The sequence below is a fragment of the Leptospira sp. GIMC2001 genome (assembly GCF_028462125.1).
Lineage (GTDB): Bacteria > Spirochaetota > Leptospiria > Leptospirales > Leptospiraceae.
This window is the reverse complement of record NZ_CP115468.1, coordinates 2,588,902-2,646,572: the sequence shown is the minus strand read 5'-3', so window position 1 is coordinate 2,646,572 and position 57,671 is coordinate 2,588,902. Positions and strand designations below refer to the sequence as shown.

The following is a 57,671-nucleotide window of genomic DNA, read 5'->3' as shown; positions in this document are numbered from 1 at the left end:
TTCAAATAATCGCTTGCATTTTCCTTATGCTCTAAGTGCAATCCTGCTTTTTCATTTTCTCTCGGCCTTGAAAAACCTTGACTCAGAAATTTATAACCAAGACTGGAAAGACCAAGACTGCCCGTTATATACAATCGATCGCCTGGCTTAGCTTCGGATCGATTCCAATATGTATAGCCTTCTTTTAGTTCTCCGATCATTGTGAGACTCAGAACCGTATGAGGTGAGGAAAAAGTATCTCCTCCGGCAAGAAGGATTTTGTAGAGATCGAGACGATCATTTAGGCTTTTGGCAAAACGATTTATCCAACTTTCTTTAGAAGATAATTGCGATAAGCCTAAGTTGAGAAAACAAATCTTTGGAACACCACCTGAAGCCCCAATATCGGAGGCATTGATTTCGACCAATTTCCAGGCGATTTCTTCTGGGCTTGACCAATCATGACGAAAATGAGTTCCTTCACTCATGGAATCGGTTGTTACGAGTCGGTTTTTATTCCATAGAAAACAATCGTCGGTCGGAGACTGCTTCGATCGATAGAGGCTCTGTATGATCGAGTCTTCTTTCATGGATTTCCACGTTTTACCATTGACTCTCTGGATGAAACGAAAATCCTGTCCAAAGAAAGGAAATTTGGATGTCAGTACTATCAAAAGAACATAAAACTCCTTCCCTTAAGAAGGAAGAAACCCAGAAAAACTGGTTTCTAATCGATGCGAAAGGTAAAACTCTCGGTCGATTGTGCTCAGAAGTTGCGAGCAGATTGCGCGGTAAGCATAAACCAACATTTACACCCAACCAAGATTGCGGTGATGGTATTATCATCATCAATGCATCGCAAGTAAATGTAACAGGCAATAAACGAACAGAAAAAGTATATTACCATCACTCAAGATATCCAGGTGGTATGAAGACCAGGACTTTTGATCAACTTGTTAATAAAGATCCTGAGAGAATCATTCTTGAAGGTGTAAAAGGTATGTTACCAAAAAGCAGACTTGGATCTGCAATGCTCACACATTGTCGTGTATTTGCTGACGACAGACATAACCTTCAATCACAGAAACCTGTGAAGCTGGAGATATAAGGAATTATCATGACTAAAGACAATGCAATCTGGACTGTTGGAAGAAGAAAGACTTCTGTAGCACGTGCTCGTTTGAAATCGGGTTCGGGCAAGATCATCGTAAATCATAAAGACATCAACGAATACATCGTAGGTGGACCTGGAAAGGTTTCTCAAGCACTTAAGCCATTGGATTTAATTGATGGAAGAAGCAAATTCGATATCAATATCAATGTAAGTGGTGGCGGAATCACTGGACAGATCGGAGCGATAGCTCATGCACTAAGTAGAGCACTTTGTGAATTTGACGGTAGCTTACGAGCATCATTGAAGAAAGAAGGTTTTCTTACCCGTGACAATCGTATGGTGGAACGTAAAAAATACGGATTACACAAAGCTCGTCGAGGAACACAATTCTCTAAACGTTAATTTTTCAATCCAAATTCTTTTTGTGAAGGCACGCAGGACTAAAATCTTGGGTGCCTTTTTTATTTAGTTTCTTCATAATGATTTTCTTGACGTCCAAATTCACTTATGCAACATGGTCACAAATGCAACAATGTTGCATAAATAGAAAAGAGGTGTTTATGAAACGTTTAATAAAATACATAGCTGCATTATTTTTGATGCTGACTGTTGTAACTTGCGATACCAAAGATGAGGATGACGATTCAAGTTTGTTTGCTCTGCTTGCATTATCTTCTGGAGCTTCATGTGCAACGACAGAAGAATCAGGAAGTAAAACATTTACGATTGGTGGATGCAACGATTCTGCTCTAACTGTTTTTGGTTTTCAATCAATTACGGTAGGTGGACTTTCTGGAAGGTATTCGAACAATTTTACTTTAGGTTGGGGTGAAGCTGAACAAAAGGAAAATATAGCCAATCTTGCACGCGAGACACCCGTTGAGATAACTTTTACCTTAAACTCTGCAAGTTCTTATATATATTTAACTTCAAACGCTGCAAGTAATTTATTGAATAATAATACGAAAGCTTGGTATCGCTTAGAAGTTGGTGGAATTCGAGGAATTGTGACTACGGATGGAACCAATGCAAATGCTGGCACATTAACACCACTAACTAGAACAGGTGCTACGAGTTTTGCTTCTGCTCCAGGAACTTCCAAAACTTTTTGTCTAGAAAACCATAGAGAAGTAAAAGCAACAGAAATTGAAGCTCACTTGATCGCATGGCCTAAACCATGTTCGGAACTTACAACCAATGATAGATCCAATTATACTTGGGATTACGAATCTGAAATTTTTGGCAATTTTGGTAACACTACTGAATTAGCTAAATTTGCATTAGACTCAGGAGTTGGATTTGTTACGAGCGATGCTACAATTTCTAAAGTAAAAATCTATAGCAATAAATTTGGAACTGCAGGCGTAATAAAATAAGTAAATAACTTATTTCATATGTAATTGGCAAATAGATACAAAATGTTATTTGCCAATAGTAGGGATTTCGCAGCTTTGTTTTTCAAAGGCTGCGATTCCTTATTGTATATGTATGAAAAATTCTTAGCTTGTATCTCGAAGAAAATCGACAGACAATAACCACTTCTAAAACATTGTAAACAAAAGAAAATAACTGTGAAATTTCGAACTCATTATACAGCTCATATTATTGAATATCTTCTTGCAAAAATAGAGTCCATATCTACTAGAATAACTGTTCTTCTTATCGAGATTCTTATTATTGCATTTGCTCTACATTCTCATTCTTTGAATTCAGAATCGCTTGGATTTCAAGAAATCCAAAATAAATACGAAAACAAAAATAAATATCATAACCCAATTTCAACCAATCAAAAATCACAGGACATTTCTGATAAAAAATATTTTTCGTCAAGGTTCCATTCGGAAGAAGAATATGAACCTATGTTTTCCCTTCCTTTAAGTAAGATTTTCCCCAAGAATGTAACCAATGAAGATCTCATCTATGCGCAAGCCAACACAGGAACGAATCGTGATTCCAATAAGCAGTGGGAAGAAGAATTAGAAAAAGAACTGAGAGAAATAGAAGAGAGAGAAAAGGCTTTCGATCAATCCAGAGGATTTACATCGCCTACGCAAATTGATCCTTTAACTGGTGATAGATCCAATCAAAATCTAATGATGGATATGACGGCAGCCGTTGATTTGGTAGGATCATGGGATAACAATAAACCACAAACGACATCCAATAGTTTGGATCTGCGAGAAGCTGAGTTTGGATTTTTCGGTGCTATTGATCAATGGGGTAGGGGAAATTTGTTGGTTGCAGCACATAACGAAAATGGAAAATACATGTTCGAAGTTCATGAAGCGAATATAATTTTTCCGTTTTTATCCAAATATGTTAATCTCAAAGTTGGTAAAATGTTTTTGGATTGGGGAAGATTGAATAGGATTCATAGACACGATTGGCCTTTTACTATGGCACCAATTGTTCATGAGAAACTTATGGATCGTGAAGCTGTTGAAGATACAGGTGGCGAGGTCAGTTTTCTAATTCCTTTTTTCGAGAAATTTACTCAAGAATTGGTCTTAGGTGCAACAAATGGTCGTTATTGGGGACATACTCATAACGGTGGATTGAATAAGAATAATCCAATGTTCTATGCACATTTAAAGAATTTTTATTATATAGGTGATAACTGGGGAGCACAATTCGGTGGAACTGCCGTACGATTTGAACCAGATCCAGCTTCCAATGCAGAACGTAGGCAATACGGACTTGATGCAGTGTTGAGATGGAACAGAAGTAACCTACGCTCTTTTATTCTAATGAGTGAGCTATGGTATCGAGAAAATCGTTTCCCAAAAACAACAAATCCTGATTTGCTAATTAAAGAAGCTGTTCCGATGGATACGCAATGGGGTTACTATATATTTTTGGATTATCAATTTGCGCAGCAATGGTTAATTGGTTATAGATATGACTTTTTTAATGTGCCAAATCTTAGAGACAGCCAGGGCAATTTTGCACGGAACGCAGTAGAGGCAAATACGATTCAAGTGACTTATCGTCCTTCAGAATTTTCATTTATTCGGATCAGTACAGAACGTCGTTATACAGCAGATTTTTCTCGTAATGACAATGAAGAGTTTGTAGATTATCGATACTATGTTCAGGCAACATTTCTATTGGGTTCACATCCAGCACATCAATATTAGGATAATTTATGCGAAGTATATTAAAACAAAAATTCATTAATACGAAATTTCTTGGTTATAAAATAAGTATCCGTAATCTATTAGAATTTTCTATTATAAAGAAATTCTCATTTAATATTAGCAAATTATCGATTGTTTTAGCAATTCTTATCTCGCAACCGATTTTTTCAGAGAAATTACTTAATGTTGTTACGACCTCAACAGATTTAAGATATATTGCATCTCAAGTCGGCGGAAATCGAGTTAATGTTATTTCATTGATACGTGGTTTTGATGATCCACATTTTGTTATGACGAGACCAGATTTTCTCGTTAAACTCAATCGAGCGGATGTTTTTTGTATGGTTGGTTTAGATTTGGAAGTTGGATGGGTTCCACTCATACTTGAACAATCTAGAAACAGCTCAATTCAGAAAGGCCAAAATGGATATTGTGATGCAAGTGTCGGAATCAAAATCTTAGGAAAACCAACAATGCAAGTTGACCGATCTATGGGTGATATGCATATTTTTGGGAATCCGCATTATTGGTCAGATCCGGTCAACGTGATACAAATTGCACGGACAATGACAGAAGCTTTTTCAAGAGTTGATCCTGAACACAAAGATTACTATAATAAAAATTATTCGGATTTCAAAGCAAAACTTGTAGACTTAGTAAAAACCGAAATGAAAAAATTTGAGCCATATTTTGGTTCGAGGGTTGCTGTTTTTCATGATGAGTTTCTCTATCTTGCCAATCGTTTTAGATTCAATGCGAATCTTACTTTAGAAGAAAGACCAGGTGTTCCTCCATCAAGTCGCTATTTAGAACAGATCATTCGCTCAATGATTGCGAATAATATTAAAGTAATTCTTGTCTCTCCCGTAAACAATCGTCAGTATGCTGAGTATGTATCTAGCCGTGTTCCTGATTCTGTTGTAATAGTTATGCCGACTTCAGTAGAAGCTATCCCGGAAGCAATCACTTACGAAGATACGATTCGTATTTCTTTAGATAAAATACGCACAGCGTTAGATAAGACCAACACTCGAGGCAATAAATAATTGCTGTTCACAACCAAAGATCTAAGTGTAGGTTATAGAGCAGATCAAGTAATTTTGCGCCATGTTGATATTGCTATGCTGGAAGGACAGATCGTAGCCTTGGTTGGAGCGAATGGTTCGGGCAAGACTTCCCTGGTTCGAACAATTACAGGACTATTGAAGCCTTTGAGTGGCAGTTATGAATTTGCAGAAGCAGTGTCGAATTCGCTTGTGCCTCAGGCGAAAAGTTTAAAACTCGAATTTCCTCTCACGATACGAGATGCACTCGCAATGTCTCAATCCATTTCTCGCTCTCCATTTTTTCGTTGGACGCCAACTTCTAATGAATTGGAACTTATGGAAAAAATTGGTATATTAGAAATTCAAGATTTACTTTTGCGAGAGTGCAGCGGCGGACAGCTCCAAAAATATTTGATAGCAAGGTCGCTTTTATCTGGAGCCAAATTGGTTTTTCTTGATGAGCCCATGGATGCCCTTGATGAAAAATCTCAAAAAGATATTTTCGATGTTTTAAAAGAAAAGGCAAGCGACGGCGTTGGTTTTTTTATTATCACGCACAATCTTTCTCAAAAATGGCTGAATCATTTTGATCAAGTTTTAAAAATCCAAGATAAAGATGTGATAAAGTTATGAGTTGGGAAGTTTTTGAGACATTTTCATTCTTTTTTCCTCAACTAATGCTTGGAATTGTATTGGGAGCCTTACTTTCATTATTTGGAGCATTTCTGGTTCTAAGAAATATGGCTTTTTTTGGTGTTGCACTTTCTCAAGTGGTTACGAGCGGTGTTGCAGTTTCTCTATTCTTGGGTATCGAAGGAGAATGGTTTGCTGTTTTTGTTTCACTTGTAATATTGGCCCCTTTGATCTCGATTAACCAACGAGATAGAAAGCATAGCGATACTTTGTTAGGCGTACTTTTTGTATTCTTTGCGTCGTTTTCGCAATTTTTGCTTTCTCTAGGCGGAAATGTAAAAAACCAAATCATGGCAGCCTTTTTTGGTGATATATTAACCAATCAAGTGAAGAGTTCGGACCTTCATTTTCTGCTATTATTCATATCATTTGTTTTATTTATCATTTTCTTTCGTAAGTTTTTATTTCTATCATTTGATCGAGATGAATTCCGCGTTCGTGGATATTCGGCTATATTTTATGATTTGATATTTCATGGAATTGCAGTTCTATTACTCAGTATTTCTGTTCATCTTCTCGGATCATTCTACGCAACTGCTCATCTTCTCATTCCTGCCTACACTGGGCTTGTCTTCGTTCGAAGCGTTAAGGGATTACTGATATTTGGAGTTTGCATCAGTGTTATGTCCACTTTGTTAGGTTTTAGCATTTCTTTGATTGGGATCGATTACAACAATGAAATCGTATATTTCCCTACATCTTCTACTATTGTAGTAGTGCTTGCCATACTGGGGCTTTTCTTGCGATTGTTAAAAAGATCTTAAATAGTCAAAAAATTCTCAAAACTCCAATTTATTGGAGAATAGACTTTGTCTAAAACTATGCTGGTATCCAGTAGAAAATTGAAGGAAAAGTTAATGATCCTGAACCCTGAATACGAAGTTTTCACAGCCAACGGTGATGACCATATTTTAACCTCCATTGAAACTCCACTTCGCAAGGATGCTTTTGATAAGACGGATAATGAAAAGATTGCGAATATCCAAAAGCATTTTGCCCTGATTATGGATGAATTAGGTTTGGATCTCACTGATGATAGTCTGAAGGGAACTCCGTATCGAGTTGCAAAGATGTTCGTTCAGGAAATTTTTTCCGGTCTCAATCCAGAGAATAAGCCTAGCATTTCTGTTTTTGAAAACAAATACCAATACAATAAGATGCTTGTGGAAAGTAATATCAGTGTTGCTTCATCTTGTGAGCATCACTTCCTTCCAATATTAGGAAAAGCTCATGTTGGGTATATTTCCAACGGTAGAGTGATAGGACTTTCCAAGATCAATCGAATTGTTGATTATTTTGCTAAAAGACCGCAAGTGCAAGAACGAATGACAGTTCAGATATTCAATGAATTGAAATCAGTCTTGAACACTGAAGATGTTATCGTGGTGGTTGAAGCGAGTCATATGTGCGTATCAACTCGTGGAATCAATGATAAGTCAAGCATGACTACTACGATCGAATATGGTGGTCAATTCACAAATGTGAATATGCGCAGTGACTTTTTTCAAATGGTTTACAAGAAAACTTAATTTTGCTTAAGTCTTGCGGAATTTGTAATTCTTCAAAATTGAAATTGCTTTTCTCCAAATCGAGTAAAGATGGAGAATTGCATTCTATTTATGAATGTAGTGATTGCAAAACAGTTCAAGTAAATCCCATTCCTTCTCAAGAGTCGTTGAATGCTTATTATTCGAATGAGTATTTTACTACACGAACGGATCGAGGCTATGACAATTACTATTCGGATGATACAAGAAAGGAATTGTTTCGAGTCTGGAATCTAAACCTTTCCGATTTGAAAGTGGATCTGAATCAATTCATTATGCAATCTAGTGGCAATCTTCAAAAACCAAAATCTCTCGATATAGGCTGTGCCGCTGGATTTTTTGTAGATTTTATGAGAAACCAAGGCTTTCAAAGTTACGGAATCGAAATCGCTGACGAACCGGTTAGGTATGGTCGGGAAAATTTAGGATTAGAAATCTTCCAAGAGGATTTCTTGGAATGGGACTCATTAGGAAGCCAGAAATTTGATCTTATAACTATGTGGGCATCTATTGAGCATATGAGAGAACCAATCAAAATTCTAAGCAAAATCAAACTTCACCTTAAAGAAGATGGAATCGTTGTTATATCAACCTGTCGATGGGGAATCATTTCTCGCTTCTTGAAGCAGGATTGGCGATTTCTGAATGTTCCAGAACATCTATTCTATTTCGGCAGGACAAATTTTATTAAGGCAATGGAATCAATTGGATTTTCTTATCATAGTTCCGTTACATATGGAAGCGGGTTTACTACTAGGAAGAATGCTAGTATGCTTTATAGGATAGCAAAAAAAATATTCGATTATCTTGTTAAAATCACAAACCAAGGTGATATGATGGCTATCAGTTTTAAAGGTAGAGCTTAGATAGAATATTTTTTATATTATCTTCCGTTTTTAATTCCGCATCTAATCTTACAGCAAAATTTGGAAGAATTTCATTGTAGTTTTTTTCAATAGCTTTTAGTTTATCAAGAGTTTCGAAACGATCCATCGAACTCCGCGACGATTGGATACGATTCAATGCTATAGTTGGATCTATCTCCAAATAAAAAAGGAAATCAGGAATTGGAAATCCTTCCTTAACATTCATAGCTAATATATGTTTTGGTGATAATTGTTCATTACCTTGGTAAGCGGCAGTTGAATAGAAGTAGCGATCCAATATTACAATTTCATTTCTTGCTAATGAAGGTAAAATATTCAGTTTTACTGATTCTTTTCTATCATTGATAAAGGCTTCTAATTGCTCATCTCGATTCAATTCTATTTTTCCTGTGAGAAATTCTCTTAGATATTTTCCAGAGGGATAATCAGTTGGCTCTCGATATAAAGAAGTTGCTTTGCCAACATTCTTTAATGATTCACAAAGTCTTTTCGCCAATGTTGATTTGCCTGAGCCATCGATTCCTTCAATAACAATGAAAATTCCCATTTTTCCACTATTTATCATGGACAAATCAAGAATATTGGTTTTTTTTGTCAATAGGAGATACTTTTTATGAAAAAGATTATTACTTACATTACTATTCTGGTACTCGCACTATCATTTGCTTTCTGCTCTTCTGACAAACCTCAGGTTAAAGAAACACCGCAAGCTAATGAGCCTGCGCCTGCTAAACAACCTACTGTAAAAGAGAACTTCAAAATGAAGGAAAAAGACTTCAAATAAGTTGTAAAAATCCTATCGATTGTGAGTAATTGCAATCGATAGGTTGATCTGATTCCTTCCTGTTTTCCTAACCACACAATTAACAATGCAACAAGACCAAATTAGTAAATTTTTTCTATCAAAATCAATTTGCATAGTATTTATGTTAGGCTGTTTTGTTTTTGCTTGCTCTACTTCCACTAAGAAAGAGTCAGAAAACGAAAACGATTCCCAAATAATTGTTATTGAAAAAGAAAATTTTGAAACAGATAATGATAAAAAGAAAAAGCAGAAATGAATTGGAAATTTGCTATTCTACCTTGCATCTGGCTTCTATTAATAACTTCTTATTTTTTACAAAAGATACACTTTGACATTTTCTACAGTGACTCAGGTTTGATGTGGATACAAATCAAGGATTTTATTGATTCTAATTTCTCGAGTTTTGCCTTTAACTACCGTGGACAGTCGCTAGATCCAAACTATTCATACATTCCTTTCCATGAGCCGTATATGGGCTTCATTGATCAAATCGCTTATATAGATTTTCCTCCATATTTTCCAGTTTTCGTATCTGTCTTTTATTTATTCTTGAGTAATCTTGGAATATATATCGTAGAAATCTTAAGCTTAATTGTATCATCAGCATTTCTGTTCTTATTTATAAGGTTATGGAAGATTGATTATGCAATTGCTTGTGTTGCGGTTTTTCTTTATCTGTTTGGAACTACAATGCAAGTTTATATTTATGCAGTTCATGAATATTCGATTGCTTTGATGTTTTTTAATGGCGGAACGTATTTTTTGTTTTCGAATTCATTCCGCAAGAATAAGAAAAAATTAATACTCGGTGGAATATTTTTTGGTTTGTCTATTTACTTTCGACTAGAATTGACATTCGTATTGTTATGTTTAGGTTTACTTGTATTAATTAGAGATAGAAAAGAATTTTTGAATATTGTTTTATACTTTGGATTGCCTTTTATCCTCGTTTTTATTTCTATGCTATTTTTAAATAACTCAATACACGGTCATCCGCTTGGCTTTCGATATACTTTAACCATGCAAAATGAAATCACCGTGAATAATTCCAGATCTCAAATTATTTACGAACTATTGTTTGGTTCAAATCGAGGTTTTTTTAAACAATCACCTTACTTAATTTTATGTTTTATTCCAATTTTCTATTGGATTAAAGATTTTAAATTTCAATCTGCAAAACTATATATTTCCATCGCCTTTATTCTTTCCACGATTTTATTATTGAGTTTTGCACCAAATCATGGAGATCATATTTCGCCAAGATACCTTTTTGGAACATACCCACTTGCATTTCTTCTATTTGGTTTTTTTCTACAGATAATTGTTGATAAGTTAAAAATCGAATATAGAGAACTTAAATTCAGTCATCTAACTAGAATAATTTCAACCAACATATTATTGAGTTTGGCATTGGTGTATGCTGTAATTGCATCTATTTATTCGTTTACCCAATATTCCTGGGCTATAAAATATATCAGAGATGCTGATAATCAATTGTATTCAATAAATAGTTTACTAAAGGATCGAATCGAAGATATTTTTGTTTTTACTGAATTGGATCTTCCACTAAATCTTCAATCTTTATACTATGATAAAATATTTCTTCATGTTCCCGAGCAGAACTTAGAGAAATTCATCGCTGAACAGAATAAATTAAAAGTCGATAAAAAGAGAATGCTTGTGATTTCTATGCCTAATTCAAAAATCAATGCGTCATTGAATGGCAAGGATTGCATACGGGATTTATCGTTTTGCAAATCCAGCCAAACCTTACCAATGGGGATTACCCTTTTTACTTCCAAGTAACATTTTTATTTAGATAGAAATTACTTACAAATGCTGTAATGATTCCTATGAAATTTGACACGTAGGTTGCCAGTCCATTATAAGAATCTAAATAATGGAGCCATGCAGAGAATAGAAACGCCCAGACTGAAATCTGAATCAGAAATCCAAGAATTGAAATAAGATGGAATTTTAATAGTGAAGGCACTAAGCTATTCAATGTTTTATTGAAAGTCCAAAAATGGTTCAGAAAAAAATTGCTCAATAAGCTAACTTCAAATCCTACAATTACAGCTAGACTTGGTTTAAAAAACTGATTCTCATAATTTACTATAGCATTGTCTTCCAGTATCATTGATGATAAAAATTGAAATAATAAATTTACAAAAACCCCCATAATACCAACAAAACTATATTTGATAAATGTAGCTGTGATAGAAATATTGAAACGTATCTCGAGCAAAGAAGTGAAATATTCAATAATCACCATGGAAGACAATTTCGTTTTTCCATGAACTCGTTGGCGAAAACTATAGCCAATTTCTTTTATTTTGAGATTGGGAATTCGACAAAGAATTTCTAGTAATATCTTGAAACCTTTCGGATTCAATTTTTCTAAGTTATCCAGAATCAACTTCTTTCTTATCATGAAAAAACCGCTCATGCTATCCTTTGCGGGAATAGGAATGATAAGATTTGCAATACGATCAGCTACCTTGCTCATAACTTGACGGTAAAAGGGCATTTCGCCATATTCACCGCCAACCACTTTTCTAGAACCAATCACTAAATCATGATTCTTCATTTCCTCAAGCATTTTAGGAACAATTGATTCATCATGTTGCATATCAGCATCGAGTACGCATATAGTTTCATACTTTGCTTGATGAATTCCAAAAAGAACAGCCGAACTTAAACCTTTGTCACCGATTCGATTGAAGGATCTAACAGAATTATATTGTTTGGACAAGTCTTCAGCAATCTTCCAGGTTTTATCTGGAGAATTATCATCTACAATTAAGATTTCAAACTTAAGGTTCACTTTACTGAATAGGGAATGCAGTATTGGAATGTATTTTGTTATATTCTCAGATTCATTATAGGTTGGTAGTATAATCGATAACATCGTTAGCTATTTCTTCTTATTTAATTTGTAGATTGTCAATCCATTTTCTTTGTGGATAAATATATTGTATTTTTGGTCTAATTTACCAATTAGATCTTTGGGAAATTCATCGAGTTCTATATGGCTCTCTATCAAGAAAAAATCTTTATCCTGATATTCCAATAGATTCGGTTTAGAATACTCATAGCTCAGGACTACCAATTCTTGTTCATGTGGAAGATGATCAAAGTAGTAATTGTAATATTCCGTACTATTGAATGAATAGATTGGATTGGAATTTTTATTATTATCTATTAAATATTGTGCAGCTGCTCTGAAATCCTGTTTGAAAGGTTGGTAGTATTCGGTTGTGAAACCAAATAACAGTTTATAGCTGAGGTAAGAGACAAGAATAATTACAATCGCAAAATTGGGTCTTGCAGGGAGATTGTCCCAAAAACCGTTAGAAATCAATTAGGCGGATAAAGATATATTCATCTCTGTAAAGTTTTCTTCAATTACTTTTTTATTGGCTAAATAATTGGATAGAAATTTTTCTATTTCTTTGTATCCTTTTACTTTTCTGAAATGAAGCTCTTGTGCATATAGGAGAGCTGCTGTCCATCGTGTTGTCATGTCTCGATTTTTACGCCACCTTTTTACTCGGTTCATTTGAAATCTTGGATGTGAAAAGGCTGAATCAATGGGATTCGTTGATTGAAATGTTTTTCGAATTTCGATTGGTAATTGGATTCTATGACAAGTCAATAGATTGTCTTGACCTTCTAACAGACTCATCTTAGCTGTTTCACTGATATTCCCTAACCAATGTTCCATTGCTTTCAAAGATTCTTTAGCCTTCGAGTATTCATTCAAATTGAAAATTGCTTTATATTCAATTTGAAATTCATCATGATATTCTTTGGGCAAGCACGCTTTTATATTTCTCATTTTATGTAAAATACACCTTTGGTGATCATAGTTTTCACCAAAGTATTGCTTAATGCCTTTCTCAATTCCTTTTGAACCATCTGAGACAACCAAAACCCGTTCAGTAAGTGAAATTTCACGATCTTGTAGTTTCCTTAAAGCAGATAATACTATTTCAGAATGTTCACTTGAGCCTTGTACCACCGACAAAAAATGCTTGTGTCCTTCTTTATCTACACCTAATACAACTACTATCACTTCATCCGCTACATGAATACCATCAATGAAAATGGAAAAGAATTCTTTGCCTGGAAATTTTCTCGTATTCAGTTTGTTAAAATGTGCTCTAGAAGCATTTACAAATTCTCTGGATATCTTTGATTTTGAAACTCCAAGTTGCTCAGATACATCTTTCAAGCATTCTCTAAATCGCCGTGTCGTTAGACCAGATACCATCAGTTTGAAAACAATTTCTCCAAGATCTGCTTCGGATTTTAAATTTGCATAGCTTTCTAGTAAAACTTCTTGTCCAGATTTTCTGACTCTTGGTTTTTTGATTTTATGTTTCTGACCCAATATTGGAACAAAAACATTCTCTGAACCTGCACGATATGCTAGACTTTCTTCTACTTTACGGCTAAATCTTTTTCCGCATAGGGCTTCGATTTCCTCTTCCATGATCTCTTGGATAAATTCTAAGGATTTTTTTCGGATTTCAGTTTCTATGTTTGATTTTAAAAAAGATCGAAAACTATCAATATTCGATTGACTATTCGATGTGGTTGTGTTTTTATTTTTCATTGGTGGAACCCCTTTATGATTTTGTTGTCCAAAACTATATTATGGACGGGTTCCGCTTTTTTCAATTCCTAACGGTTTTTGAGTCTAGCTCTCTTGCAGGATAAGCAATAATAAAGCTACTTGCATAAATTAATGGAAATGCCAGAACGAGCAAATTCCTTCCAGTTATAATAGGATTTTTTAAAGAATAAAAAAAAGTCGAAAGAAGAAATAATAAAGTTAAAAGTAGAATCGAAATTGGAATATAAAAATTGATATTTATCTTTTCGATTTTTACTCCATCTCTTTTCATATTATATAAAAATAAAATTGTTAAAATTACAAATATGATCCATGGATTACTTAGGCGATTTATAAAAAAAACATAATTAAAAAATTCATAGTAAATTGTTGGATTCGGTTTTGGAATCCATGATATTTTCTGAGATTGAGGCAATAAATTGACTATTTTATAAATCTCAGGTAGAAATAGAAAAACAAGCAATAAGATTCCAAAAAAAATAATGAAAATATTACGTTTTGATCTGAACCATAGGCTAAGTAATCCTAATAAAGCAAAAATATGTAAAGAAAAAAGAAATCCAAAATAATGTGTGTATGAGAGTAATAAACTTAGAAACAAAAATAAAGAAAAACTATATATAGATATGGATTGCTTTAGAAGTATTTTTTTCCAAAAATTGCAATAATATATTGTGATCGGTAGAGTTAGAAATATCATCAAGCTATAAGGCCTAGCTTCTTGAGAGTAATACACTGCACCAAAACTTACCGATAAAAAAATTGTCGAAATAAAAAACGTCTTTTTCTGAACAAAATCCGCAGTTTTTAAGGCACTATAGAAAAGAAATATCAAAGACGAAATTCCAAAGACCACACTTAATGATCTGGCAACGATTGGAGAGTTACCAAATATTAAAAACCAATTGAATAGAAGTAGGCCGTGCAAAGGTGGATTAGTCTCTTTGGAGTATATTTCAAAAAATTCTATCAAGGACGATTTTTGCGAAGCCAAAACAGAAAATAATTCATCGTACCATAATGATTGTAAATCCAAATGTATGATTCGATAGTAAATTCCCATGGCTAAGAAAATCAAAACTATAGGTAAATGTAAGTGATTTGAAATCATTTTCACTAATTTAGTTCTGGATATTTGGTCAATATAGTTTCTCATTTCACTAATCCATGAATCAAAGTTATTGAGTTGATTGACTTCTGTTCTAAAATAGTTATATTTATTTTGTTTATATTAATATCTGTCTTATAGTTCTCATGAAACTTCTTCGGAATATCCGCGGACACATACATATTGTCCGGAGGCAAAACCAGGATCACTTTTTTATTTTTATAATGGGAATTCAAAAACTCATTTAAGACTTTCTCTTGATGAATATGAAAATGATTGTCTTTAATAAAGGATTTTCCTATAAAAATTGAAGAATAAAGACTTGTATGTATGATTGCTTGATTTTCCAACTTGAAGAAGTTTTGTAAAATCTGATAATCTCTTGCTCCGTTCTTTAATACTTTGAGACCTTCATTTGTTGCTTTATAATTGAAATAAAAACTAATCAGTATTACTGCAATTCCAGAATAAATTTGAACTTTTGAAAAATTTTCAGAATTGCGAAGGAGGGATAAGCCAATTCCTATATATAAAAAAAACATAGGAGTTTCTAAGTAGCGTAATCCAAAATAGCCAACACCTCCATAGAATTTTACGCTAAGTGGAATAAAAATAAGAGATAAGATCCCAGAAAATATTAACAATCCTTCTTTAAAATTCAATCTTTGAGTTACTGCAAATGCTAGACTTGTAATGATTGCAATCATACTCAAAGGTTGAAAGGAAAAGAGACCCACCATAATAATATCTCCGAAAAGATATGCTTTCCAAAGCTGCATACGAAACGAAAAATCAGGACTTGATACTTCATTGTCCAACAAAGATGAGATAAATCGAAAGCCTAGCGGATGTCCGGATTCTAAATAATTAAAAATACAGAAAATAGAAAATGGAATACAAAATCCTAAAGTTAAATACAAACCATAGGAAAATTTATTTTGAAATCCTTTGGAGAATAAAACAAGATATAATCCGCAAAAAAAGATTGGTATAAGAGATTCCAATCTAAAGTAAATCGAAAGCCCAAATAAAAATCCCAATAGAAATAGATTCTTTTTAATCGAATCATAAGGTTTAACGAAAAAATAAATTCCACACAAACCTAGAAAATGGTAGATAGGACTTTCAGAAAAATCCATCGCAGTTAGCAAGGGAAGGGAGAAGAAAGCTGAAATGAATAGGAGGATTTTGAAAATAACTTCTTTATCATAGAAGTTCAATATTTTAAAAAATACAAATCCAGATAAAATTAGAAAAAATAACGGTATATAAATCAAAGCATTGAATCCAAAGATATAATATATCGCTGTCGCTAAATATGGAAAAAACGGTGGATATTCGAAAACGCAGCGGTTAGGAATGGAATCTCCAATTAGAGACCAAGGGTATCGTATTGGAAAAAAATTAAACTCAGGATCAAGACTTTTACCATTGTAAAAGCATTCCGAATTTAGAATATTCGTATTTATTAATTGAACTGTCTGGAAGTATTTAATTTGACCATCACTAGTAATGAATAATGCATCTTTATCTAATCCTGATCTGTAGACGAGAATGAATACTAAGAATATGAAAATTAGAAAGAAATGATAATTAATCTTTATGGAATTACGCAAAAGCTTTAAGGAATTGATCATCACTACTTTGTTCCAAAATTTAGAGATTTTAGTGTGTCAAAAGGATCCTGAATATTCGAAATTAGGTTTAAAAACTCCGTCAAATCTTGATCTACCTCAGACTCATACAAGCTAGTGAGAAGTCTTAAGCACAGGGGCTGAGCCGAATTTAGTATGATACATTTTCTTGCATGTGATACTGCTTTCTCCAAGTCTTGCAGATCTTTATATTTCTCGTATTGTGATCTATGAAAGAAGAACTTAAGTTTATGGAAATTACTCTCAGGAACAGATCTAAAGACAAAATCTAAACCTGGATAGGTCCAGATAAGATCCGATCTTTCATTTTCATTCCTTTCGAAATATGTGAGGTTACTTTGGTTGTAATTTGGAGAAATATCTTTTTTATGAATTTTTATAAGACTAATCTGTATTGATGTAATCATTATAAACAGAGAAGCAATAAAAATTAAGGATGCATTAATATAATTAATTTTTGAATTCCACTGATAGTGTTTACTAGGAATTGCGAATGCGATGATGGAAAGAATTGGGAAAATAATGGGATAGTCAAAAATATGAAAATCTGTGAGCTCATGCAAACCATAGCCAATAGTGGTACTTATGAAAACAGATTCATAAATATTGATGGAAGAAGATCTAAATATTCTGATTAGATTTTTGATGAGATGATACAAGACAAATATAAGAAAGCCTATACCGATAATTCCAAAGGAAGAAGTTATTTGAATATATACACTATGGGCTTGAGGAAATGATTTGAAATGGTGAATAAAATGATATATATCAGAGAATGCTTTATCTGAAAAATTCGGAGGTAGCTGATATATAAGTCTCCATTCCGGTTCTGCACCTAAGCCAAAAATCGGAGATAAGAAACTCACTGATTTTATATGCAGTTCCCACAAGGAAAATCGAATATTTAAAGTTTCGAGATCTAATGAGCACTCTGCAATAGTAAAATAAGCAATTATTCCTATCAACAATACTGTTGCTCGAAAAATATTGTTATGGAAAATTTTCTTTTGTCCTTTGGAAAACAAAAATAAACTAATTGATGATACGGCAAAAAACGAGGCAATTAAAGATGTGCGAGAATGCGCAAAGTAAATTAAGAATAGGGCGCAAATAAAAATTAGCACTGATCCGATCGACATAGCATCTAGTTTTCTTTTATAAAGAAAAATTCCTGCAGCTATGGATATTCCCAATGTAGATATGGATCCAATTGCAGAAGTGGGAAAAGATAAAATGTTCTTTCTCAACATCCTCCATGTTCCTGATGTGATCATGGCATGAACATTATCATAATTGATTACTACTAATTGAAAGAGCATAATAATCAATATCGTTTTGAATATAAAATTCTTCTCATGTTCTTCTAAATGACGGAAAAGATGAAAACTGCTTAGAATGAGAAAGAAAAAAGAAAAACTAATGTATTCATAAATCGAATTGTTCTGTGTTTTGATAAAAAGCAAAAATAGAATACAGGAAAAAAATAGAATATTTAGGGAAGAGAAAACTTTAGGGAAGGTGACTCGAGTTTTTGTAGCACGATTGTCTTCTAGGTTCTGAAGCATAAAAGCGATTATTATAAATGGAAAAAGATAAATACCCTTATGATCATTTAAGTGAAATATCAAAGAATGGATGATTAATAACCAGGCACTAACAAAGATATATCGATTACTCGTATTCTTTCTAAAAATTACAATATATGAAAATAAACATACATAATGAATCGCTCGTAGAAAGTCCCGACTCATCCAATTGTTAGATGGGAAGGTTGTGATTGCAGAATAAGAAAGAAAAACTATAATAAATCCGCCGGAAATATAAAAAATAAAGTCCAAAATTTCTTTTTTTGAATTTCGGATTAGGTAGCCAACAACTAGAAAAAATAAGGAAAGGGAAATATAATTGATTCTGCTGGTTGGAAGCGAATCATCTATAAACAGAAGTAGAGATAAAAAAGATAAATAAAGAGTGAGAGCAACGATTAAAAAGGCTTTCATTTGTATGTCCCTGAGGATAGTTTTTTTGCTCATTTGCTGTCAAGAGTGAATGCAAAATTATCAAATTTGGATTTTTTAGTATAGTATCCACTCAAATTTCGTTACAACTATGTTTAAAATATGATATAAATGCTTAAAATATGCGCAGACATTTGATTCAAAGGTAAACTTTTTAGATTAATTAAATCGCTCAATGGATCTGTTTGCTTAATTATGGATCGTTTTGCTCAAAATATCAGAATAATTCTATTTCTAGCATACTTATTGCAAAAGATATGTATAAAGTTGGATTCTGATTTATTTATGTATCATATGCGAAGTCTTGTCGAATGGAAAAATTGGCTTAAATTGGGTGATGTCTATCCTGTATTTCAGCCTGTTGTATCAACGGAAACCGGAGAAATTTATGGGTATGAGGTATTAGGGCGTTATTTGCCAGAATACGATGATAATCGTGAACCAGAAAGCATGGGGCCTTTTTTTCTTGCATCCATCAAAAATCGCACTGATTCTCAGGAATTCATTCAGCTAAAAAAGGATATAGACCAAAAGATCCGAGAAAAAGCATTAATTGAATTCGCTCGTAATCAAGAAAAAAGTTCATCTCTGTTTTTGAATATTTCTCCCATGTCGATGAAAGAATATCTTAATTCAAAAACTATGGAGCTTCCTTTTACCGTTCAAGTTGTTCGAAAATTAGGAATCCGACCCGATCGAATTATCATAGAAATCACAGAAGAAAGGTTGGATGAAAATTTAGAACAAATTAGACCTATTATAGATATTTATCGAAGAGAAGGTTTTCGGATTGCAGTTGATGATGTTGGCTCGGAGTCTTCGAATTTAGATCGCATCGGACTTTTCCATCCCGACATCATTAAAGTCGATTTGCAAATGCTGAGGAGATCCGTGTTCTCTCGTAATTTTAAAGAGATACTTTTCACATTGTCTAGATTAGGTGAGAGTCTTGGCTCTAGTTTACTTTTTGAAGGAATTGAAAATGAAGAAGAACTCAACAATGCTTTGAACTACGGATCTAGGTATCTACAAGGATTTTATTTTGCTAAACCGATTAAGAATTTTTTGGAACCAAAATATTTTTCTGAACAATTAAGGTTAGCACTCGATAATTTTCATGAGAAAAAGACTAGGGAAGTTTTTGAAACATTGAGTTGGGAAGATAAAATTCAAAATCAATTATCAGATGTATTGAAGTATTTCGCCAATTATAATAATTCAGATCGGATCGATTCCTCAGTTATGAATTCGATTGAAAGTTGTGTATTTAGATTGTATATAACCGACGAAAAGGGATTTCAAATTTCTCCCAATTATTATAGATCCGTCGAAGGTAGAATCGAAGAGGATCATTCCTATATCGGTAGGAATTGGTCCTGGCGTCCGTTTTTCTATGAGCATAGCTATAAATCAGTCGTATCCAAAAAATCTTGGATGGTCAGTTCTCTATACCATGATATATCCGAAAATGTTATGTTAAAAACTTTTTCTAAAAATCTAAATAATAATTTTATTTTATTTGTTGATGTAGTATTTGAAATGTAAAATTTTCCCAACCGACTCAATTAGTTTAGTGATTTATGTGATAAAACATAATCAAGAACTAGAAGAATTAAGTAGGCGATCCAATTTGGCGTTTGAGCAGTTCCAAGTTTTCTAGAAATCTTTTCTTCTCACCAGGTCTAGAAGAATGTCCTGACAAATGGATACCCATGATAAGTGATCCATCTTCATCTTTTGTGATAGAACGAATTGTTCCATAAACAGTCATAGGAGATTGCATTTTGAAAAATATATCAAAATTGAATCCAGACAATCTGGGAAGCGTTTGATTGAGATCGGGGTGATTGATTTTTATTTTCAATCCTCCTGCCGATACATCTAATACAGGAAATCGCTCAGTAATCGTAACGGTATTTGAGTTTCGAATTCGATCTACCATTTCAAAAGTGAGTGTCTTAATTTCCATAGCTTTACCTAGATCAAAATTCTCAGTCTTGGATTGCATGTGAACATATCCAATCGGAATTGCGTGTTCATCTAGATCAACATAGATCACAGGTACGATGAGTTCGGATTTAATTTTACCATCTTTGAATTTGCGAATCTCTGATTTGAAATCGGTGTCAATTTCTTCCTCATAATTCAAAAAATCTGGGCTCGGAGTTGTTGTATAGGATGTCGGGTCTTGGGTTTCCTCAATCAGAAAAATTTTCTGAGTTTTTTTTACAATTCTCAGTTTTTCTGGATCATCGGATTTGAAAGTTGAGATTTTTATAAAATCACAACTGTTCTTTAATTTAATCTCGTAATCCGAAAAATTCACTTTCACGGATGTTGGGATGATGAACATATTTGCATCGATCGATGCCTTGCTTGTCAATATATTTGTAATCCAGACATGGCCGGGTGGAACAGGAACACGAGGAGCTTCCCTGTCTCGATTTGCGATTCCAATTCGCTCTATTGCCAATACAAAATTGTTATCGCCTTTGGATTGGATTACTTTGCAGTCTAATTGTATGTAGCGAGCTAAAATTTTGAATAGAGTGACCTTTTCATTGATTTCTAGATTGGAATGCGCATCTGCCGTAACTAAAACTTTGTTGCCGTCAGGACTGATTTTTTTTAAAATCACCTTCCCACGTTCAGGCAAGTCTTTGAATTTTAAATCTTTACCAGCAAGAAATTTCGTGAGAACATGTAGTTTTTTCTCTGGTTCAGAGAAAACGTCCATATTTCGCTTTTGTCTTTCAGTTGTGTCGAGTGCCATTCCATTTATAAGTATCGGAACTTCTTATTCTGAAATTCTCTTGCCACCACATTTTTAATTCAGACTCTAGTAGGTATAAGGAAAATTATGTCAAATTCTAGCCAAAAACAACCCGAAATTCTGGACGGACTCTCGGGAGAGGAACTTTTTTCTCGTCTTAATGTCGGTTTGACCTATCGAGATTTTCTGGTTCTTCCAGGATACATAGATTTCAATCCAGCAGATGTAGATCTGGAGACGAAGTTCAGTAGAAATATTACGATCAAGAGACCGCTGATCAGTTCACCCATGGATACAGTGACCGAGTCAAACATGGCGATCGCTCAGGCTCTTATGGGTTGCATCGGAATCATTCACTACAATAATACGATTGATAGCCAAGTAGAAGAAGTTCGAAAAGTTAAACGTTATGAAAACGGATTTATAACAGATCCAATTGTTCTAGGCCCCAATAATAAGATTGCGGATCTAGATCTAATAAAAGAATCCCACGGCTTTAGTGGAATTCCTATTACAGAAGATGGAACACCTAACTCAAAGTTGATTGGAATGGTTACGAATCGTGATGTTGACTTCGAAAGAGATAGAAATCTCAATCTTGGTTCTGTTATGACGACAGAACTCATCACAGCATATGAAGGAATTAGTCTGCTTGAGGCAAATGACATCCTTAAGAAAAGTAAAAAAGGTAAATTACCAATCATCAATAAGCAAGGAAAATTGGTATCCCTTGTGTCTAGAAGTGATATCAAAAAAAATAGAGACTATCCATTTGCTTCTAAAGATGCAAACAAGCGATTGAGAGTGGGAGCTGCAGTATCAACTCTTCCCGAATCGAGAGAGCGTGTCGATGAACTGGTAAAAGTGGGAGTTGATGTTATCATTATTGATTCTGCCCAAGGTAACTCAAGTTATCAGATCGATATGATAAAACATATAAAATCGAAGTTTCCAGATTTAGATGTAATTGCAGGAAACGTAGTTACCAAAAGCCAAGCCAAAAATCTTATAGATGCTGGTGCAGATGGACTGCGGATTGGAATGGGACCTGGTTCGATTTGCATTACTCAAGATACAATGGCTGTTGGTCGTGCTCAAGCAACAGCTATCTATCAGACAGCGGCTTACGCGAGTCAATTTGGGGTTCCAGTCATTGCTGATGGTGGAATATCTAACATTGGTGATATGGCAAATGCTCTAGCAATCGGTGCATCAACTTGTATGATGGGATTTATGTTTGCTGGAACAAAAGAAGCTCCTGGTGATTATTTCTACGAGAATGGGATTCGACTCAAGAAATACCGCGGAATGGCAAGTATGGAAGCAATGAAAACTGGCGGAGCGAAAAGATATTTTTCGGAAGACCAGAAAATCAAAGTCGCTCAAGGCGTTTCGGGAACCGTGGTTGATCGCGGAAGTGTTTTGAATTTTATTCCATATCTGATTCAAGGACTCAAGCAATCATTCCAGGATATGGGCATTCGTTCTCTATCTTCATTGCATAAATCTCTTTATGCTGGGGAATTGAGATTTGAGAAAAGATCAGAACAAGCACAGCTACAAGGTTCTGTTCATGGATTGTATTCTTATACTGCACCTACAATGAGAGTAGAATAAGTATATAATAAGATGCGAATATTCCTATTGTCCATTCGAATAATTTTTATATCAGTTCTATTATTTATGACTGATTCTTCGAGTTTTCTGCAAGCACAGGTTGCTTCGCGAAATGCTCAAGAAATATTAGCTCGTTTGGATGAGGAACTCAATCTCGGCAATGGACTGACCAAAGCAAATTTGGTTCTAATTCGTAGAAACGGACAGAGTGAAACTTGGAAAGTGAGTTTGTTTCGCAATGACGGCAATTCTCTTTATTTGATGGAGAGAAAGGGCAGAGGTCTTGAGACAAAATTGCTTTCATTGGATGAGGGGGATAGGATTTATTTATTCAACTCTCTCTCATCTAAGATGTTTCGAAAAGCAGAAGAAGAAAAATATGAGATTTTTCAGAATTCGGGTTTCTCTTATGTAGATCTTTCTGGTTATCTATATCAGGCTAACTACGATCCAATCATGAATGGTGAGATGGAAATCGCATCCAAGACTTACTTGAGAGTAAGTATGAAGCCAATTATAACTTATGAATATAAGAAGTTAGTGCTATTGATGTCCAAGGATGAACTTCGTCCATTTAGAATTGATTTCCATGACCGCGATGGAGTTTTATCCAAATCATTGAATATAAAATACGCACCAGTAAAAGTGAAAACCAGTTCTGGGACTACAACAAAAGAACTAGCAGCACGATTGGAAATGTTGGATTTGAATACAGGAAATATTGGAATATTAGAAATTAGTGAACTAGATTCAACAGTGAAGACAGATCCAGCCATCTATTCGGTTGACAACCTTGGGCGCTAAAAGAGACAAACTTCAAAAATTAGAGACAGTCCTTTTTTTCCGTAGAAATTTTGTCCCCACGCCTGCTGATGAATTGACTGGTTTTGAAATTACCCACCTCAAGAGTCTCAGACTTTTTAACGCAGATAAATACATAGAAATACGCGATGGAAATGGGAGAAGTTATACATATTTATGTGATGTAGGTTCTAAAAAATTAATTCCTGCAGGAATTCTGACAGATAAATTAGAACAGAAGAACAAGTCTATATTAGCTGGTGCGATTCCAAAAGGCAATAGATTAGAATGGCTTTTACAGAAAGGAACAGAATTGGGAGTCACAGAATTCCATTTCTGCAATTTTGAAAGATCGGTTCGATTGGATTTTTCCTTAGAGAGAACAGAACGTATCTTGGCTGAGGCTGCAACGCAATCTAAGCGTATGTTTTTGCCAGATGTTACTCTTTATAAAGATTGGGAAGATCTTGTTGTAAAGATTGGAAAAGAGAATTTCTATATTCTCGATCCTAGGAGTGAAGTGTCCTTCGATCATTCAAAAGTTCGAAACAAGATTGCGATAATAGGTCCAGAAGGTGGATTTGGTTCAGAAATTGGTAAGATGCAGGCTATAAATTTACCTGCATATCGACTAGGAGAAGAGATCTTAAGAATGGAAACGGCTTATATCTTTATTGCAAGCATAAACCATTACAATAATTTATTGAGCTTCGATTAAGACGAAGATATTTTGAATATTACAATTGCTCGAACAGCTTGAGAGGCAACTATCGACCGCTGTGAAATTTTCACCAGTGACATTTGGATATCGATCGGCGCAGGCCTGCTGACAGGCAGCCAGGCTTCCACCCTCGCATAGAAGTGCGTATGTAAATACCGCTTTGTCAAGAGCATCATCGTCTCTGGTCTGACATTGAAAAATGAAAAGCGAAAGAAAAAGCACTAGAGTGATCGAAAGGAATCGGTTCATTGATTCAAAATTCTGCGTTCGGGTTCTATTGTCAATTCTTAAGGAATAAAAAGGAAAACTATTTGACCGTTAATGCCTTAGAATGCATCTTTTCCAAGAATCATAATGAGCGACGCAATTAAGAAATCAATAGAGAAAAACTCCAGTGGAGAGTATATTTTTACACCGTATGGAGAATTTTTATCCTACTTCCATGCTCATTTGGAGATTTTCAAAAGGTTCTGCAAATCCAAAAACTATCAACCGGCAAAGACTGATCAGCTCCATAAAAATTTGAAATCATTCATGGCATCAAATGTCAAGAATGTGGATCAGTTCTTTCAAAATATTCCAAAATTTGCCGAGATTCTTGAAGTATCCAAGGACGAATTGTCCGCATATTTAAATAAGAATTTTCTAGAAGCACTGCCTGCTATTCAAGATAAGTTTAAAGCTTCCGAAATAAAGAAATTATCGAGTTCTCCAAATCGCGAATTTGAAAGAGTTACTGAAGAGATCCTGGAGATGACTAGCTATCAATTTCCAGCAGGACATCGTTTTACTAACCAAAATAATGTGGTAGTCTTGGAGAATATCGCAACAGGAGAAGTTGTTGAGCCTCAAGGTTTGATGGTTGCAGCTGCTGCAAGTCCTGCGATGATTGGAGCCGATCCAAAAGCAGAATCCAAACCAGCACCGGTTAGAGTCTTTAAAGAAGACCCATTTCTTCAGGAATTGCATACTCTGTTTGGTGATGAGTTTAGTGGCGAAAAAATCGTTGTAGAATCCGAGATTGAAGAAAATCATTCTCCTCCGGCTCAAGATATTGCCGTCAATTCGGACGATGTTTTAGAAGATATTGAAGATATTGATTTCGAGGAACCCGAATCTGAAGAGGAACTAGATGATCCGCATGAGTCAGGTGTTCTAGATGATCTGGGAGATATTCTGGGGCATGGATCCGAGGAAGAAGTAGATTATTCAGAACCAGAACCTACTATCGAGCCAGAGATTGAAAATTTTCGTGTGAATGATTTCTTTAATATTTTGCAACAAGTGAATTCTTATCAAGCGAAGCAGGATAACTCGGGATATCAATCCTGGCTTGCATCTTCAGATGATCTTACGCGAGTCGTTGTTAGCTTAAGGAGTAATCATCTCAAAGAAGTAAAGGGGGAGGCGGTTTCTTGGGATAGTATAGTTGAACAGATGGAATCGAAAACGAAATATGATCGATTGAATATCAACGATTTAAAAGGAAAAGTAGTCTCTTATCATTGGGTTAAAATTTCCTTGGATCGTGCCGCAGGTGAGTTACGTAAAGGATCCCCAGAACTTTTGCAGTTGGTCAAGATGGCTTGGCCTCATATCCAAAAGGCATTTATGAATGCTCCAGATTATGAATTGGTACTTACGAATCTAAAAAATTTAGTATCAAAAGTAAAAGAAGAACCCCTTCGCAAAGAAATGATTCGGATTCTTACATTAACTTTAAATTTTCTAAAAACAAAATATCCTCCTATATGAAAAGTTTACAGAAATGGATAATTCTTTTATTTCCATTTCTAATTCAAACTGACTGGAAATCAATGGAAGCCCAATCGGATCCACTTCTACGCAGACCTTGGATCGCTACTTCCTCAGCCGAAGAAGAAAGATTCTTTAATAGAGTTCAGACTATTTCTAAATCTAAACCGTATTTTGTTGTCAAACAGGATGATTGGGGAAGAAATTATAAATTAAAAAATGACGGATCCGCAACATATTTGTTAGATGAGTCTTACCGACAGAAATTTCCTACTCTAAATAATATCTATTTGGGATATAGAGAAGCAACAGCGCTTGCAGATAACGGTCACTGGATTCCAGCGATTCACCTATTGAACGGTATTGAATATTGTATAAGAATCAATGCTTCTCGATTGGCATCCAAGACTTCATCGAACAAGGATATTTCAAAATTAAAAAATCGACTATTGCAAGCCAATTCAGACAAGAATCAAGAAATCGAAATACTTACAGATCCTTATGGTTGCATTCATGAAAATAAATTATTTTTAGAATCTAAGGCATTTTCTTACCAAATCGAGGTGCCTTTGGATTTGTCTTGGGAATACGTTAAAAATCCGGAAGATATAACAGGAATATATGAAGACTATTCCTTTCGGTATCAGAGGCTTTATAAAATTCTCAAGAGAGATGATAAGCAAAAAGATTCTCAAAACGAGAACGTTTTATCCATTAAGGATGACATGGATGAAAAGTATGAATTGGCAAATCAAGGACTTTTGCATGCTAAGTCGCAGAAGATTATTTTTTTTATCGGTACGTGTTTTCAGAAAAAAGGAATTTTTAACGTCGATAATTTTTTTCGCTTGTGGGATGTTAAGCGAGGAATCAATTCAGCTACCACTCGAGAATTGAAATTCAGAAGAAAAGAAAAGGCTCCTGGCTACGAATCAAGTCTTGTTACAGTAGATGAGTTCGGAGTTAGCCAGAAAATAATGATTCGCGAACATTACTATTGGAAAAAGAATAAGGGTATCTTTTTATCAATTTCTTATCCTGAATCAGAATCAGAAGAAATGGAAAAAAACTGGCAATCTATGATTAGCAGTTTTAGAGTGAGAGACTGATATGGTATCTTATTTTGTAGAAACTCGAAACAGAAGTCGGGGCGATAGAAATCCTAGTAATCCTGATCCTCCTTTATGGACATTGATTTTTATGGGATGTCTACTTATAAATACAGTTAGTTTTTCATTTATTCCATTGGGACAGATTTCTGGATTTCAAGTTACAATTTTATTTTTGGTTCTAGTTGTGATTCCGTTATTATTTTTGAGTCTGTATCTTGCCAATAAGTTTGGTTACGGAATTCTATTTGCTGGATTTTTGTCAATTCCTGGTGCAGCAGTTGGAATGATTGTTCTCGGTGATTTTATTGGAGTTTTAACGAATCGAGTTGTTGTAGAGGGAATTCAAGTAAGAGAAGCAATTTATTTCCCATTGGCAAAAGTTTTTGAATTCGAAAAACCCAAATTGTTATTAGATAGATCAGTTGAATTTACAGATACAAGGCTTGTATCCCAAAGACCTGGCGGTTCTGGACAAGCGATTCCCGTTCATTATGTACTCGTTCCCATTGTTGACATCGACTATGTAGAGGGAGAATCTGTTGCTGCTTGGGCAATTTGTGCATCCACAGATTATTCGAATCGAGAATGCTTTTCGGATACGAGTAATGGGATTCGTGGCGGATATCAAGTTCCACATAATGTTCGCAAAATTTTTCTTGGTGGATTGAAGGAATCAAGGACCAATTCACAATCCAATATTCAACCAATCAAAACTGTAGATAGCCCGATTTTCCTTTATTGGTCGGCTGGTTCTCGGAATAAAATACTGATCGCAGGATATTTCGGGATCGGTTTTATTATTTTTTTAAACTTCTTTTGGGTTGGGTCCGTGAGAATTTATTATAGTTTGAAAAAAAAACATTAATCTACTTCGATTTTTTAAGAAAATTTATGTCAAATCTGTCTAAAGTTTGTTCATAGATGTTTCTCCTTATGTAGACCCTGCTGGGAGGGGAATATTTCCCAGCTTTTTCTCACGAGAAATCGTAGTAATCGCGATTTGTGAGCTTTGATCCCAGATAGACTTGCCTTGATTAGAAAACTCTCAATTTTATCTTGGTCATAATCTAAATTCAACATGCAACCAATTCTGAAATTTTTTAAAAAATACAAACCCTATAATATGGGTGCAATCTGGTGTGCAATTGTTTTCGTTCTTTCTCTTCTATTGAACACATCCTTTCATATTATGGGAGTGGATGTTGCAGAATTCATCAGTTTGATATTAGGCGACTTTATAGTCGTAATTTTAATTTCCTATTCGAAAATATTGATTATATTTTTAGCTTTTTCTTGTATATTGAGTTATTTTATTAGTGAATTTACCGAGTCCTTGAAGATCAAAAAGCGATTTGCTTGGATTCTGTTTATATCCTTGCAGATAAATTTATTATTTCATTCCATAATTACCTATCCTCAATTGTATGGAGAATTTTTTTATATTAGATATCCTTCATTGATTGGGATTTTGCATTTTTTGACTGATTGGGTATCGCCCTATATTCTTCTCGGTTTAACTTGGCTATTTGCAATCGTTTTGCTTTGTCATTTTTTATTCTCAGCTTTTGAAAATCGATCCAAACAATTCGCATTTTTGACTTTTGCTTTATTGAGCTTTATTGGATTCCATTTCTATAATAGCCCACTTGGTTTGATTTCTGTGATGATTCTTATTCCCTTTGCAAGTAATTATTGGAATAGATTACAATTCAAGACTACCGCATATTTACTATTAATTCCAATATTTGCTTTTAGTTTTCCAATTATTTGGGAAATATTTTATTTCAAGACCAATCAATTTTTCATTAATCAAGATCCAAAATCTCCAAATATTTTTATTCTATCAAGTGATAGTCTTCGATATGACAGACTTGGTTTTATCTCTGGAGATCGACAGATTACACCTAATATAGATAAGTTTTCACGTGACTCAATTGTTTATCACGATCACCATGTAACAATTCCGAGAACTTTCCCAAGTTGGGCAGATTTATTGACGGGTGAATACTCCATGTCACATGGAATTCGAGATATGTTTCCTGCTCCATCTGAGAAACGTAATATTGGAACCCCTCGATTTCCAACAATCCCTCAAATTTTAAAGAAAAAAGGATATCGATCTATTGTATTAGGTAATTTTGCCGCAGATATTTTCCCAAGAGCAAATTTTGGCTTCGATGAAATTTTTTGTCCAGATTTCAATGCAAAGATTCTTACAACACAGCGAGGTTTAGATTCTCAGATTTTTCTTTTGCCAATACTTACAGGATCATATTTATTCGGTGGTGAATACCTTAGCGAAGTAGCTGGCTTGTCTAATCTAGGCGACGGTTCACGTCTTCTGCGAAATTTTAAATCTCTGATACGAAAGAATTCCACATCCCCTTTATTTTTTGTAAATTTTTCCTCGGTAGTGCATTTCCCATACACGCCACCTTATCCTTTTTATAAAAAATTTACCAATTCTGAATACTATGGCAAATACAAGTATTTTAAATTCGTAGATCCTTCAGCCGATTCCAAACCAGATCAAATTGAAATTCAACAGATACGCGGGGTTTTTGATTCAGCAATACATGCCTATGATGATGAGTTTGGTTCAATGATTCATTTTCTTCAAGAGAACGGATTGTATGATGAGTCGATCATAATCCTTACTGCAGACCATGGAGAGGCACTCTATGAAGATATTCATGGTCAAGGTCATGGAGAGCATTTGCGTGGCGAAGTAGTTACAAAAGTTCCTCTATTGATCAAATATCCAAAAAGCTATAATAAGAATAATTTAGAAGCTCATGTCGATTCGAAAGATTACAAAGGGATTACTTCTTCTATAGATTTATACCCAACTATATTGGAATATTTGAATATTCCAATGACTTCTGCAAAACCCGGTAAATCCTTAATTGCTTCGACGGAAGATTCTGTTTTACAGAAAGACAGATCCGTTTATTCCGAAACAGGAATTTGGTTTTCGGATAGAGGGAATCAGTTTTTTCAAAAACAAAGAATTCCGTATCCAAATATTATGATGATGCATAAAGTTGTTGTCGAAGAAGACTATCAAATTATGATCACGGATCGCAATTATCGTGAAACTATCGCATTTTCCAAGCATCGATCGATTCAAAATAGCAGATACAAACTCATTTATATACCGACTAGAGAAGGTGTAATTTTTGAACTCTATGATCGTATCCAAGATCCAATGAATACCAATAATTTATGGCCTCTGGGAAATGTTGGCCCTAAGCTTAAAAAGGAATTGTTAGAGCTTGTAAATCAGGCAAGTAAGGTAAAAATTGTGGGAGAATATATACTTCCACAACAACTCCCATAATTTCTCTCTTGAGTCGTAGTCCCTTGGATGGATGATGGTTTTATGCCCCAAAGACCAGACCTCCGATCCATTCTGATCATAGGCTCAGGCCCTATTGTTATAGGACAAGCCTGCGAATTCGACTATTCTGGAACCCAAGCTACCAAAGCTTTGAAAGAGAAGGGAATCCGAGTCATTCTCGTCAACTCCAATCCTGCGACTATCATGACAGATCCAGAATTTGCTGATGCAACTTATATAGAACCTCTAACGGTTCCAGTATTAGAGAAAATCATCAAGAAAGAAAAACCAGATGCAATTCTTCCCACAGTCGGAGGACAGACTGCACTCAATTTAGCTCTCGCCTTGCATAAAGAAGGAATATTAGAAAAATACAATGTTGAGCTAATCGGCGCTAAAGTAGAAGCCATTCGAAAAGCCGAAGATCGCGAACTTTTTAAAAGAGCAATGGAGAAGATCGATTGCCGGGTATCACTCTCTCATATGGTTTCCGATATGGAAGCGGCAAGAAAGGCTAAAGATGAAATAGGTTTTCCTATCATCATTAGACCTGCGTTTACGTTAGGTGGAACAGGTGGCGGAACTTGTTATAATGAAGAAGAGTTTGAAGAGAAAGCACAGAAAGGCTTAGATGCATCCCCAATTTCTCAGATCCTTGTAGAAGAATCTATGATCGGTTGGAAAGAGTTTGAGTTGGAAGTGATGCGAGATTTAGCAGACAATGTTGTGATCATCTGTTCCATTGAAAATGTTGACCCGATGGGTGTTCATACTGGAGATTCGATTACTGTTGCGCCTCAACAAACCCTATCCGATAAAGAATACCAAAACCTACGTGATATGTCTGTTAGGATCATAAGAGAGATTGGAGTTGAAACTGGTGGATCCAATATTCAATTCGCAGTCAATCCAGAGAACGGCGATGTTATCGTAATCGAAATGAATCCTCGAGTATCTAGATCATCTGCTCTTGCTTCCAAGGCAACTGGTTATCCTATCGCTAAGATTGCAGCCTTACTTTCGATAGGATACACTCTTGATGAAGTTAAAAATGATATAACGCTTGTTACGCCAGCAAGTTTTGAGCCATCCATAGATTATGTTGTAACAAAAGTTCCAAGATTCGCATTTGAAAAATTTCCAGGTACAGATGATACGCTCGGTGTTCAAATGAAAGCGGTCGGTGAAGCGATGGCAATCGGACGAAACTTTCGTGAAAGTTTTCAGAAAGCATTGAGATCATTGGAAACGGATCGATTTGGTCTGGGGTCAGATGGATATTTTAAAGAATTGCTCGAAATTCAATCTATTGATCCTTCTAAATTAAGAGAAACAATAGATGCTAAATTAAGAAGACCTACAGCGAATAGAATTTTCTATGTAAAGCTTGCGCTAGATCTCAATTACACTATAGAAGAAATTTATGCTCTAACAAAAATTGATCTTTGGTTTCTTCATCAATTCTACTTGCTTAAGAAATCAGAAGACGAATTCCGAATCAAAGGCCTTTCCTTCTCTAAAGAAATGAAATCCCAGGGATTTTCGAATAGGCAATTGGCTTACCTCAGCAAAGAAAAAGAAATAAAAAATATACTTCAATCGAATCTTAGTTCTGCTGAAATGAAGGGAAGGATTGAACGTATTCTGAAAGACGAAGAAGCCTTAGTCGAGAAATACAATAGCGATAATAGCATTCTGCCAGTTTATAAAAGAATCGATACATGTGCTGGCGAATTTGAAGCCTTCACTCCATATATGTATTCTGCTTATGAAGAAGAAGATGAATCTGATGTAACAAGCAAAGAATCAGTTATGATTCTTGGTGGCGGTCCTAATCGAATTGGACAAGGAATCGAATTTGATTATTGCTGCTGTCATGCATCATTTGCAATTCAAGATTCTGGAATTGAATCAATCATGGTGAATAGCAATCCCGAAACAGTATCCACAGATTATGATACATCGGACAGATTGTATTTTGAGCCATTGACTTTGGAAGATGTAATTCAAATTTATAGAAAAGAAAAACCGAAAGGTGTAATTGTTCAGCTTGGCGGACAGACTCCTTTAAAACTTGCGAGAGACTTGGAAAAACGTGGTGTTCCCATATTGGGAACTAGCCCAGATTCAATCGATCGAGCAGAAGACAGAAAGAGATTTAATGAAGTTTTAGAGAAGTTAAAATTACTTGCTCCAGCTAACGGAATGGCTGCATCCAAAAAAGAAGCTATAGAGATTGCTGCAAAAATCGGATATCCTGTTCTTGTTCGTCCATCCTATGTGTTAGGTGGACGCGCAATGATGATCGTAAATGAAGAAGATCAACTTATAAAATATATGGAAGAAGCCGAAGAAGTCTCGGAAGATCGACCCATTCTTGTGGACTCATTTCTAGAAGATGCAACTGAAGTCGATGTAGATGCGATCTGTGATTCAGTCGATGTATATATTGCAGGAATCATGGAGCATATCGAAGAAGCAGGAATCCATTCAGGTGACTCCGCTTGTGTTCTTCCTCCGCAACATATTTCCGAGTCGATGATAAAGACCATAGAAGATGCAACTCGCAAGATTGCATTAGAGTTGAATGTGAAAGGATTATTGAATATCCAATTTGCTATCAAGAATGAAGAGCTTTATGTGATCGAAGTGAATCCTAGAGCATCGAGAACCGTTCCATTTGTATCAAAAGCAATCGGAATACCGGTCGTGAAATTTGCAGTTCGAGTTATGTTAGGGGAAAGTTTAAAGTCACTCGGTCTGATTGGCAAATCCAATCCTCCGCTAATTAGCGTTAAGGAAGCCGTTCTTCCATTCAATAAATTTCCTGGAGTAGATATTCTACTTGGTCCTGAGATGAGGTCGACCGGGGAAGTGATGGGAATTGCCAAGACAAAAGGGGAAGCTTTTGTGAAAGCTCAGATCATGGCAGGCGAGACACCTCCAGCTCATGGTAATGTATTTGTTTCGATCAATGATAAAACCAAACCAGAGCTTCTGGAATATGTAAGATCTTTGAGTACGCTTGGCTTTAATATCATAGCAACATCTGGGACTCATAAATTTCTTTCTGAAAGTGGAATCGTATCCAGTCAGATCAATAAATTGCATGACGGGTATTTTCCAAACATTCTAGACTACATCCGTGAAAAGAAAATACATCTTATCATCAATACACCATTGAATAGGTTGACTAGAGAAAGCGCATACGTGATTCGACAAGCTGCGATTAAGTATAAAGTCCCTTGTCTCACAACAGCTAAAGCAGCTAAGGCATTGGTGAATGGAATGATGGAAATGCGCGATAAGGGATTTTCGGTTCAATCTCTCCAAGAAATTCACAATATGAAAACTTCTGGCTAGAAAAATATTTTGACATTAGGAAGTTTAATCTGAGTTAGTCGATGTGGTTGGATTTGCTGTAATTGCTAAATTAGTTTACATTGCTAAATTGGCTGTTATTGATTTCTGATTTACTTCATCACTGTTTGCAATTTTTCAGAATTCATAGAATCGTGTCTGCATTCAACCATTTCTTAGTGATTGGGTGCAAGATTTCTGCTGGTTTGAAATTTTTCTTATAGTCCATTTTTGGATGTCTTGGTATAAATAAACCAAGATGGAAGTAGTCCATCTGCTTTTCATGTTTTCCCCATTGAATGCAAGCTAGTATCATAAAAGTTCCAATTCCGTTTTTTGTATAATCAGGATCATAAACATTGTAAACAGCTGAGTAATTTTTTAATCCGACATCAATAATTCCAAAACCAATCAATTTGTCATTGTCATAGACAGTTATCTCAAGACTGGAATCCACCATAGTGAACATTTGCAAATGCATACTATCAATGGATATATTGGATTCTTCATGTCGACTCTCCATATAACGAAGATATAACGTCTCTTTTTCTCGAGTGAGTTTAGGTTTATGGAAATAATAATTTAAATGTGAGTTCTTTCTAAGATTTTTTAATTGGGATTTATTCGGGAGGAATCGTTCAATCGGTAGGCGATAGGCAATGCAGAGTCTGCATCGATTGCATTGTGGTCGGTAGAGAAAGTCTCCTGATCTTCTAAATCCATTGTTTAGAAAAACATCAATTTCTTCTGGTTCAAGGCTTTTTTCCGAAAAGAAAAATTGCAACCTAGACAAGCGATCATGAAAGTAGGAACATTCATGATCGCGACTAACAGGTAAATTTTCGAGTTCGGATCTCAGTCGGAGAGAATTTAGATTGAAATTATTTCCAACCAAGTTTTGACTGAATCGTCTCAATTCGTTCGCGATTCACACCAAAGTCAGATTTTCCAAGTCTAGATGCTGAACGAAAATGAAGTTTCTTAGTTTTATCGTCAAAGTAAAATTCCACATCATCAACATATCTCATCAACTTGGATGTGTATTCAGCATGGATATAATTATCCGAGTCGACAACGATTTCCGTTCTGTCAGAAGATTCGATAACTTTTAATAACTGTTGTTTAGCCTCTGCCGTGGATGTCGTATATGAAATGGGTGCAAGATAATGCTCATCAGTTGGCTCGCAAAAACTTGAGACACAATTGGGGCTAGACGGACATTCTTTTAACATCCCATTTGAATTGACACCTAGATCACTGGGTCTTGTTCCGGAACAGTTTATCGCAAGTAATGCGATCGAAAAGTTAATCAGGATTGTTGCTATGTATTTTCTTTGCATAATATACCTTTATCTTGAATTTTTTAGCAACAATCAAGTATTATTTTTTAAATGCTTTTCCGATCGATTAATTTGTACAAGCATTTACTTGAACTGATGTTGGCGGAGAGCAACCTGCTGATCGATTTTGGCAATCGTAACTTCGCCAATTGATTCCGCCAGAAATAATATCCTGATACCAATCATATACTAGGCGACCTCCCGAAAATTCTGTATAGAATTTTAAGCTAGTTGAAACTGTGTGAACATCTCCTGCCGCAATATAGTATTTATAGTTCGATGCAAGTGCCGATTTTTGTATCATTTCATTTCTCGCTTGATTCACCCAATCACATGAAACGGCATTGGGTACAAGTCTTCCATCACTCGGTCCCCAAAGAGAAGAAGAATCTGTATATGTTATTGGGGAACTGTAATAAGGAGCTGATCCTTGAATCAACAATTGCACGTTATAAAAAAATCTTTGATTGCCATCGTATTGAGTTGTATATTGTCCAACTCGTGAATTAGGATAGTAATTTGCGACAAGACGAAAGAAATCACCCAATGTTAAATTTCCATTTGCAAAAGTGGCTTTAGTAACACCTGTTATCCAATCCGCAAGATTTGAGCTCGCACTCCAAGCTGTTTCAATGATTGGTTCAAAATTATTTGGGACGATTCCATTGGATGCATCGGATATAAGATGAACTTCCCGTCCAGAAAAGGCTTCTGCAATATAGGGAAAATTGTATAAAGCTCCGTATCCACCTGCAGATTGCCCAGTTACTAGAATTTTAGCATTGGACGGTGGATTGAAGTCTGAAGATTTTCGCATAAAATCTAAGACGGATAGAAAATTTTGAAATCCGCGATGTTTAAAAGGAGTTGAGACTCCAGTAGTTGGATGGTTGTAGGATGTGTCATTCGATCCCCAATGCAAATCTCCTGAGCAATAAGGTATGAATACTATATTCCAATCTTTGAATGGATTGATTGGATTTGTCTCATCCAAAAAACCATTGAACGCATAGCGTGCTGCAAGATTTGAGAAACGATCCGCCTGATTGAAATAAGTTGGAGTACTTGTGCCTAGGCAATTTTTAGCGTCCCAGCAAGCCCCTCCACCCATAAAGTTTATTAAATAATTATTGCTGTTACCTTTTTTAGTATAAAATTTGAAAGTTTGATTGTTGGGAACTCCCGAGCAAGCTGGATCAAAATTAAATGTTTTATTGCCAACAGGTGCAGGAAGTGTTAGAGATATCGAACCCGCCACAGGTGTATGCTCTTGGTAGGGCGTACGAACCGTCTCATAAACCAATGCACCTAGAAGAAGTGTCTCACGATCGGATTCATTGGATTTTTCTTGTGAACAGTTTAAAACAAAGATCAGCAATAAAATGTAAATTTTGATTGTACTCATATTCCAAATTAGTGTACATCCTGAAATTTTTGTCAACTTTATTAAATCTATGTCAAAACTAAATATTTTATTAATATTTCAAAAAGTCAGGCTTATCCAATTTCTTGGCAATTCTGGACGCTGCATTCATCAATCCAACATGGCTATAGGCTTGGGGAAAGTTACCCCATTGACTTCCGTTTTTGGGATCAACGTCTTCACTTAACAATCCAAGAGAATTTGAATATTCAGTTAATTGATCAAATGCTTCGACCGCTTCTGGAATTTTGCCAACACAAGCTAGAGCTTCTACATACCAGAAAGCGCATACAAGAAATGCAACTTCAGGAACACCGAAATCATCGGAATGTTTATAGCGATAGAAAAGTCCTTCTTTCGTTTTTAATTCTTGTTCTAACCTTGCTAGATGGTTGAGCGCTAACTCGGAATTAGGATCAATGTATCCGAGAGTAATCATCTGCAGAAGGCTTGCATCCATATGTTTTGTTCCGATCGCTTGAGTATAAGCCTTCAACTCTGGATTGTAACAAGCTTCAATTTGCTTTCTTGATTTCTCAACTAAATCTAGAGCTATTTTTTCCATTTTCGAATCTTTGAGTGTTCGTGCAATTTGTACGCCTGCGTTAGCTCCAGCCCAATGGAATAAAAATGTATAACAATGCTTTTGCGCTAAGTTTCTAAATTCCCACAATCCTGCATCTGGTTCTTCCATAGTTTCATCAATCATTTTGAGAATATGATAAATCAATTTTGGATTGTGGATTCTTGCCTTTTCTGGAAAACGATTATCAATATAAAGTGGGAGGATAGAAAGAATAACTTGTCCATAGACATCATTTTGTATGTGGGTATAGGCTTGGTTGCCTAAACGAACGGGTTTATTATCAAGATAACCTTGGAGTTCTAGAATTTTCTCTTCGATGATTTTCTCACCCAATATTCCATACAGCGGTTGATATCTTCCTTCTTCTGAAGCGGCAACATTTTCGATGTAATGTGAATATCTTTCCATTTCTTCAAAATGTCCGATAGATGTAAAAGCATTCAAAGTATAATAGGAATCTCTCATCCAACAATAGCGATAGTCCCAGTTGCGAGTACTCCCATTCGATTCAGGAAGACTCATAGTTCCGGCTGCAATGATTGCACCTGTATCCTGAAATTGGTGGATTTTTAGTGCTAAAGCTGATCGTATAACTTTTTCTTGACGAAAGTTTCCGATAGAACAATGTTTTACCCAATTTTGCCAATATTTTCTAGTTTTATAATAAAAATCTTCAACTGTCTGTTCTAGTGGTGCTTCGAAGGGAGATCCACTCGTGAGAACCAAATATTTTGTCTCGGTAAGAACAAACGGGATACCTTTTAATATATGATTCAGGGAAATATTGGCTGTTAGGCGAATTTTGGTTTCAAGACCTTGGAAATTTATATGATTGGAACCATTGTAAGTCTCAGGAACGATCTCCCCATATCCTCCCATTGGTTTGCAGGATGCGACAATTCTTGGATTGCCCGACAGAACTCGAATTTTTCGAATCAACATATTGGGATAGTAGTGCCGATCATTTTGTAGAAATCGTGGAGCAAAATCAATCAACTCAAAGCTTCCACCGTCATCTTCAAAGACTGTTCTAAGAATATTTGTATTCTCAACATATTCTTGATAAGATTTATAATCTGAGCCGGCAGGTCTGACGTAGAATTCGCCACCTTTTTGTGAATCGAGAAGTCCTCCGAAAAGAAAACTGGAATCAAATCTAGGCCAACACAACCATACTACATTTCCTGTCTTGTCTATATGCGCAATGTAACCACAATTTCCAACAATACCCATATCATAACTATGTCTGGTTGATTTCATTTCTAATCCTCAATAAGTTTTCATTTTTCAATGTAAAGTTTAATATTTATTAACCAACAATTCTCAATTAACTAGAGATTCCATTTAGGAATTCTCGAACTTCTTCATAATCTTTTAAGTTGTATGTTGCATTTGATGGACCGAGACCAACTTTTATAGATACGGCATGGGAGGGTAGTGCACGAAATAAATCTTCATCGGTCCAATCATCTCCAATGGAAAGAATTTCATCAGGTTTATAGATTTCTATCAAATCCAAGCCCGCATATCCTTTGCTAATTCCTGTGTTTTTTACTTCGATTACTTTGTTGCCTTGAAGTACGGATACATCCATATTTGCTGTAAAATTTACAAGATCATCAGTGAGTTCCTTAACTCGAACTTCTGCTAACTCTGGATCAGCATTTCTATAATGGAATACTAGAGAAAAATTCTTTTCTTCAACAAATGATCCAGGCAAACGATCCGAATTTTGTTCTAGTATAGGACTGATTCTTGGTTTCCAATCATTCGGTGCCTGCTTGAATAGTCGCCAATCTTTGCCACGTTCACGAATCCACGCACCATGTTCCGCAACTATAGACACATCTACTCCCGTCATCCAATCGATCAGTGTTTCCCGATCGCGACCACTTATAATGATGATCTCTGTGTTTTCCATTCGTGACAACTTAACGAGTAAGGACTTAAGTTCTTGCGACGGAAAAGCAAGTTCTGGTTTTTTTTGAAAGGGAACTAGAGTTCCATCATAATCAAGAAATATCAATTTCTTCTTATTATTGGAAAATTGATTGAATATTTTTTCACGGATTGTTTTGTCAATAAGTTTGCTTTTCAATTTATTCTGGAAGGTTTTTCTCAGATCAAGAGTCTTCATAAAATCACTAGCCCAGCGAACAACATCATAACGTTTGGTTCTCTGTTGCAATACTGTATTTCTCTGGATCTGCTCTTCCTCCTCCATTTCTAGGGCTTCGAGTATAGCATCTGCCATTTCTTCAATATTATTTGGATTCACGATAATTGCTTCTCCCAATTCCTTGGAAGCACCAGCAGTCTCACTGAGTATCAGTACACCTTTTTTGTCGGTCTTGGAGGCTATATATTCTTTTGCTACGAGGTTCATTCCATCACGAAAGGGTGTAACTAAGATAGCATCGCTCATTCTATAAAGGGGAACCAACTCATCTATGTTCAACATTCTATACTGATATCGAATAGGTGTCCAATCGAGAGTTGCGAATTTACCGTTGATTCTACCTACGATCTCATCGATCGCCTTTTTCATTTCCTGATACTGGTCAACTTCTTCTCGTGAAGGAACAACTATCAAAATTAGGTTCGCTTTGGTTTTCCAATGCGGATATTTTTCTAGGAATCGTTCAAAAGCTTCGAGTCTCGCATAAACTCCCTTCGAATAATCCAATCGATCTACCGAGAGGATGAGTCGCGTGGAACCAAATGCTCTTCTGTTCTCTAATATAACCTCATCGGATTTGGGATTGGAGGCAATTCTTGCAAATTTTTCAAAATCAATCCCCATAGGAAAAGTATCCACTTTTACCAAACGATTTTCGTAGATGATTTCTCCAAAATTAGTCTCTAATCCTAAGATCCGTAGTATGCAATGTAGGTAGTATTGAGTGTAATCGTGGGTATGAAACCCGATTAGGTCAGCTCCGAGCAGTCCAGCTAAGAGATTTTTTCTCCAAACAGCGGGGAGCAGACGGAAGATTTCATAAGTTGGAAAAGGGATATGTAGGAAAAAACCAATTTGTACGTTGGGGAACCTCTTTCGGAGGAGACCTGGTAACAAAAGTAAATGATAATCGTGGATCCAAATCATATCTCCAGGTTGGATGATTTCTGAGACTGATTCCAAAAATATTTGGTTTACCTTTTCATAAGCATCCCAATATTCTGGATCATACTCCGTAAAGGTTGGAAAATAATGGAATAGAGGCCAGATCGTTTTATTACAAAAGCCATAGTAGAATTTTTCATTGAGGGATTCGGGGATTTGCACTGGAAAAGCATTGTATTTTTGGAATGCTTCCATTTTTACAAATTCAAGAGTTTCTTGAGACAACTCTCTACCCGGCCAGCCGAGCCAGACATAATCAAGAGAATCTCGGACGGTATCCAGATAAGCGGATACTCCAGTTACCAATCCTCCTACGCTGGGCAGGATTTCGACTCGACCATTTTCCTCTTTAATATTGATAGGCAAGCGATTTGAGATTAAAACGAGGCGCATATGTCTACTATTCAGGAAAAATAGCAGAGAACCAGGGTTTTTTAAAAAAAAACTCGGTTAGGAAAAAAATATAAAATAACGCTTGATCAAAATAAAAATAGAATAAAGATTGAACAAGCGTTCTAAATAGGACGGAAAATGAAATGCCCAAAATTGTGAATCATGATGAATACCGAGCTGAATTGCTTAGGAAAGCCTTCCAGTTATTTGCTAGGAAAGGATATTCAAAAGTTACTATTCGAGAGTTAGCCAAGGAACTTGGAGTGTCAACGGGCACTTTGTATCACTATTTCGAGAACAAAGATGTTCTTTTTGAACAAATGGTTCATCTACTCGCAAATGATGATGTGGCACAGCTCTACGGAATGGAGATTCGCAACAAAGATCAGTCGACACAAGTAGCGATTGAAGTTTTGTTCCAATTCATTTACGCAAAAGAGTTCTATTTCCAGAGCGTCATTCTCATGGTTTGCGATGTTTATCGCTACAATGAGGAGGGGCATAAGTTGAGTGTTTTGATGGAATGGCTAAATATCTATCGTAATGCCATTACGGATCATTTGCAAATTGAGAATAAAGATCTGGTGAATATGTTGTTAAGCATATTGATTGGAACGACTTTTCAGAGAATGCTAGATCCACAAGGAGTAACTTTTGCCCAGACAAGTGATATGCTACAAAAGGTCTATCCGTTCCTTGCTTCTGGATTATTGCTTGATAGTAAGAAATTAGGTAACGAATAGATCCTCCTAGGAGGAGATATGATTGCGTTCAAAAAGTACACCTACTTAATTTGTTTCGTACTGCCACCGTTAGTCTACTTAGCAACAAGGCTCGGTGGCCTTTACTTCTATTCAGTGCCAATACTTGTGTTTGTATTGCTTCCGATTCTGGATTTGTTGATTGGCAAGGATTCAACCAATCCAAGTGAAGATGAAGTTCCCGATCTCCAAAATCAAAAGTTCTATAGGTATCTTACGTATCTATGGGCATTTTTGCAAGTTGGCTTTGTTATATGGGCAACTATCTACATAACACAGAGTTCTCTCGAAATCTATGAAGGGATAGGATTTTTACTATCTATTGGAATCATAACTGGTGGAATCGGATTCACCGTAGGTCATGAGTTAGGTCACAAGAATACAAAATGGGAACAATTCCTTTCCAAAATGATCTATATGACTGTGTCCTATATGCATTTTTTTATCGAGCATAATAAAGGACATCATGTCAATGTATCTACTCCTGATGATCCAGCAACCTCTCGTTTAGGAGAATCGTTCTATCGATTTCTTCCGAGAACTATTTGGGGCGGACTCAAAAGTGCTTGGGATATTGAGACAACTAGACTTAACAAAAAAAATCTATCTGCCTTTCACTATCGTAACGAGATGCTCTGGTATCCGCTTGTGGTTCTTGCTTTCTCTGGATTCTTATTGCTTGTCAGCTTTTTATTGACTCATGAAATCCAGTGGATTGCAATCGGTTTCTTTTATTCTCAATCCCTGATCGCAATCATCTTGCTGGAATCAGTGAATTATATCGAACATTATGGATTGAAGAGACGGGAATTTGCCGACGGTAAATTTGAAAGAGTACAACCTATTCATTCTTGGAACGCTAACCATTTTTTAAGCAATGCACTTTTGTTCCATTTGCAAAGACATTCGGATCATCATGCAAATGCTGGAAGACGATATCAAGCGCTTCGTCATTTTGAAGAAAGTCCGCAACTACCAGCAGGTTATGAAGTGATGATTCTTGTTGCGATGGTTCCACCTCTGTGGAGAAAGATCATGAACCCGATCTTGGAGAATTGGAAATCTAATCGCTATGAGAAAATTAAGGAAATTGCAGTAGAAGTTTAAATGATTTTAATCCATGAGATTCTATTGAAGGGATCATTCTTTGGTTATACGGATGATTGGATAATGATCCAGGATATTCATCAATCCAGAAAAGAGATCATGCATATTTTGTGGAACCGTTCGCATGAGACAAAAGAATTTTTTTGTGATGATAAGTGGATTAGTTTGCCAGCAAATTCATTAGCGACTTTAAATTCTCTCTATCATATTCGAATGGATGAGCGCTCGAACGGGATTGTGAGTTTCTTCTTTAATCGAGATTTTTATTGTATTCGTGATCATGATCATGAAGTGTCTTGCAACGGAATCTTATTCTTTGGAGCTCAAGAAATTCCTATAGTTTCAATTCCCAAGAGTAAAGAGCAAATGTTCGACGCGCTATGGAGCGTTTTTATAGAAGAATTGAAGATTGATGATCCGATCCAAAATGAAATGTTGCTTGCTCTATTGAAAAGATTTATCATTCAAATTACAAGGATTGTAAAGGAAAACAAAAATTTAAACAGTTTAGATTCCGTAAATCTTGATAAGATTAGAAGATATCATATGTTAGTTGATGAATTTTTTCGAACCAAAAAGAAAGTTTCTGATTATGCAGTTCTTCTGGGAATTGCTCCGAATTCATTGAGTAATCTTATGGCGGAATCCAATCAAATCTCTCCATTAAGCGTGATTCACAATAGAATAATATTGGAAGTTAAGAGACTATTGCTCCATTCAAATAAATCATTAACAGAAATTACTGAAGAGTTGAATTTCGAGGATTCAGCTCAATTGAGTAAATTATTCAAGAAAAAAACAAACTTCTCACCTATGGAATTCAAAAAGCAATTTATGAATCCAATAAATTTCACAGCAAAAGGTAATATTGACAAGAAAAAAGGGAATTCTGACATTTACAGGCTCATAAAAGCAGAGTAATATATTTTCATAAAGGGGATATTATGAGAGTATTTACAGTTCCAACCAAAGAAGAAGTGAGTTCAACCAACCAAGGTATTTTTGATAATCTTAAGGCTGGATTGGGTTTTGTTCCCAATCTTTATGCAACCATCGGAAAATCAAATTTTGCCCTTGATTCATATCTCAAGTTCCAAAACGCCAAATCTTCATTAAGTGGTAAAGAGAGAGAAGCTATCAACTTAGTGGTAAGTCAGTTCAATCATTGTGTGTATTGCCTAAGTGCACATACTGCAATCGGTAAAATGAAAGGTTTTAGTGATCAAGAAATTATGGAAATTCGTAAGGGAATAGACAATTTTAATCCTAAACTTAAATCCCTGACAAGATTGATTAAATCCGTTATGGAAACAAAAGGCAAACCAGATGCGAAGCTTGTTGAGAATTTCTTTGATGCAGGATATACAGAAGAAAATTTGATCGATGCGATTGTCATTGTCGGAGATAAAATTATCTCCAATTATATACATGGTATCACTCAAATTCCTGTTGATTTCCCGGTTGCCGAAGAGATCTAAGAATTGATTAGAAAAATTTTTATTAAGGAAATCAGAAACTAATTCAGTTTTTAAATCAATTGCCTGTAAAATAAAAAACCCGAGTTGCCTCGGGTTATCAAGATAGTCAAAGCCATCCATGCAAATCAAACATTGGCACGGATAGATTGAGTAAATTTCTTATTTCTGAACTGCTGCTGTGATACAGTTCCAATAGACTTGACAAGAGTTTTTGCTTTTGTCATAACAAGCTTCAATAGATTTGTAATATTTTGGTTTCTTGCAATTGAGTTCGCAACCTTTCTTGAGCATATCTTTCTGATCTGCTGTTGCATTTGGGTTTCTCTCTACTACACAGTTGTAGTATTGACTGCATGCTGCAGGACATTTTTCGAATTCGGCTTGCAAAGGTACTTGGGAAAAAATCCCAATTCCTATCATCAAAAGGCTCGATAGAACTATTTTGTTTATGGAAGTTCTTAAGATTTTCATAGTTGTCTCCTATTCTTAGCGATGCAGGGATTCGAACCCCGGACCTGTGGATTATGATTCCATCGCTCTAACCAACTGAGCTACATCGCCTCTTCAAACTATTCGACAGAAAAAACAAACTCTTGAGTTTGCTTTTTACCATTTTTTTTAAAGATAAGAGTGGGTCAAATTCTTTGAAAAAGAAGAATAAAAAAGAAAGTAGGGAACTTTATCCCCAAAACCAAGGTAGTTAACCCTGGCTTTGGGAGATATTGTAAGTTTAGTTTCTTAGCAAGAATAAGTAGAGATGAACTCGAATGGGTGAGGTCTTCCTTCCCATGGCCAAATTTCTGTCTCAAACTTATACGCCTTGTAAGTGTGAATGAAATCTTCTGTGAAGACATCACCTGCTTTCAAGAACGCTCTGTCCGCAAGCATTTCCTCAACAGCTTCTCTAAGAGTATGAGGCATTTGACGGATTCCTTTTTCACGGATCTCATCTAGACTCAATTCAAAAAGATCTTCTTCACGAGGTGGTCCTGGATCAATTTTGTTCTGAACTCCATCAATTCCGCCCATTAGCATCGCAGCAAATGCAAGATATGGATTCGCTGTTGAATCAGGGAATCGGAATTCTACCCTTTTTGCTTTGTCTCCCCTAACGAAAGGAATACGACAAGAAGCAGAACGGTTCATTGCAGAATATGCAAGGATGGAAGGAGCTTCGAATCCAGGAATCAATCTTTTGTATGAGTTGGTTGATGCATTGGAATAAGCTGCAATCGCTCTTGCATGCTTAAGAACTCCACCAACATAATTCATCGCTAGATCAGAAAGTCCTTCATAACCGTTACCAGCAAATAAGTTCTTTCCGTTTTTCCAGATGGATTGATGGCAGTGCATACCGTTACCATTATCTCCGTAGAGTGGTTTAGGCATGAAAGTCGCAGTCTTACCGTGTTTGTGAGCTACGTTCTTTACAACATATTTCAGCTTTTGAACATTGTCCGCCGCTTCAATTAGTGTTCCAAATTTGACTCCAATCTCACCTTGACCTTGTGCCACTTCATGGTGAACAACGAAAGTTTCTAATCCGATTTCATGAAGTGTTTTTACAATCTCTGCTCGGATATCAACTTGTGAGTCAACTGGTGCAACTGGAAAGTATCCACCTTTTGTTCCTGGTCTATGTCCAGAGTTGAATGTAATTTTTGTTGCATTCTTGCCTGGAATTTCTTCGTGCATATTCCAGATTCCTTCAACGCTATCAATTTCATAGTATTGGCAGTTGATCTCATCTCTTACTTTTAAGCTGTCAAAAATGAAAAATTCATTTTCTGGACCAAAGTATGCTGTATCACCAATACCTGATTCTTCCATGTATTTAAGTGCTTTCTTTGCAATGCTTCTTGGGCATTTATGGTAGGCTCTTTTTTCGTAAATGTCATAAACATCACAAAAAATTACCATTGTCTTGTCGGCAGTAAACGGATCCATAAATGCAGTTCCAGCTTCTGGAATCAATTGCATGTCTGAACGGTTGATGGGTTGCCAAGATGGGATGGAACTTCCATCGAAAGGTAGTCCGTCAAAAGACTCCTCTGTAATGGAATTCACATGATAAGACACGTGATGCCAAGCTCCCTTGATATCGGTAAAACGAAAGTCATAGAAAAGTATACCTTGCTTCTTTGCGAAGTCAATAGCCTCTTTCGCTGTTTTAAACATACTATCTCCTTTTGTGAAGTTTGTTTCGCTTAAACTTCTTGCTCATTATAGAAAGCAAAATCTATGCCAGACAAAAAGCTACGAGAAAAGCCAAAATGACGAAATTTTTAGCAGATCTCGAAATGATGCGCCCTTATTATTAGCATAATGATCAAAATAATAGCAAAAAGATTAAAATATTGTCAATGGGGATTTGCGTATTAATCAGACAAATTTGTTAAATTTGCTTTAAAACGAGTCATTCGTTTCTTGAATTAGGGGGTTGACGTTCTTTAGCAAGATTCCGATATTATTCAATATAAAGATCTTGAGAGATTTTAATTTAAATATGACACAATCCATTAATTCTCTCCAAGAAAACATTCATCCAGCCAAGGTTTTTTTTAACACTTCTCGAGATGGCCTTGCAGGTTTTTCGATAAGCCCACCCGTTTCCACAAAGCTGGATATAGAAACTCAGATCCAAAAAATTCTAGAATCTGCTAGTATTACTTCAATAAATCCAAGTTTGGCGGCCCAATTGGGATTTGCTCAAGAAGAATCTATCTTGGACGATAGTTCTCTGGATTCTCCCAAGATTCTGAGTATTTTACTCACTATGATTCAAGATCCTGAGTATTTTCTTGGTAAGCTCATTCGATCGAATTATCATCTATCCAATGTTGAAGTGAAAATAAATAGCAATCATAAAAGTAATCAAGGTGATAGTGTTGCTTTTGATGTCTTTCTTTTATCCATTTACGCTGTTATTGAATCGGATCATTTGCAACAAATATGGTTAAGGATCAATAACATATCTGAATACAAGAAATCTTTAGATAAACATGAATCCATTGAAGAACTGAGAGAAAGGATTCACTCGGATCTAGAAATGGCTAAGGAAACTCAGAAAAATTTAGTTACTTTGGATTTTCCTGAATCTAAGTATTCTAAATTTACAACATATTTTCGTCCTTTTGAAAAGGTTGGTGGAGATATCATTCATTACCAAAAGCATGAAAATTACATCGATATTTTGTTTGGTGATGTTTCGGGTCATGGAATATCTGCGACTATGGTTTCTGGGATGGTTGTTCTATCCTTTCGTCATTCATCTAGTCTTAAGGATTCACCGGCTGATTTACTTGCGAAATTAAATATTGATCTACGGACTGTTGTTGTAAACCACCATGTATCTGCTGCCTGTGTTCGCTACTATGAGAAAGAAAGAAAATTGATCTATTCTTATGCTGGCCATCCGCCTCTTGTTATCATTCGAGATGGCAAAATCATTGAGTTAGATGGAATGAATACTCCGCTTTTAACTATCGAGAATATTGAATATTTCGAAACTGAGTTTAGTTTGAAAGTTGGGGATCGAGTTGTTTTTTATTCAGATGGCTGTTATGAAGTCTTCAATCCAAGTAATAAATATTTGGGACTTTATCCATTTTTCGAGCTATTACTAGAAGAAAATAAAATAAAAGATTCCAATCGCTATATTCAGAATTGCATACTTAGAATTCTAAATTATTCAGCCGGTGATATCCGAGACGATCTCACCATGCTTCTTCTCGATGTCACTTGATCAATACAGTATTTGGTAGAGCTTCTTTTAACTGAACTTTCGTGTCATGCTCCAGTATATTTTTCTTAAGATGAATCTGCTTGAGGTAATTCAATTTCTGAATATTCGAAGGTAAATTTTTGAAATTGGGGTTCTCGGAAAGATCCAGTATTTCAAGGGATGGCAAGCTAGAAAGAACGTCAACGTCAGCTTCCGTCAATTGAATTAGCGTTTCATCAAGGGATACAATCTTAAGATTTGGTAAATTCTTCAATTGAATAGGAACTTCAGTAATCGGATTTTTACCTAGAACTAAAGTTTCCAGGGATTGCAGTTCTCCAAATTCCTTCGGTAGATTCTTAATACTATTGCCATAAAGACTAAGTTTTTTTAGGTTTTTCAATTGACCAATCGAATCAGGTATGCTTTCAATTCCGTCATAGTTGAGGCCTATATCAATCAATTTGGGATAGTTTCCTAAAATTGTAAGCGAATCAGTGATTCTTTTATGATTCAATGATAAGGACGTTTTGTCCGGATCATCCTGGAAAATCTCAACGAGAGAGACTTCTCTAGGCGGCATACAGAAACTAGTGAGTAGAATCGCAGTGAGTGATAAGACTAGGGTTGTTTGTAATTTAAAATTCATTTTTATACTTTCTCGGTTTAGACTCTTTCAACTGTTCCAGAGTTTTTGAAATTTACCATCAGGATCATAGGTTTTCGCTTGTTTATCAATATTGAATTCTCTTGCTCGTGGATCGTTTCCTACGCCCGCAAGATATACCCAATTGCCATAATTACTCGCTGGATCATAATCGATCAATTGGCTTTCGAACCATTCGGCTCCCATTCTCCAATCGAGTTTTAAACTGTGAACAAAGAAGCTTGCTACATTCTGCCTTCCTCGGTTGGACATAAAGCCGGTTAGGAGAAGCTCTTTCATATTCGCATCAATGAATGCTACTCCCGTACATCCTGTTCGCCATTGTTCAAATTTTTCTAATTCAGACTCTGCGTTTTCTATATTTTGATAGGAATTTTCTTCCTGATTGGATTCCAATCCCGTTTTTCTTTTGTTGATGCTGCCTGATATTCCACTATGCTGAAATAATTTATATCCATGCTTTGCTGCGATCAATCGAAAATAATCTCGCCAATACAACTCAAAAATAAGCCAATAGGTGGATTCATTTTTGGTTCTTTCTTCCTCATACTTGCGAATCTGTTGGACAATAAATCGTGGAGATACGCAACCGAGAGATAACCAAGCAGAAAATTTGGAAGAATAATCTTCACCAATCATCTCATTTCGAGTTTGCTTATAGGATTTGATTCTATCTCGAATCCAGATATAATCTGTTATACGGCGAATTCCTTGAGTCTCACCACCTTGAAATTGGATTGCAGCTCGAGGATCGATCCGTACTGACTGTCCTAATTTCAATAAATCTTCAGGAATATCTCCAGTTTCAATTCCTTGAGGAATTGCTGCAGCTCGTCCGATTTTAGGAAGAGGAAGCGCTATACTGGATTTGGTTTCTATGAGTTTTCTGTATTGAGTGAAAACTTCTGGAGTATTATCCAAAGAAAAAGGCAATTCATCTAAATGAATCAATTGATCCATATTTGTGATTGAATAACTGACTTGTATTTTATCTAGAATAGTTGTGATTTCAATTTCTTCTTCTTTCTCGTAAGTGCAGGGTAGCTCTGAGAAAAATACTTTGTCGATATTGAATTCAAAGCACAATTCTGCTATGATTTTTGCTGAGTTGCCTTGCCGAATGATAAGATCGCTGCCAATCCTTTTCAGTTGTTCTCTAAGATCGTAAATAGATTCAATTAAGAACTGAGCTCGAAAAGGATTCATCCTAGGAAATTGGATATGTTTGTGATATAAATTGTATCCAGCTAAATGATCTGATAGAACAAATAAAGGTATTAAACAATCCGAATATTCGATAGCTCGAATTAGATTTTCATTGTCATGTAGTCTTAGATCATTTCGAAATAAGACTAATCCAGTTATCATTTTCGCAACCTTTTGTTTAGAGTTGCTTGATCAATTCTTTAAAGCCTGTAATCAAAGCTTCGATATCCTCTTCTTCAGTTCCGTCACCAAAAGAGATTCTTACTGCTCGAAGGGCATCTTCACTGGAATATCCCATTGCGGTTAACGCTGTAGATGCATTTCTTGCGCGAGATTTGCACGAAGAACCGGTCGAGATGATCACACCACGCTCTTCAAGCCCCATGATAAAGAAGTCCAATTCAGGAATCGGAATCAAACAAAAAATCGTATGAGAGAGCCTGGGTGAATTCTCTGCTACGATTTCACAGCCAAGGTTTTTGAGTTCTTGTTCAATTTTTTTTCTGAAATTTAGATTGCGATCCACTTTTGTTTGAAGATTTTCAAGTTTGCTTTGGGTTGCAAATTGAAAGCTGAGAATGGATGGAAGATTTTCTGTTCCTGCACGATGGCCATTTTCTTGATTCCCACCTCGCATAAATCCCCAGTCTTTTGTTTCTAGATTTTCGCGAATTCCTGTAAGACCACAGCCTGGACCTGCACCGATTTTATGTCCAGAGCAGCTGAATCCATCCACAGATTCAAAATTCATGATCATCTTACCGAAAGATTGCATGGCATCAGTTACAAAAGGTACGCTAAACTCACGAGCAAGGGCGCCAATTTCTTCCATTGGCTGAATCACGCCAGTCTCATTGCCAGCATAGATGATTCCTACAGGTAAGGGAAGATATTCCATGAGTTTACGAAGCTCATCAACGCTTACGAGTCCCGTTTTATCTGTCTTAAGTAATACAGGTTTGATTCCATGCATATTCAATGCAGAATAAAAACTCGCATGTTCAAACGGTGAAGTATACATTGCTGTAGTGTCTGGGAATTTTAATTTGAGTGCGGCAATGAGTAAGTGATTGGCTTCTGTTCCTGTTGATGAGAACACGATTCCACGCATTGGGTATCCAGAAAGATTGGAAAAATATTTTCGAGCGACCTCAATTTTGCCTTGGTTCCCAAGAGAAAATCTAGAAGCACCAGATGGATTGAAGAATTCATTTTTATACGAATCCCAAGCTCTTTCTAAAATAGAAAAGTTGGGTGGGTGGGTTGCATTGTAGTCAAAATAGTGAATTTTAGTCGGGGATTTCATCGGCTTCTTCAAATCTTCCTAATTTCCGCAGAGATGTCTTCTTGATAAATCGAAATTCACTGAGTAGACTCTTCTTATCTTCCACGGAACCAGATGAGGATCTCTCGTCAATATTTCTTAATTGTTCCTGCATCCCGTTTAAGTATGATAAACACTTAGGATAATTCTTCTCTTGGAAATAAACCTTGGCAATTCCCAATTCAAGAGCGAAGGATTCGACCAAAAGTGCAGGCAGAATTTCTGGCGGAACTTGATCTATATTTGGAATCTTACTTGCGTCACGGAATTCAAGTATCGCTTTAGCAAAGTTAGATGGTTCAGCCTTTGCAAGTCGGAGATAGATTTCTCCTCTATGATTGCGATATCTTCTGTATTCGATTGGTGAATTTTGATTCGAGACAAAAAATAGCAATCTCTCATACATTTCTAATGCCTCTCTAGGCGAAGATACATCCAATGGTTTAGAAACATTTCTCAAAGTTTTGCCGACGCTCATTACAAAATCTGATCTCGTAATTTCACTTACGTCACCATTTCGGATTTTATCCCATATTCTCAACTGGATCTGCTTGCGACTTAAAGTAGATTCCAAAGGAAGTCTTTCAGGTAGAGGTTTATAACCACGTATTCGATTCCAGATTTTTCGAAACCAGGATGGTCTCCGAATTGGATTCTCACGACCCAACTCTTCTTTAAGATATTCTTGTTCAATAAATTCTTCTGTCTGATAGACATGTGTCGTATATGCAAGCAAAATCTCTGCTTCCCGACAAGTTGCGCGAGCGACAGATTCAATTCTTAGAGGAACACGGATTTCTGGACCTGAATAGTTCAGAGCTCTTTTATAATAATCTAATGCTTCTAGAACCAGATGGTTGTATGTTTTCCAGTAGAGTTTCGGATCAAAAGTCAAAACCATTTCCCGATCATCAACATGAATTTTGCCTGTGAGCATTTCTTTTTTTTGATTCCATGTTGGGGAGTCTAAGAATGGATCGCTATGTTGTCTTTGTTTGGCATGATTGCAAACTTGTGTCATTAAATTGAGATCGATCGGTGGAAGAGTGGGTGGAGCGTCAGCTGAGATGACTTGTTTCATCTTTTCTGTGACTGAGAGACCCCTTGGTATCAAGAAAGCATCCCCTTTACCGATAAAAGACTCAGCGACATCTGGTTTATAGCCGGGTGGACTCCAGAAATATGTTATTTTTGAAAAAATCCAATCTCTCTTCCAGTAAACAATTGGGAAAGTGATTGCCCACAGGAACAGAACTAAGAGTATGTATACGATATTATCCCGAATGAGCTTCTTCAAAAAAATCCCCTTATTCCTAATTATACTATCGTATTTTTATCTATCCCCCGTCCACTTTTTCTCAATGAAAGCGGAGTCTGAGCCAGATAGTGAGAATCCTTGCAATGTTAGCAATGTCGATATCTATTTATCGCTTGCTCTTAGGCATCAATCCAAAGCATCTCAGGCAAATTTCTATCGCGATCGGGAGAAGAGTCTAGCAAGCCACCAAGACGCAGTCCAAAATTATAAGAAATATCTAAAATGCCAAGATGCAACAAAGGTAAATCTCCTTACTCATCTCAATTTAGCATCTAGCCAAATGGAATTGGGGAATTATAAGGAAGCAGAAGATGAGGCAAACCGAGCCTTAGAAAAAGATCCCAAGAATCGGGATGCAATTTTTTTCCAATCGAAACTCCTGATTCGGCAAGGTAAATTGATCCCAGCTACCGATCTATTGGAGTCAAAAATTAGTTCCTTTCCCGAAGACTCAGACTTCTTATTTCTATTGGGATCTGTAAATCGCGAATTGGGTCGTCTGAATAAATCTGTTCTTTATTTTACATCCCTTCATGATTCGATCCAAAAGCGCGAAGGCAATCCCAAATACAAAATTCACGTTTTGAAAAATTTGGCTGATTTGCATTACCAATTGCGTGAGCCGAAGAAAGCTTTATTTTTTTATCAAGCATACCTTCTCATGAATCCAAATGATTTAGATGCAAGGTTTCAAGTTGCACAAATCTACAATGTGTTAGGTGACTTTGGCGCTTCGAAAAGAATACTAGAGGAAATATTAGTCAAGAATCCATCCAATAAAGAAGTAGAGCTTCTTCTTGCTGAAATGTATTTTGTTGAATCGAGAAAAACATCCTTCACCTATTTTCAAAAGATTGAAGACGAAGACAAAATTCCCAAAAATCATCTTGTAGAAATACTTTTTGCAACAATGAAAAGAGATTGGAAAAAATCCGAACCGTTTCTAAGGGAATTTCTTCCTAATCATAATGCAAGAATTGCAGCAAGACTTGCTTGGATAGAAGTGCTTATGGCAAAGTATTCAGCTACCGATCAGATTGCGGAAATGAAATCTGTGTCGGAACTTACATATAGCATGCGACAATTTCAGCTTGCGTACAATCTGTCCAGTGATCTCAATAAAATCATTCGATCGAACGGATCTGATCCGAAAAGTCTAGCATATAACTATTGGTTTATGGCAAATTGTATGGATGAGATGGGTTACCCGAATCGAGCGATTCTTTATAGCAAACAAGCTGTAGAAATCTCTCCAGAGGGAGACGAACGAGATAAATACAAGATGCATCTAGGCCATATTCTTCTTAGCGATAAAATCAAGAGAAGTGATGAAGGACTAACAATTGCAAACGAACTGATTGCTAAGAATCCAGCCAATGGAACGGGTTGGTATCTGCAAGGTTATGCTTATTTTCAGAAAACTGATTATAAAAATGCGATCAATGCAGCTAATAAATCTTTAGAAAATGATCCTAACAACTCTGGATATTTCTTTTTTCGATCTCTAATCTATGAGAAATTGAATGATTTTACTGCGATGGAACAAGACTTGCGTAAATCAATTGAATACGCTCCAGAAAATCCAGTTCCTTATAATTATCTGGGTTTCTTATTTGCAGAGAAATCAATCAACAAAGAAGAATCTTTAAGGCTAATTCAAAAAGCTGTGGACTTAGAACCAGATAATGGTGCATACCAAGATAGTCTGGGATGGATTTATTTTCGTTTAGAAAAATTGGATGATGCGATTTTTCATCTACATCTTGCGAAGCAGATGATGGCTGATAAAGGAATGGAAGATGCTACGGTTTTTGATCATCTTGGTGATGTCTATAAAGCAAAGCAAGATATTGTGAATGCTAAAGAATATTGGAAGAAAGCAATTGCTGTATCCAAAGATCCAATCGAGATTCAGAAAATACAAAAAAAAATAACCGATTCCAAAAAGAATTCAGAGGCTTAAAGTGAAATTATTTCTATTGATTCAAATTGTTTTTCTACTTACGCATTGCGTGAGTTTATCTAGTCCTGAACCTGATTCGATTGAATTCGCGGAAGGAAGGCAGATTAACTACTACAAAATGAGTGATAAACGAAACCAGAAGTTTCTACAAGAAATAACTGGAATCCAAGATAAACACCAATCATTTATATCTTCATTTTCTCTTCGTATTGATCGTGTTCATCCTAATAAGGAAAACTTCAATGCAGACGGTAAGATTTGGTTTCTCAAAGAAACTGGACAAGTCAAGATCCAATTGATGGATAATTTTTTTGGAATGATTTTCTCGGAAGTGTTAGCAACTCCTAATCAAATCCAAGTAAAAACGGCAAAAGAAAATAAAATATTTACCCAACCTATGGATGATCTTTCTATAATGGATCCAAGCAAAGGTAAAGCGATCACAATTCCGTTTCCTGTGATCTATTATGCGATTACAGGAGCTTTTATCGAAGAATTCCAAGCAAACCCAAGTTTTTTTAGCCCAGAAGAAAGGAGAACTCTTGTTAAGAAGAATGGTGATGAGTTTGATTATTTTTTCGAGGAAGGGAGACTTCAGTCGATTGAGTGGACGTCGACTCGAAAAGGTATGAAAGCAATTTCTAAAGCTGAGGGCAAAATTTCCATCCCACCTGAATTTCTTGCGACAAAAATTGTGGAACTTGGTTCTGATAAAGAAACAGTTTTTATCCAGACAAAACTTCGATCGATTCAAAGAGTAAATCCATCACAGAGTGTATTTAAATTATAGTGGATAGCCAATGAATTTTGGCAGAATTTAATTTAGTTTGAGCATTTTAATTTTGAAACAACGTATTGTTTTTATAATATTCGCAAGTTTTTTTCTAGTTTATTCTTATTTTACAACCACAGGCGAGATTGCTGCAATTGAGCCGAGGGAACAGAAAGAAATTGTTTCCAAAAAAATTGATCCAAATGAGATCATCATTCGAACGAAGCGAGGTGTTCGTCTCAATTTCCCGAAGACAACAAAACTGCTGTTTGCTGGGGATACGATGTTCAATTGGGGAGTCAAAGAAACCATTGATCGAGATGGGTATGAATTGCCATTTGAAGAATGGAAACAGATTTTTCGACGTGCTGATTTGCGTTTTTTGAATTTAGAAACTCCGATCTTAAAAGATACAAATGTTGGAACCAAAGATAAATCTTTTGTTTTCTATGGAGCTAAGGAAGATGTGAATTTACTCAAGTTCCTCGATTTGAATGCAGTATTCTTGGGTAATAATCACTCGATGGATTTTGAACGAGATGGCCTTAGCGATACTTTAAAGTTGCTCAATGACTCAAACATTGTATCGTTAGGTGCTGGATTTACAGAAGCGCAAGCATTTGAACCAAAACTTTTTACAGCAAAAGGAAATGACTTTCTGCTTTATAGTGTAAGTGAGGTGGGAGATCGACACCTATTTGCAAGGGGGAATTCTCCAGGCATAGCATATTTCTATGAAGCAAAAATTGCATCTGAAGTTAGGAGAAATCGCGCTAGACTACGGAATATCAATCCAATATTGTCACTACACTGGGGCTGGGAATACAATCCGGAGCCTACGATTGGCCAGAGACGCTCTGCTCAGAAAATGATTGATGCAGGTTTTGGTGCCGTTGTTGGACACCACCCACATATTCCGCAAGGGATAGAAATCTATAAAGGTAAGCCGATTATCTATTCACTTGGGAATTTTATTTTTGGAAGCAAAAATAATTATCTAAACCACAATATCGTTGTTATATTGCATTATTTGAAAAATAAATTGGTAGCCTTAGAACTCATTCCATCCTTTGGAAAATTCCAGAATAGAGGACATGACTTCTATCCTTTAGATCCAATTGATGCGGAAGAGTTTCTAGAAGAGTATGCGATTCTATGTGAGAAGCTTGGAACAAAAATCCAGATTCAGGGTGGTCGTGGTTATATTTTTCTAGATAAGACAATTATGAGTAAACTATAAATCCAGAAGAATCCAAGTCCTAAGATGATAAATAAGATTCCTAACTCGATTAAGTTTGATTTGATAAAGCTTGCTATAAAAAACATAAATGATGTAAATAAGAAAATGGCAATTGCCTTAAGAAGGACGCCTTTTTCATCTAGCCAAATTCTCATTCCAATCCAAGCATTCACGGAAAATATCAAGATCCATTTAGGATAAGCTAAGAAAGCGAGATAGGCAAGAGGTTCTTCCATCTTATCAGCCGATGGAGAGTCCAGTATGGATTGGATTTGGAAGTTTTCTGCTAAGTCAAAAACAGCTGCAAAGGCAATCAATAGCGATACAATATAAGTTGGTAAATGTGAAGCAGAGTTCCTATACAAAAATCCGATCAATTGCATATAAAAAACAACATAGAGAACAATTAGAACAAGATCGTATAACAGCAATGTTTTGAATCTGTCAATATAGTCCATATATTCCTCGTTTTCTGGACCACCGATGATACCATAAATATCTGAAGGAACTGAGGCAAATTCCATAGCAATCAAAGTCGAAGAGAAACCATTGTGGTTTTCGATCACGGGATAGCTTGGTGTCTCGTAGCTCATAAAAGCAAAAAAGCACGCAAGGCAGAACCCAACAAGGGCAGTGATTAGGTGATTTTGTTTATGTTTCTCCATAACTTATCCAAGGTTCAGTAAAATGGACGGTTTGAATCTGGCAAGCTGGTTTGAAAAAATAGGTTGATAGGGTGCTAAATTTGCAGATCATGGAAAAAAACGGTTTTTCCTATCCCAATTAGGGATATACCCATAGGAGAAAAAATGAGAAACTACGAAATTACAACAGTGTACAGAACGAACGCTGTTGAAGAAACCAAAAATTCCTTCAAAGAGATATTGGCCAAGTATTCAGTGAACATTACGACTGAAGAAGAATGGGGCAATAAGAAACTATGGCATCCAGTTGATGGACAAGATCATGGTTATTACACTCTTTTCAAATGCACGGCAGAACCTGCTTCTATTGAGAAGATAGAAAACGAAGCCAAGCTCAATCAAAATATCCTAAAATCGCTGGTCATTCGTCAAAATGGCTAATGATCTCAATAAGGTAATACTTATTGGAAGACTTACAAGGGATCCTGAAT

The 57,671-nt window shown here is 35.8% G+C and carries 51 protein-coding genes and 1 tRNA gene (2 of these 52 only partly in view); 30 read left to right on the top strand and 22 right to left on the bottom strand.

Going from position 1 to position 57,671, the window contains the following annotated elements:
• Positions 1-653, bottom strand: the 5' portion of a protein-coding gene (gene thiL / locus O4O04_RS13735; RefSeq protein WP_272532333.1) for a thiamine-phosphate kinase. The gene continues 505 nt to the left of window position 1, outside the view; the window shows 653 of its 1,158 coding nt (coding positions 1-653); it begins with the start codon at positions 651-653; its stop codon lies off the left edge, out of view.
• On the opposite strand from thiL, the gene rplM reads away from it, so the two are divergent.
• The 9 genes from rplM (at position 638) to O4O04_RS13690 (ending at position 8,382) form a co-directional block, all read left to right on the top strand.
• Positions 638-1,087 (top strand): 50S ribosomal protein L13, encoded by a 450-nt coding sequence (rplM, locus tag O4O04_RS13730; protein ID WP_272532332.1) that lies wholly within the window; start codon positions 638-640, stop codon positions 1,085-1,087. The genes thiL and rplM overlap by 16 nt on opposite strands.
• Positions 1,088-1,096: 9 nt before the next feature.
• Entirely contained in the window at positions 1,097-1,495 is a 399-nt protein-coding gene (rpsI, locus tag O4O04_RS13725) for a 30S ribosomal protein S9 (protein WP_272532331.1), read from the top strand.
• Positions 1,496-1,653: 158 nt separating this feature from the next.
• A complete protein-coding gene (locus tag O4O04_RS13720) occupies positions 1,654-2,469 on the top strand; it encodes a hypothetical protein (protein ID WP_272532329.1) in 816 nt (271 codons plus the stop codon).
• A 195-nt stretch (positions 2,470-2,664) separates the two neighbouring features.
• A complete protein-coding gene (locus tag O4O04_RS13715) occupies positions 2,665-4,230 on the top strand; it encodes a TonB-dependent receptor (protein ID WP_272532328.1) in 1,566 nt (521 codons plus the stop codon).
• Positions 4,231-4,238: 8 nt separating this feature from the next.
• Positions 4,239-5,276 (top strand): metal ABC transporter substrate-binding protein, encoded by a 1,038-nt coding sequence (locus O4O04_RS13710; RefSeq protein ID WP_272532327.1) that lies wholly within the window; start codon positions 4,239-4,241, stop codon positions 5,274-5,276.
• Positions 5,277-5,909 carry a metal ABC transporter ATP-binding protein gene (locus O4O04_RS13705; RefSeq protein WP_272532326.1) on the top strand — a complete coding sequence of 211 codons (633 nt, stop codon included), beginning with the start codon at positions 5,277-5,279 and terminating at the stop codon, positions 5,907-5,909.
• Positions 5,906-6,733, top strand: coding sequence for a metal ABC transporter permease (locus O4O04_RS13700; protein ID WP_272532325.1), 828 nt, complete (start codon positions 5,906-5,908; stop codon positions 6,731-6,733). Before O4O04_RS13705 ends, O4O04_RS13700 begins: the two co-directional genes overlap by 4 nt.
• 45 nt (positions 6,734-6,778) lie before the next feature.
• The gene (folE, locus tag O4O04_RS13695) at positions 6,779-7,498 is read left to right on the top strand and encodes a GTP cyclohydrolase I FolE (protein WP_272532323.1); all 720 of its coding nucleotides are present in this window, start codon (positions 6,779-6,781) and stop codon (positions 7,496-7,498) included.
• Between the two features lie 38 nt (positions 7,499-7,536).
• Positions 7,537-8,382 carry a class I SAM-dependent methyltransferase gene (locus tag O4O04_RS13690; protein WP_272532322.1) on the top strand — a complete coding sequence of 282 codons (846 nt, stop codon included), beginning with the start codon at positions 7,537-7,539 and terminating at the stop codon, positions 8,380-8,382.
• Here O4O04_RS13690 and tmk read toward each other — a convergent pair.
• Positions 8,366-8,950, bottom strand: a complete 585-nt coding sequence (tmk, locus tag O4O04_RS13685) for a dTMP kinase (RefSeq protein ID WP_272532321.1) — start codon at positions 8,948-8,950, stop codon at positions 8,366-8,368. The genes O4O04_RS13690 and tmk overlap by 17 nt on opposite strands.
• A gap of 66 nt (positions 8,951-9,016) precedes the next feature.
• Between tmk and O4O04_RS13680 the strand changes: the two genes are divergently transcribed.
• Positions 9,017-9,187: a hypothetical protein gene (locus O4O04_RS13680; RefSeq protein WP_272532320.1), complete on the top strand. Its 171-nt coding sequence runs from the start codon at positions 9,017-9,019 to the stop codon at positions 9,185-9,187.
• A 273-nt stretch (positions 9,188-9,460) separates the two neighbouring features.
• On the top strand, positions 9,461-11,014 hold the full coding sequence (locus O4O04_RS13675; RefSeq protein WP_272532319.1) for an LA_3751/LA_3752 family putative glycosyltransferase: 1,554 nt from the start codon (positions 9,461-9,463) through the stop codon (positions 11,012-11,014).
• On the opposite strand, the gene O4O04_RS13670 is transcribed toward O4O04_RS13675, so the two are convergent.
• From O4O04_RS13670 to O4O04_RS13645, 6 genes are all read right to left on the bottom strand, one after another.
• Positions 11,001-12,119: a glycosyltransferase gene (locus tag O4O04_RS13670; protein WP_272532318.1), complete on the bottom strand. Its 1,119-nt coding sequence runs from the start codon at positions 12,117-12,119 to the stop codon at positions 11,001-11,003. The two genes, O4O04_RS13675 and O4O04_RS13670, sit on opposite strands and share 14 nt — an antisense overlap.
• A gap of 6 nt (positions 12,120-12,125) precedes the next feature.
• Complete coding sequence (locus O4O04_RS13665) at positions 12,126-12,572, bottom strand: hypothetical protein (protein ID WP_272532317.1); 447 nt, start codon at positions 12,570-12,572, stop codon at positions 12,126-12,128.
• On the bottom strand, positions 12,573-13,829 hold the full coding sequence (locus tag O4O04_RS13660) for an IS256 family transposase (RefSeq protein WP_272532316.1): 1,257 nt from the start codon (positions 13,827-13,829) through the stop codon (positions 12,573-12,575).
• A gap of 61 nt (positions 13,830-13,890) precedes the next feature.
• Positions 13,891-15,006: a hypothetical protein gene (locus O4O04_RS13655; RefSeq protein ID WP_272532315.1), complete on the bottom strand. Its 1,116-nt coding sequence runs from the start codon at positions 15,004-15,006 to the stop codon at positions 13,891-13,893.
• The gene (locus tag O4O04_RS13650) at positions 15,003-16,595 is read right to left on the bottom strand and encodes an LA_3751/LA_3752 family putative glycosyltransferase (protein WP_272532314.1); all 1,593 of its coding nucleotides are present in this window, start codon (positions 16,593-16,595) and stop codon (positions 15,003-15,005) included. The genes O4O04_RS13655 and O4O04_RS13650 overlap by 4 nt, the downstream gene beginning before the upstream one ends.
• 2 nt (positions 16,596-16,597) lie before the next feature.
• Positions 16,598-18,613, bottom strand: a complete 2,016-nt coding sequence (locus O4O04_RS13645) for an O-antigen ligase family protein (protein WP_272532313.1) — start codon at positions 18,611-18,613, stop codon at positions 16,598-16,600.
• A gap of 213 nt (positions 18,614-18,826) precedes the next feature.
• Here O4O04_RS13645 and O4O04_RS13640 point away from each other — a divergent pair, with 213 nt between their 5' ends.
• On the top strand, positions 18,827-20,176 hold the full coding sequence (locus O4O04_RS13640; protein WP_272532312.1) for an EAL domain-containing protein: 1,350 nt from the start codon (positions 18,827-18,829) through the stop codon (positions 20,174-20,176).
• A 67-nt stretch (positions 20,177-20,243) separates the two neighbouring features.
• Here O4O04_RS13640 and O4O04_RS13635 read toward each other — a convergent pair whose 3' ends face one another.
• Positions 20,244-21,404 (bottom strand): DUF1577 domain-containing protein, encoded by a 1,161-nt coding sequence (locus O4O04_RS13635; RefSeq protein WP_272532311.1) that lies wholly within the window; start codon positions 21,402-21,404, stop codon positions 20,244-20,246.
• An 87-nt stretch (positions 21,405-21,491) separates the two neighbouring features.
• Here O4O04_RS13635 and guaB point away from each other — a divergent pair, with 87 nt between their 5' ends.
• The 8 genes from guaB (at position 21,492) to carB (ending at position 34,113) form a co-directional block, all read left to right on the top strand.
• Positions 21,492-23,021 (top strand): IMP dehydrogenase, encoded by a 1,530-nt coding sequence (gene guaB, locus O4O04_RS13630; protein ID WP_272532310.1) that lies wholly within the window; start codon positions 21,492-21,494, stop codon positions 23,019-23,021.
• A gap of 12 nt (positions 23,022-23,033) precedes the next feature.
• On the top strand, positions 23,034-23,825 hold the full coding sequence (locus O4O04_RS13625; protein ID WP_272532309.1) for an outer membrane lipoprotein-sorting protein: 792 nt from the start codon (positions 23,034-23,036) through the stop codon (positions 23,823-23,825).
• Positions 23,815-24,540 carry a 16S rRNA (uracil(1498)-N(3))-methyltransferase gene (locus O4O04_RS13620; RefSeq protein ID WP_272532308.1) on the top strand — a complete coding sequence of 242 codons (726 nt, stop codon included), beginning with the start codon at positions 23,815-23,817 and terminating at the stop codon, positions 24,538-24,540. The genes O4O04_RS13625 and O4O04_RS13620 overlap by 11 nt, the downstream gene beginning before the upstream one ends.
• Positions 24,541-24,897: 357 nt before the next feature.
• On the top strand, positions 24,898-26,298 hold the full coding sequence (locus O4O04_RS13615; RefSeq protein ID WP_272532306.1) for a hypothetical protein: 1,401 nt from the start codon (positions 24,898-24,900) through the stop codon (positions 26,296-26,298).
• Complete coding sequence (locus O4O04_RS13610; protein WP_272532305.1) at positions 26,295-27,407, top strand: hypothetical protein; 1,113 nt, start codon at positions 26,295-26,297, stop codon at positions 27,405-27,407. The genes O4O04_RS13615 and O4O04_RS13610 overlap by 4 nt, the downstream gene beginning before the upstream one ends.
• 1 nt (position 27,408) lies before the next feature.
• On the top strand, positions 27,409-28,275 hold the full coding sequence (locus O4O04_RS13605) for a hypothetical protein (protein WP_272532303.1): 867 nt from the start codon (positions 27,409-27,411) through the stop codon (positions 28,273-28,275).
• A gap of 213 nt (positions 28,276-28,488) precedes the next feature.
• Entirely contained in the window at positions 28,489-30,750 is a 2,262-nt protein-coding gene (locus O4O04_RS13600; RefSeq protein WP_272532302.1) for a sulfatase-like hydrolase/transferase, read from the top strand.
• 42 nt (positions 30,751-30,792) lie between these two features.
• Entirely contained in the window at positions 30,793-34,113 is a 3,321-nt protein-coding gene (carB, locus tag O4O04_RS13595) for a carbamoyl-phosphate synthase large subunit (RefSeq protein ID WP_272532301.1), read from the top strand.
• Positions 34,114-34,255: 142 nt separating this feature from the next.
• On the opposite strand, the gene O4O04_RS13590 is transcribed toward carB, so the two are convergent.
• The 5 genes from O4O04_RS13590 to O4O04_RS13570 all read right to left on the bottom strand — a co-directional run bounded on the left by O4O04_RS13590 (position 34,256) and on the right by O4O04_RS13570 (position 40,976).
• On the bottom strand, positions 34,256-35,026 hold the full coding sequence (locus tag O4O04_RS13590) for an arginyltransferase (protein WP_272532299.1): 771 nt from the start codon (positions 35,024-35,026) through the stop codon (positions 34,256-34,258).
• Positions 34,992-35,450, bottom strand: coding sequence for a DUF1499 domain-containing protein (locus O4O04_RS13585; RefSeq protein WP_272532298.1), 459 nt, complete (start codon positions 35,448-35,450; stop codon positions 34,992-34,994). The genes O4O04_RS13590 and O4O04_RS13585 overlap by 35 nt, the downstream gene beginning before the upstream one ends.
• Before the next feature lie 67 nt (positions 35,451-35,517).
• A complete protein-coding gene (locus O4O04_RS13580; RefSeq protein WP_272532296.1) occupies positions 35,518-36,855 on the bottom strand; it encodes a pectin acetylesterase-family hydrolase in 1,338 nt (445 codons plus the stop codon).
• Positions 36,856-36,925: 70 nt separating this feature from the next.
• Complete coding sequence (locus O4O04_RS13575) at positions 36,926-38,719, bottom strand: glycoside hydrolase family 15 protein (RefSeq protein WP_272532294.1); 1,794 nt, start codon at positions 38,717-38,719, stop codon at positions 36,926-36,928.
• A 67-nt stretch (positions 38,720-38,786) separates the two neighbouring features.
• A complete protein-coding gene (locus O4O04_RS13570) occupies positions 38,787-40,976 on the bottom strand; it encodes a bifunctional alpha,alpha-trehalose-phosphate synthase (UDP-forming)/trehalose-phosphatase (protein ID WP_272532292.1) in 2,190 nt (729 codons plus the stop codon).
• 143 nt (positions 40,977-41,119) lie between these two features.
• Here O4O04_RS13570 and O4O04_RS13565 point away from each other — a divergent pair, with 143 nt between their 5' ends.
• The 4 genes from O4O04_RS13565 to O4O04_RS13550 are packed head-to-tail and all read left to right on the top strand — an operon-like array spanning position 41,120 to position 44,322.
• Positions 41,120-41,719, top strand: coding sequence for a TetR/AcrR family transcriptional regulator (locus O4O04_RS13565; RefSeq protein ID WP_272532291.1), 600 nt, complete (start codon positions 41,120-41,122; stop codon positions 41,717-41,719).
• Positions 41,720-41,737: 18 nt separating this feature from the next.
• The gene (locus O4O04_RS13560; RefSeq protein ID WP_272532290.1) at positions 41,738-42,844 is read left to right on the top strand and encodes an alkane 1-monooxygenase; all 1,107 of its coding nucleotides are present in this window, start codon (positions 41,738-41,740) and stop codon (positions 42,842-42,844) included.
• The gene (locus O4O04_RS13555) at positions 42,845-43,765 is read left to right on the top strand and encodes a helix-turn-helix domain-containing protein (protein ID WP_272532289.1); all 921 of its coding nucleotides are present in this window, start codon (positions 42,845-42,847) and stop codon (positions 43,763-43,765) included. It begins immediately after the preceding gene.
• 23 nt (positions 43,766-43,788) lie between these two features.
• Complete coding sequence (locus tag O4O04_RS13550) at positions 43,789-44,322, top strand: carboxymuconolactone decarboxylase family protein (protein ID WP_272532288.1); 534 nt, start codon at positions 43,789-43,791, stop codon at positions 44,320-44,322.
• Positions 44,323-44,481: 159 nt separating this feature from the next.
• On the opposite strand, the gene O4O04_RS13545 is transcribed toward O4O04_RS13550, so the two are convergent.
• The 3 genes from O4O04_RS13545 to glnA all read right to left on the bottom strand — a co-directional run bounded on the left by O4O04_RS13545 (position 44,482) and on the right by glnA (position 46,500).
• Positions 44,482-44,793 (bottom strand): Cys-rich protein, encoded by a 312-nt coding sequence (locus tag O4O04_RS13545; protein WP_272532287.1) that lies wholly within the window; start codon positions 44,791-44,793, stop codon positions 44,482-44,484.
• Positions 44,794-44,809: 16 nt separating this feature from the next.
• Positions 44,810-44,883 (bottom strand) — tRNA-Met (locus O4O04_RS13540).
• 177 nt (positions 44,884-45,060) lie between these two features.
• Complete coding sequence (gene glnA, locus O4O04_RS13535) at positions 45,061-46,500, bottom strand: type I glutamate--ammonia ligase (protein WP_272532286.1); 1,440 nt, start codon at positions 46,498-46,500, stop codon at positions 45,061-45,063.
• A gap of 328 nt (positions 46,501-46,828) precedes the next feature.
• Between glnA and O4O04_RS13530 the strand changes: the two genes are divergently transcribed.
• On the top strand, positions 46,829-48,067 hold the full coding sequence (locus O4O04_RS13530; RefSeq protein ID WP_272532285.1) for a PP2C family protein-serine/threonine phosphatase: 1,239 nt from the start codon (positions 46,829-46,831) through the stop codon (positions 48,065-48,067).
• On the opposite strand, the gene O4O04_RS13525 is transcribed toward O4O04_RS13530, so the two are convergent.
• From O4O04_RS13525 to O4O04_RS13510, 4 genes are read right to left on the bottom strand one after another with little or no spacing between them, the layout of a single operon-like run.
• Positions 48,060-48,695, bottom strand: a complete 636-nt coding sequence (locus tag O4O04_RS13525) for a leucine-rich repeat domain-containing protein (protein WP_272532284.1) — start codon at positions 48,693-48,695, stop codon at positions 48,060-48,062. The genes O4O04_RS13530 and O4O04_RS13525 overlap by 8 nt on opposite strands.
• Before the next feature lie 27 nt (positions 48,696-48,722).
• Positions 48,723-50,081: a DASH family cryptochrome gene (locus O4O04_RS13520; protein WP_272532283.1), complete on the bottom strand. Its 1,359-nt coding sequence runs from the start codon at positions 50,079-50,081 to the stop codon at positions 48,723-48,725.
• A gap of 16 nt (positions 50,082-50,097) precedes the next feature.
• Positions 50,098-51,225 carry a cysteine desulfurase family protein gene (locus O4O04_RS13515; protein WP_272532282.1) on the bottom strand — a complete coding sequence of 376 codons (1,128 nt, stop codon included), beginning with the start codon at positions 51,223-51,225 and terminating at the stop codon, positions 50,098-50,100.
• On the bottom strand, positions 51,209-52,540 hold the full coding sequence (locus O4O04_RS13510; protein WP_272532281.1) for a hypothetical protein: 1,332 nt from the start codon (positions 52,538-52,540) through the stop codon (positions 51,209-51,211). Before O4O04_RS13510 ends, O4O04_RS13515 begins: the two co-directional genes overlap by 17 nt.
• A gap of 64 nt (positions 52,541-52,604) precedes the next feature.
• Between O4O04_RS13510 and O4O04_RS13505 the strand changes: the two genes are divergently transcribed.
• From O4O04_RS13505 to O4O04_RS13495, 3 genes are read left to right on the top strand one after another with little or no spacing between them, the layout of a single operon-like run.
• Positions 52,605-54,524, top strand: a complete 1,920-nt coding sequence (locus tag O4O04_RS13505) for a tetratricopeptide repeat protein (RefSeq protein ID WP_272532280.1) — start codon at positions 52,605-52,607, stop codon at positions 54,522-54,524.
• 1 nt (position 54,525) lies between these two features.
• Positions 54,526-55,314: a hypothetical protein gene (locus tag O4O04_RS13500; RefSeq protein WP_272532279.1), complete on the top strand. Its 789-nt coding sequence runs from the start codon at positions 54,526-54,528 to the stop codon at positions 55,312-55,314.
• Positions 55,315-55,366: 52 nt separating this feature from the next.
• The gene (locus tag O4O04_RS13495; RefSeq protein ID WP_272532278.1) at positions 55,367-56,536 is read left to right on the top strand and encodes a CapA family protein; all 1,170 of its coding nucleotides are present in this window, start codon (positions 55,367-55,369) and stop codon (positions 56,534-56,536) included.
• Here O4O04_RS13495 and O4O04_RS13490 read toward each other — a convergent pair.
• Complete coding sequence (locus O4O04_RS13490) at positions 56,497-57,201, bottom strand: hypothetical protein (protein ID WP_272532277.1); 705 nt, start codon at positions 57,199-57,201, stop codon at positions 56,497-56,499. The genes O4O04_RS13495 and O4O04_RS13490 overlap by 40 nt on opposite strands.
• A 144-nt stretch (positions 57,202-57,345) precedes the next feature.
• Between O4O04_RS13490 and rpsF the strand changes: the two genes are divergently transcribed.
• Both rpsF and O4O04_RS13480 read left to right on the top strand, forming a co-directional pair.
• Positions 57,346-57,621 (top strand): 30S ribosomal protein S6, encoded by a 276-nt coding sequence (rpsF, locus tag O4O04_RS13485; protein ID WP_272532276.1) that lies wholly within the window; start codon positions 57,346-57,348, stop codon positions 57,619-57,621.
• Positions 57,614-57,671, top strand: partial view of a single-stranded DNA-binding protein gene (locus O4O04_RS13480; RefSeq protein ID WP_272532275.1) — the 5' end (the start) only. It continues 401 nt past the right edge of the window; only the first 58 of its 459 coding nucleotides appear in the window; the start codon lies at positions 57,614-57,616; its stop codon lies beyond the right edge, outside the window. Before rpsF ends, O4O04_RS13480 begins: the two co-directional genes overlap by 8 nt.

Bases quoted from the DNA above. Each gene is read 5' to 3' on its own strand.
- guaB (WP_272532310.1), top strand. From the start codon at position 21,492: ATGTCAAATTCTAGCCAAAAACAACCCGAAATTCTGGACGGACTCTCG.
- O4O04_RS13680 (WP_272532320.1), top strand. From the start codon at position 9,017: ATGAAAAAGATTATTACTTACATTACTATTCTGGTACTCGCACTATCA.
- O4O04_RS13520 (WP_272532283.1), bottom strand. From the start codon at position 50,081: ATGATAACTGGATTAGTCTTATTTCGAAATGATCTAAGACTACATGAC.
- O4O04_RS13655 (WP_272532315.1), bottom strand. From the start codon at position 15,006: ATGAGAAACTATATTGACCAAATATCCAGAACTAAATTAGTGAAAATG.
- O4O04_RS13660 (WP_272532316.1), bottom strand. From the start codon at position 13,829: ATGAAAAATAAAAACACAACCACATCGAATAGTCAATCGAATATTGAT.
- O4O04_RS13555 (WP_272532289.1), top strand. From the start codon at position 42,845: ATGATTTTAATCCATGAGATTCTATTGAAGGGATCATTCTTTGGTTAT.
- O4O04_RS13565 (WP_272532291.1), top strand. From the start codon at position 41,120: ATGCCCAAAATTGTGAATCATGATGAATACCGAGCTGAATTGCTTAGG.
- carB (WP_272532301.1), top strand. From the start codon at position 30,793: ATGCCCCAAAGACCAGACCTCCGATCCATTCTGATCATAGGCTCAGGC.
- O4O04_RS13625 (WP_272532309.1), top strand. From the start codon at position 23,034: ATGCGAATATTCCTATTGTCCATTCGAATAATTTTTATATCAGTTCTA.
- rpsI (WP_272532331.1), top strand. From the start codon at position 1,097: ATGACTAAAGACAATGCAATCTGGACTGTTGGAAGAAGAAAGACTTCT.
- O4O04_RS13640 (WP_272532312.1), top strand. From the start codon at position 18,827: ATGGATCGTTTTGCTCAAAATATCAGAATAATTCTATTTCTAGCATAC.
- O4O04_RS13505 (WP_272532280.1), top strand. From the start codon at position 52,605: ATGAAAGCGGAGTCTGAGCCAGATAGTGAGAATCCTTGCAATGTTAGC.
- O4O04_RS13490 (WP_272532277.1), bottom strand. From the start codon at position 57,201: ATGGAGAAACATAAACAAAATCACCTAATCACTGCCCTTGTTGGGTTC.
- O4O04_RS13610 (WP_272532305.1), top strand. From the start codon at position 26,295: ATGAAAAGTTTACAGAAATGGATAATTCTTTTATTTCCATTTCTAATT.
- O4O04_RS13570 (WP_272532292.1), bottom strand. From the start codon at position 40,976: ATGCGCCTCGTTTTAATCTCAAATCGCTTGCCTATCAATATTAAAGAG.
- O4O04_RS13615 (WP_272532306.1), top strand. From the start codon at position 24,898: ATGAGCGACGCAATTAAGAAATCAATAGAGAAAAACTCCAGTGGAGAG.
- O4O04_RS13710 (WP_272532327.1), top strand. From the start codon at position 4,239: ATGCGAAGTATATTAAAACAAAAATTCATTAATACGAAATTTCTTGGT.
- O4O04_RS13525 (WP_272532284.1), bottom strand. From the start codon at position 48,695: ATGAATTTTAAATTACAAACAACCCTAGTCTTATCACTCACTGCGATT.
- O4O04_RS13515 (WP_272532282.1), bottom strand. From the start codon at position 51,225: ATGAAATCCCCGACTAAAATTCACTATTTTGACTACAATGCAACCCAC.
- O4O04_RS13700 (WP_272532325.1), top strand. From the start codon at position 5,906: ATGAGTTGGGAAGTTTTTGAGACATTTTCATTCTTTTTTCCTCAACTA.
- rplM (WP_272532332.1), top strand. From the start codon at position 638: ATGTCAGTACTATCAAAAGAACATAAAACTCCTTCCCTTAAGAAGGAA.
- O4O04_RS13675 (WP_272532319.1), top strand. From the start codon at position 9,461: ATGAATTGGAAATTTGCTATTCTACCTTGCATCTGGCTTCTATTAATA.
- O4O04_RS13575 (WP_272532294.1), bottom strand. From the start codon at position 38,719: ATGAAATCAACCAGACATAGTTATGATATGGGTATTGTTGGAAATTGT.
- O4O04_RS13670 (WP_272532318.1), bottom strand. From the start codon at position 12,119: ATGTTATCGATTATACTACCAACCTATAATGAATCTGAGAATATAACA.
- O4O04_RS13545 (WP_272532287.1), bottom strand. From the start codon at position 44,793: ATGAAAATCTTAAGAACTTCCATAAACAAAATAGTTCTATCGAGCCTT.
- rpsF (WP_272532276.1), top strand. From the start codon at position 57,346: ATGAGAAACTACGAAATTACAACAGTGTACAGAACGAACGCTGTTGAA.
- O4O04_RS13585 (WP_272532298.1), bottom strand. From the start codon at position 35,450: ATGCAAAGAAAATACATAGCAACAATCCTGATTAACTTTTCGATCGCA.
- O4O04_RS13645 (WP_272532313.1), bottom strand. From the start codon at position 18,613: ATGAAAGCCTTTTTAATCGTTGCTCTCACTCTTTATTTATCTTTTTTA.
- O4O04_RS13550 (WP_272532288.1), top strand. From the start codon at position 43,789: ATGAGAGTATTTACAGTTCCAACCAAAGAAGAAGTGAGTTCAACCAAC.
- O4O04_RS13635 (WP_272532311.1), bottom strand. From the start codon at position 21,404: ATGGCACTCGACACAACTGAAAGACAAAAGCGAAATATGGACGTTTTC.
- tmk (WP_272532321.1), bottom strand. From the start codon at position 8,950: ATGGGAATTTTCATTGTTATTGAAGGAATCGATGGCTCAGGCAAATCA.
- O4O04_RS13605 (WP_272532303.1), top strand. From the start codon at position 27,409: ATGGTATCTTATTTTGTAGAAACTCGAAACAGAAGTCGGGGCGATAGA.
- O4O04_RS13650 (WP_272532314.1), bottom strand. From the start codon at position 16,595: ATGATCAATTCCTTAAAGCTTTTGCGTAATTCCATAAAGATTAATTAT.
- O4O04_RS13580 (WP_272532296.1), bottom strand. From the start codon at position 36,855: ATGAGTACAATCAAAATTTACATTTTATTGCTGATCTTTGTTTTAAAC.
- O4O04_RS13600 (WP_272532302.1), top strand. From the start codon at position 28,489: ATGCAACCAATTCTGAAATTTTTTAAAAAATACAAACCCTATAATATG.
- O4O04_RS13720 (WP_272532329.1), top strand. From the start codon at position 1,654: ATGAAACGTTTAATAAAATACATAGCTGCATTATTTTTGATGCTGACT.
- glnA (WP_272532286.1), bottom strand. From the start codon at position 46,500: ATGTTTAAAACAGCGAAAGAGGCTATTGACTTCGCAAAGAAGCAAGGT.
- O4O04_RS13530 (WP_272532285.1), top strand. From the start codon at position 46,829: ATGACACAATCCATTAATTCTCTCCAAGAAAACATTCATCCAGCCAAG.
- O4O04_RS13560 (WP_272532290.1), top strand. From the start codon at position 41,738: ATGATTGCGTTCAAAAAGTACACCTACTTAATTTGTTTCGTACTGCCA.